This window comes from Scytonema sp. HK-05 (genome assembly GCF_963872035.1).
Lineage (GTDB): Bacteria > Cyanobacteriota > Cyanobacteriia > Cyanobacteriales > Nostocaceae > Kalymmatonema.
This window is the reverse complement of the sequence record NZ_CAWMYC010000131.1, coordinates 1-57,671: the sequence shown is the minus strand read 5'-3', so window position 1 is coordinate 57,671 and position 57,671 is coordinate 1. Positions and strand designations below refer to the sequence as shown.

Sequence of the window (57,671 nt, the reverse complement as noted above, 5' to 3'; positions counted from 1 at the left end):
TCAGATTGCACAGCCACCATATAGGTCTACTCTGATAACATCTCGGTCTATCCGTTGCAATTAACCGACCAAAGTGTTCACAATTCCAACCGGGAACAGTGTATTCCCAATCAGCAAAAACATAAAGAGCCTGTTTGAGCCGCTCAATTGTTTGCTCAGGTTCAAAAGCAATGCAGTCAATTCCAACAACAAATTTTGCCTCTTTTCTCTCGAATGGACATAACCCACGACCTGTATCAAAAATGTGTGTATCTGACAAACCAATCCCGTAATGCCAAAACGGGTCAGGTGGATTCTGCCAATTGAGTAAACGCCCATATCGGCTACTTGAGGGGACAACAAAACACTCGACCTCTTTTATTCTCTTTTCGATTTGTTCTATGGATAACGACATACGTGAAGGCAAATTTACTAGCTACTGCTGCGTGTCAGTTCAATGAGAATATCTCAACTTACGATTGCCAGCAAGACATTACAAACTTAACAATGATTTCTAGCCATGTTTTATCCCTTCGGGATAGCTTCGCTTCACGCACCCAATTCCATCTCTTACTGTGCGATCGCCAACTGATTTTCTTCGATCACCTCATACCCATTCGCCAACTGTGCGATCGCCTTATCAATCAAATCTATACCTTGCTGCACAGTTTCAATCACGCTCAACTTTCCACGTAAATCAGCAGCACCAGCGAAACCTTTCGCATACCAAGTCATATGCTTGCGTGCTTGACGCACACCTCTATCACCCTTGTATTCGTACAAAGCTTGTAAGTGTTCCTTCGCACATTCCAAAAGCTGAATTGGAGTTGGTGGCGGTAACTGTTCTCCTGTTTTCAAGAAGTAATCAACTTCTCCCACCAAAAACGGATAACCCAAAGTCCCGCGCGAACACATGATCCCATCCGCGCCAGTTTGTTCCAAACACTTCACCGCCGCCTCAACCGAGAAAATATCTCCATTACCAATCACTGGAATATCAAGAATTTCCTTAACGCGGGCAATCCATTCCCATCGGGCATTGCCATTGTACCCTTGGGCGCGAGTACGTCCATGCACAGTAATCATTTGCGCCCCCGCATCCTGCATTCGCTTGGCAAAGTCGAGAATGGTAATTTCCTTGTCGTTCCAACCGATACGGGTTTTTACTGTTACAGGGACATCAACCGCCTTCACAACTTCCCTAACTATTGCCTCAGCGACTTCCGGCTGACGCAACAGCGAAGAACCACCACCATTTTTGGTGATTTTATTTACCGGACAGCCCATATTAATATCAACGGTATCAGCGCCTTCCTCAACCGCCTTTACCGCTGCTTCTGCCAGAAAATCTGGGCGACAGTCAAACAACTGAATACTAATTGGTCGCTCGTTACGGTCTACCTCCATGATTTTGGGCAACTGCTTCACATAGTGCAACCCCGTTGCATTCACCATCTCCGTGTACATCATCGACTCAGGCGCATAACGACGCACCAGCCGACGAAATACCATATCCGTCACCCCAGACAAAGGCGACTGGAGAACCCGACTTTTCACCTCAAAAGAACCAATTTTTAGAGGAGTCGAAAGTCTAGCTTTTAGATCAGGAGACAGCGTAAGCATATATCATGTCGAGGCACATAAGCTTTTCTATTGTACTCAGGGGATTGGCGACTAGGGATTAGGGATAGGAAATATGTAGTCACAATATCATTTTTTAGTCTGATTCTTTTGCCAATCGCTATCAACAGCCGCCATTCTCCATTGCCTAAAGACGGCAAACACCACATTGTTGATACGGTTCACCCGAATTGCTCCTAGTATTAATTCTCATACATTAGACAAAGAAAGTGAAAGCAATTCAGTCCATGAAGAAACAAGAAGAACAAACAAAAAAAATTTTGAAGCATAACCGCCCTAACCAAGGTTCGGAAAACCACCCTTCATGGACTGGCTACACAGGCTCAGTATATATATCAGCAGTAAGTAAAACCAAAGGTATTCATGCTGAACTGGCTGCTTTCTAAATCCAGTTAGTTCAATAATTTCGCCCTTTATACTCTCATTCATTCATTTGTAGTTATACGGAGCCAGCACCTACAATGGCAAAAGTAGTTGGAATTGACTTAGGTACGACAAACTCCTGCGTGGCAGTTATGGAAGGTGGTAAACCCACAGTTATAGCCAACGCAGAAGGTTTTCGGACAACGCCTTCAGTAGTCGCCTTCGCAAAAAATGGCGATCGCTTGGTTGGTCAAATCGCCAAACGCCAGGCGGTGATGAACCCCGAAAACACTTTTTATTCTGTAAAACGTTTCATTGGACGCAAGTTCGACGAAATTACCCACGAAGCTACTGAAGTTTCTTACAAAGTACTACGTGACAGCAACGGTAACGTTAAAGTTGATTGTCCGCAAGTCGGCAAACCTTTTGCTCCCGAAGAAATTTCCGCACAGGTTCTGCGCAAGCTGGTAGAAGATGCAAGCAAGTACATCGGTGAAACCGTAACTCAAGCCGTGATCACCGTTCCTGCATACTTCAACGACTCTCAACGGCAAGCAACCAAAGACGCTGGTAAGATTGCTGGTATTGAAGTTCTACGGATTATCAACGAGCCTACCGCTGCTTCTCTGGCATACGGCTTTGATAAGAAGAGCAACGAAACCATCCTCGTGTTTGACCTTGGTGGTGGTACCTTCGACGTATCCATCCTGGAAGTTGGCGACGGTGTGTTTGAAGTGTTAGCAACCTCTGGTGATACTCACCTTGGTGGTGACGACTTCGACAAGAAGATCGTTGATTTCTTAGCTGAACAGTTCAGAAAAGACGAAGGGATCGACCTGCGCAAAGACAAACAAGCGTTACAGCGTTTGACTGAAGCCGCAGAAAAAGCGAAAATTGAACTTTCCAGCGTCACCCAAGCGGAAATCAACCTACCATTTATTACCGCTACCCAGGATGGTCCCAAGCACCTGGATACAACGCTGACTCGCGCTAAGTTTGAAGAACTTTGCTCTGACTTAATTGACCGTTGCCGAGTTCCCGTTGAGAACGCGCTACGCGATGCTAAATTAAGCAAGAACGATATTGATGAAGTTGTATTAGTTGGTGGTTCTACCCGCATCCCCGCTGTACAACAAATCGTGAAGCAGGTGTTGGGTAAAGACCCCAACCAAAGCGTTAACCCCGATGAAGTTGTGGCAGTTGGTGCAGCAATTCAAGCTGGTGTGCTTGGTGGTGATGTTACTGGTATCTTGCTGTTAGACGTAACACCGCTGTCCTTGGGTGTGGAAACCTTGGGTGGCGTCATGACCAAGATTATTCCCCGCAACACCACAATTCCTACCAAGAAGTCAGAAGTCTTCTCCACCGCTGTGGATGGTCAAACCAACGTGGAAATTCACGTCCTCCAAGGCGAACGCGAGATGTCAAACGACAACAAGAGCTTGGGTACCTTCCGTCTCGATGGTATTCCCCCAGCACCACGCGGTGTCCCTCAAATCGAAGTGATTTTCGATATTGACGCTAACGGTATTCTCAACGTTACCGCTAAGGACAAAGGTACTGGTAAGGAGCAGTCTATCAGTATTACTGGTGCTTCTACCCTCGATAAGACCGAAGTCGAGCGGATGGTGAACGAAGCTGAGAAAAACGCCTCAGCTGACAGAGAACGTCGGGAGAAAATTGACCGCAAGAACCAAGCCGACTCTTTGACATACCAAGCTGAGAAGCAACTGCAAGAATTGGGCGACAAAGTCCCCGCAGCTGATAAGACCAAGGTAGAAGGTTTGGTGAAAGACTTGCGCGAAGCCGTCTCCAAGGAAGACGACGAGCAGATCAAGAAACTCACACCCGAATTGCAACAAGCGCTCTTTGCTGTTGGTAGCAATATTTATCAACAAGCAGGTGGTGGCGATGGTTCTGCTCCTGGTGGTGGTCCTGACACCTCTGGTGGCGCTTCTTCCTCCTCCACTGGCGGTGGTGATGATGTGATTGACGCTGATTTCACTGAATCTAAATAGTTATTGGTTCGGTGGGCGATGCCCACCCTACAATCCAAATCCCCCATCCAGAATGATTCTTGGGTGGGAATTTTTTTTGCAAAGATAGCGTGTAATACCTGAGATCTTGCAAGAGTTGCAACAGTGAGTCGGGGAAGCCTCCAAACCCTCGTTACCAGGTTGAACCTGGTAACGAGATATTAGAGCCTCTGGCTCTTGTTAGGTGCAAGATCTGAGATACCAAGTTGGGATAGATAGTATTGTTTCATATTAAGCAAAACCCAGTATAGCTAAGTCTTAGGTAAGATTCTTCCCAAGGCGTGAGAATGACAAACACAGGCAATTTGGTATAAGGGTGTGGAAGCGTGATTTGTACCTGAAGTATGGTGAGTTAGTCCTAACTCTTTTCTATATTGGGCTTGTATTGCAAACAAGAATCGTCATTTGATTCAGCAACACTCACTTATTCATTCAAAACTTGCGGAAAATGCCATACCCACAAGCTCCCTGGACACTTCAAGGCTACGCGATCGTAACTGGACATGTCATAAATATTGACCGAGTGCGTCACCTGATTCCCTCGGAATTAGAAATTATTTCTGTCTTTCCTGGTAAAACCGTTGGTGGCGTATATTTATCCTATTACGGATCTGGCTCGGTGCTGGAGTACAGCGAATTGATTGTTATTCCTGCTGCGGTGGGTTATCAAGGAAAAATCGGTGGATGGGTTTCTCATATTTATGTAGATAATCCTGATTCGGTAGCTGGTGGTCGAGAGGTTTGGGGACTACCGAAGGAATTAGCTGAATTTACTTGGGAAAGAGGAGAACGTGTCACTGTTCGCCAAGGAAACCGGACATTGTGTAGTCTGAACTATAACCAGCAAACCTTCGCATGGCGACAGTGGTTAGGTGGATCTAGTTTCAGTGCAAAGGATGCAAATTTACTGAACTTCTCTGCGGAATTAGAATCGCGTATAGGGTTTATTGGTTCTAAGTTAGAAGTTCCTGCTGAAAGTCCTTTTTCTGAAATCGGTTTAGGTCAACCTTTCTTAACTGTACGTTGCGAAGAAATGAGTTTGAGAGTTCGTGCGCCTGAGGTTGTGGGACAAAGGGCGGTTGAGTATAGTTTCAGATAATTACGCATCCAAAGGATAGTTTATTTAATGTCGTCGCAAACAGTGCAATGGGCAAAGCCCCGCCGTAGGCGATCGCTCTTTTGTGTTTGTATCCGCTCTAAAGAGTGATTTACTTGATGTTGTCGCAAACAGTGCGATGGGCAAAGCCCCGTCGTAGGCGATCGCTCTTTTGTGTTTGTATCCGCTCTAAAGAGTGATTTACTTGATGTTGTCGCAAACAGTGCGATGGGCAAAGCCCCGTCGTAGGCGATCGCGGTTTTTTGTTTGTATCCGCTCTAAAGAGTGATTTACTTGATGTTGTCGCAAACAGTGCGATGGGCAAAGCCCCGCCGTAGGCGATCGCCCCTAACCCTCTGCGGTGCAAGCAAGCTTTCTTAGGGCGGTTTTGGCATAAGCCAAAGCCGGAGTGGGGTTCCGACTGTATTGCAACGAAGTGAGAAGCGCTATAATCCAAAACCGACAAAAACACGCTGGCGAATCAAGCCGAATTAAGCTATACCCAGCACTTTCCGTAACACCACTTGGTCTTCTAACTTGGCTTTGAGGCGACCATTTTCCAAATCTCGAATCCAGCTTTGACTTTTCCCTGCCAGTTTCGCTAATTCTCTTTGCGAAAGATTAAGGTTTTTTCTTGCCTGCAAAATCTGTTCGCCTAGCAGATATCCTGTTGTGATTTTTGATTTTGTTCTGTTTTTTGTCGTTCGTCGCTTTTTTTCAGATTCAGTGGTTTGTTGCTGCCATTCTGGCGGTAGCGTAAACGATAAAATCCGGGCATTCATCAGCATATTCCACTTGCCACGGGGACTTTTATCTGTCAGGCGTCTGTCTCCGCTAGCGTCCTTAATCCAAAATTCTAAGGCATCGTCTGGATCTTCGGGAATATCCACCAATTTCGCCCACAACGGTTGAATTTCTGATGGGTACGTCACTGGGTCGAAACTTGGTTTCATACCATAATGATTCAGAACTTCCAAATCGTTTTCAAAGGTTCGTAGCAGTCGCTTGCGTTCCTCCCGTTGTCTGCAAGCAAGAGAAACTTTCTCTTCACCGTAAGCAACACGCAGCAAGGTGGGAACTGTAATACGCTGTTCTTTGCCCATTTTAGTTTTAAACAGCAACCACAGCATCAGTCGCGCTGCTCCTTCGTGTTGCTGCCAAATACTCATGACGGTTGTTAACAGGGTTTTCGGCAGACTGCCATATTGATAAAATGTATTTCGTTCCTTGCATCCTTGTTTGTTTAAGAAATACTGCGCCCATAGACCTGCTTTGACTTTAAAAGTGAGTCCAACTAGATATTTGCACCCTTGATCATCTTCTTGAAAGTGATGCTGAACTTCTACCAAGTGCCACAAGCGACATCCTTCCACTGAAAATCCTTTGACTCGACCTTGTTGGGGCCAATCAATAGAGGTTATCAGCGAGCAAGTTTGCTGCACCAAGTTCTTCATTAAAGCCAACTTCGCGGGTTTGCTGAGGTCTTTGCGTTTCTCCAGCCCCAAATATTTCTCAATTTGGCGATCGTCAATCGTAAAATCTTGCACCCAAGGCTGATCTAAAGCTGTTGCATGAGCTGCGAAAATCAATTGCATACAAGCCGCTCTGATATCAAGCGTCTCAATGACTTCTAAGGAAGTTGCAAGTTCGCTGCCATTGCTGAGTTTGCTGATGTGAAAGGCGATCGCCCCTCGCCCCTGATTAACTTGTCGGCTATAACACACCTTGCCATATTCATCAATTTCCCAAGGTAGGGAGTTTCGCTGTGCCAGCACATTGCAAGCTTCCCAGATAACGATCGCCGAAGCAAATGGGTTGCTCTTACCGTTAGCAAATAAATCTGGGCTGGTGGCATCTCTGGAATCAATTTTACATCTCCCCCTTTTCGCCTGCATGGGTATAGGGGAATCAATCGGACAAACGACTACACATTGGGGTTCGGGATAATAACCTTCGCAGTTGTTACAAAGGCTAGGGTCGATCCAGTATTTATCGTTCTCTAATTTGATTGCACCAGTAGGACATTGGGGACGGCAGTTGTCACATCCAACGCAACTGTTGTTAGGAATTGTATAAGGCATAAGGCTTTTTCCTACTTTAATCGTTGAGATGTCTGGCTCAAGTCTCCCCTGGATGTGTCCTCTTGATTCACTACTCACTACCACATTGTTTGGACGGTAATAATAAACCTTGACCGTACTACTTAACCACATCCTTATTCGGACCGCGCATCCAATTGGAAGCTATTTAAGGCTTGTAAGCCGAGCCTAATTTTTAATATTTCTTACTTTCTAACATTTCATAAATTTCTATTTCAGTTTGTTAGCAATGAGCTAAACATCTTTTTTCAACTTAGCTTGAATAGGTAACTCAATAACATTTTTGATTCTTATTTCAATATTTTTTCAAGTGTTATTGCTGAACAATTGCTCCTCCTACTAGTGCTTTCAATTAACAATATTAATACTATTAATATTTAGCTCATAACTCATTGAGTTATTAATTTGACATTGATAATGAACCAACTCAATTTTATTGGTTAAACCAGATAAAGGATGATGTCTTTCTATTGTTCATTGATAACTAACGACTCCTCTTAAGAGGTAGTTTCCCATTTTTTGGAAAAATTTACTAATAAGTTTTTGCATTTAAAGGTTGAAGATTAACAATTCTATCTCTTGCACAAATCTTATTTTGTCTCGCGCTAAGGCGCAAAGACGCAAAGAATAACACTAAGAAAAAGAGTTTTGCAAGAAGTCTATTAACTTAGTGTGATTTGGTAAGTCATCAAACTTTAATTGAATGAGAAAACGTATTAAACAATCAAAAATCGGAAGATTAGACTATGTTAGTATGAGCTTAAAGTCAAACAGATGTGTCAGCACAGAAGGTAAATTATGGCAACGCTAACAGGATTAACATTTGGTGGCAAAACTTGGACACCTAAATTCGTTGAGGAAATTGACCAGGACAAATGTATCGGTTGCGGCAGATGCTTTAAAATCTGTGGGCATAATGTGCTGGTATTAAAAGCAATGAACGAAGAAGGAGAATTTGTCGAGGATGAGGACGATGATGAAATTGAAAAGAAAGTGATGACAATCGCCAATAAAGAAAATTGCGTGGGTTGTGAGGCATGCGCTAGGATTTGTTCCAAAAATTGCTATACCCACTCTGTATTAGATAACTAAAGTTTTTGGGTTGTAAGAGAGGTCGGTTAAAGAAGGTGCTGTTTGACGAAAGTGTAAAACGGTGTACATCCAAATGGCAGTTTCTCTCTTCAGTAGAAAGGTCAGTAGAGAGGAAGGTACTAGAGGGGAATATTTAAAGTTACAGGAACTAAGAGCAAAAAGTTCATAGTAAACGAATCCGTAAATCTCAAATTGTCAGCTATTAACAAATTAAAAATTGCTGCCTTTGATAGCCTAATCACTTGCTATAACAGACAGCCGCCTCTGCAACTAGTTTATCTTGAAGTGCAAGCCTCCTGTACTAGGAGTGGAGAGATAGTTTTCATTTTTTTGGGGGAGCGAAGAATTAAAACATTTTAAAATTCCCCCACTTTTCTAGAAGAAACATAGAAAATGAATTTGGTTAAAACAATAGCTAATTGCGTCATGAGTCATTAAAACAGTGAACAGTACCAGCCGCAGTGACGCCTGCGTATGGTGTGGTTGTACTGACACCAACGCTTTCGGTCCAATTGGTGTGGTGTTTCCCCTTTCGGATGAAACTGATAACTGATAACTGATAACTGGTAACTGTTAATGACTAGTCATGAGAACTAAAAAAAGATGACAAGAAATACATGACCAAGGATGCTACTAGCAATTAGCCATGTAAGTAAGAGACACAACTCTTCTCTTTCCTCGCTTAGAGTATATATCAAGAGTACAGGATGTGGTGTACTGGGGTAAAACTCAGAAAAATATACCTTTAACGACGTTTCACAAAGCAGGTATTTATGGAACAAATTCCTGTTTCACTATGGACTCTAGTGGCTGGGATATTAGTTACAATTGTCAGCATTTGGGTTGGACAAAATCACGGTCTATTACCGGTGCAAGCATCGCAACAAGCGCCTTTGGTAGACGGTTTTTTTAACATTATGGTCTCCATTGCCACAGCTCTGTTTTTGGTGGTAGAAGGAACCATTGTGATTTTTTTGGTTAAGTACCGCCGCCGTCGTGGAGATGACACAGATGGTGTGCATGTTGAAGGTAACTTTCCCTTAGAAGTTTTTTGGACGGCGATCCCATCTCTTATCGTCCTCTGCTTGGGAATCTACAGTGTTGATGTTTTTAACCGAATGGGAGGGTTTGAGCCGGGGAGTCATCCTCATATGCCTCATTCTCCAGCTCATGTAGCCCAAATTCCAGGAAGTGCGATCGCTGCTACCCTGAGTGATGCTTCACCGCATGAATTGCAAACAGCAGCACCAGCAGCAGCCCCGAAAATCGGCATTGGCGCGACTCCTCAAGAGGAAGGCAAAAAAGCTGACTTGGTTGTCAACGTCACAGGAATGCAGTTTGCTTGGCTGTTCGACTACCCCGATAGTGGAGTGAATGCTGGAGAATTACACGTTCCTGTCGGTGCTGACGTGCAACTCAACCTTTCTGCAACGGATGTAATCCACTCGTTCTGGGTGCCGCAATTCCGGCTGAAGCAAGATGCCATTCCTGGAATACCTACCCAACTACGATTTGTGGCTACTAAACCTGGTACATATCCCGTAGTTTGTGCTGAACTTTGCGGCGGCTACCACGGCTCAATGAGGTCACAAGTCATTGTCCACACGCCCGAAGAGTTTGAAAGCTGGCTGTCTGAAAACCGGGTTGCTCAAAAGCAAGATTTGAAACAAGCTGTTGCAGTGAATCCAGCAGACTTATCCACATCAGAGTTTCTCGCTCCCTACGCCCAAGAGATGGGGGTGAACACAGCAACTCTCACCCAGGTTCAAAAATAACAGTTAGGAGTCGGGAGTTTGAAGTTAGGAGTCGGTAATTATAGCGGTTTGCAACCTGGAGTAAGGTACACCAAAGAAATAATGAACCACAGATGGACACAGATGGACACAGATGGACACGAGATTTATTTGTACTTTCTTCAATTGAGTTGCGCTATATTATTCTCCCCATCTCTCACTGCCCCTAATCCCCACTTGGTGGGGGCTCCGAGTTTCCCACCTCCCTATTAGCCTAAACGAGCAAAGTAATTGTTTAGCAGCTTATGACTCAAGTAGAACTTCCACGAAACACTCCACCCGAAGACAATCAATCTGGTACTCAGGTGATTGCCCATGCACAACATCATCAGGCGTGGAAATGGTACGACTACTTCACGTTTAATGTTGACCACAAGGTTATTGGCATCCAATACCTGGTGACGGCGTTTGTATTTTATCTGATCGGCGGACTTATGGCTGTTGCCATACGTGCTGAACTGGCGACACCAGAATCAGATCTGCTTGATCCAAACCTCTACAACGCTTTCATGACGAATCACGGGACGATCATGATTTTCCTGTGGATCGTACCCAGTGCAATTGGCGGATTTGGTAACTATCTGGTGCCATTGATGATTGGCGCTAGAGATATGGCTTTTCCCAAGCTGAATGCGATCGCCTTTTGGTTAAACCCACCCGCAGGATTGCTGCTAGGGGCTAGCTTCTTCTTTGGCGGTTCGCAATCTGGTTGGACAGCTTACCCACCCTTAAGTTTGGTTACGGCTAACACCGCGCAAACGCTGTGGATACTCGCCATTGTCCTGGTGGGAACTTCCTCAATTTTGGGTTCGGTGAACTTTGTCGTCACTATCTGGAAGATGAAGGTTCCCAGCATGAAATGGGACCAATTGCCCTTGTTCTGTTGGGCGATTTTGGCAACCTCCGTGCTTGCACTACTCTCCACACCCGTGTTAGCGGCGGGGTTGGTGTTGCTGTTGTTTGACCTCAACTTTGGCACCTCGTTCTTTAAACCAGATGCAGGCGGTAACGTTGTTATCTACCAACATTTATTCTGGTTCTATTCCCATCCGGCAGTTTATCTGATGATTCTGCCTATCTTCGGCATCATGTCCGAAGTCATTCCGGTTCACGCCCGCAAGCCAATCTTTGGATATAAGGCGATCGCCTATTCTAGTTTGGCAATCTGCGTCGTCGGTTTGTTCGTCTGGGTACACCATATGTTTACCAGCGGTACACCCGGTTGGATGCGGATGTTCTTCACTATCTCCACCCTGATCGTTGCCGTTCCCACTGGCGTGAAGATTTTTGGTTGGGTTGCTACCCTCTGGGGCGGTAAAATTCGCTTCACATCTGCCATGCTCTTCGCCATTGGCTTGTTGTCGATGTTTGTCATGGGTGGCTTGAGCGGCGTGACAATGGGAACAGCCCCCTTTGATGTTCACGTCCACGACACTTACTATGTGGTGGGGCATTTCCACTACGTCTTGTTTGGCGGTTCTGTATTTGGGATTTACGCTGGAATCTATCACTGGTTCCCCAAAATGACGGGGCGGATGCTGAATGAAACTTGGGGTCGCGTTCATTTTATCCTCACCTTCATCGGTACAAATCTGACCTTCCTACCCATGCACGAGTTGGGTTTGCAAGGAATGCCCCGACGAGTTGCAATGTATGACCCGCAATTTGTCACCCTCAATGAGATTTGTACCATTGGTGCGTTTATTTTGGGTGCGTCCGTGATTCCCTTCACCATCAACATCCTTTGGAATTGGATTGCTGGACGCAAGGCGGGTGATAATCCTTGGAATGCTTTGACCTTAGAATGGACAACCAGCTCGCCACCTCTAGTTGAAAACTGGGAAGAATTGCCCGTCGTCACTCACGGTCCCTACGACTACGGCTTGAACGATCACAGTGCTGAAATACCCCCATCTGCTGCAACTGAGGTAGGTGCTTAGCCAGGGAAGTAAATGCCCATAGTTCCCGTTCTTGTGAGGTGGTTCTTGTGGGGTGGGCAGAGGATTGCCCGCCCTTGATCAAGACGGGCGAGACGCCCGTCCCACAAAACAATCAAAAGCATAAACAATATGGCTATAGCGACAACAACGAGTCCAGTTCATCACGAAGAACATCATCCAGATTTGCGAGTCTTGGGGCTGTTAGTGTTCCTCATTTCCGAATCTCTGATGTTCGGCGGATTTTTTGCTACTTACTTGTTCTTCCGAAGCGGTGCTGAAGCTTGGCCTCCAGAAGGAACCGAAGTAGAGTTATTGTTGCCTACAATCAACACTATCATTCTGGTTTCCAGTAGTTTCGTTATTCACTTCGGCGATACAGCAATTAAAAAGAATGATGTCCAAGGAATGCGGAAGTGGTACAAAATCACTGCAATCATGGGCGCAATATTCTTGCTTGGTCAGGTGATTGAGTACGTAACTTTGGGATACGGTCTGACTACCAACGTATTTGCTAACTGCTTTTACTTAATGACAGGGTTCCACGGTTTGCACGTTTTTGTGGGGCTGTTGTTGATTTTGGGTGTGTTATGGCGTTCCCGTCGTCCTGGTCACTATTCTGCCACCAAACACACTGGCATTGAAATGGCAGAAATCTACTGGCACTTCGTAGACATCATCTGGATTGTTCTCTTCACCCTGCTGTACATTCTCACTAAGTTTTGACATTGGGAATTAGCGATTAGGGATTGGCAATTAGGGATTAGGTATTTCCTAGTCCCTAGTCCCTAGTCCTCAATACCCATTCCCTCAAGGAGATTTCTATGCAAGTTGATGCAGAAAGATTTTCATGGTTTCAAGTTCCAGACGATATCAAACAGTTGTTGATGTTGGCGGCAGCAAATTGGGACAATACTTCAGAATCAGAAAAGTATATTAACCAAGCTTTAGCCAAAACTGAAGATTCGACAGACGTTTTGGTAGCAGCTTATAGATATTTTTTCTATAAAAATAATTATTTAATGGCTTTGCAAACAGCAGTTAAAGTTATAGATAGAATTAAATTATCCGAGCTACTTCCAGATAATTGGGAGCAACTTAAACCAATATTGATGAGTCGCAAAGATGACCCAAAAATAAGACTTTATCTAAATGCTTATGCAGCTTCTGGATTGGTATTGGCAAAGCTGGGAGAAATAGACAAAGCTAAAAAAGTCAGCGCTCAAGTGAAGGAAATTGATGATAAAAATCAGTTTGGAGCAGCAATTTTATATGACATTCTAACACGACCAAGTGAAGAAGAATGAATATAATGTTTAATTTATCATTTATTTTATGGTTGAAAGCTTATGAAAGGAAGAGATTGGCTTGTTACTGAAGACGGACAGTATCAAGTCTGTAAATCTGTGAGAGCATGGGATTTGCTGAGAGATAATTATCGCTTCTATCGATTTCTGACTGAAGTGGAAGATGTTCTTAAGGATGCTGAAGATGAAAGCAGCCATCTTCCAGAAATTCGGATGCTAGTCAGGCGATTGATTATTAACTCTTACTGGGTACAAAGTCGGTATTTAGAGCCTTGTTCTAAAACAGGAATTTCAGTTGTTCTCCTTTATGATGAGTTAGGTTTTCCATTTACCGTGCAAACTGTAACATTTGCACCTGGAACTCCATCGACAATTCACAACCACGGAACTTGGGGTGTTATCGCCGTGTTAAAAGGAGAGGAGAAAAATACATTTTGGCAGCGTACACCCAATTCAGAATTTAAGGACAAAATTGAACGGACGGGAGAGTTAACCTTATTTCCAGGGGATGTTATTAGCTTGGCTCCGAATGCAATTCATAGCGTGGAAGCAGTCGGTGATCAACCAACTGTGACTTTTAATATTTATGGTGAAACTCGTATGCAAGAGCGTTTTGAGTTTGACACCGTTAGCCATTTGGCTAGGAATTTCTAACTCGTAGAAAAGCAGGGGGAGATGAGGGAGTGAGGGAGGGAGGGGGATGAGGGAGATGAGGGGGATGAGGAGGACAAATAACTAATAATTAATTAGGAGAAATTTAAATGGCAAGAGTGATTTTTTATGAAAAACCTGGCTGTAAAGGTGGTACTAAGCAAAAAACTCTGCTAACAGCCGCAGGACATGAGGTGGTAGCTTACAATTTGTTGACTGAACCTTGGACTATTGAACGTTTGCGCTCATTTTTTGGCGATCGCCCTGTCGTTGAATGGTTTAACCGCACCGCCCGACGGGTACAATCCGGTGAGATAGTTCCTGAACAAATAGATGCTGACACTGCCCTGTTGCAGATGCTTCGAGATCCGCTATTAATTCGCCGTCCTTTGATTGAAGTGGGCGATCGCCGTGAGGTGGGTTTCGATGTGCAACTGATTGATGCGTGGATTGGTTTACAGCCTGTAGACGAGTCATTGAAGGAAATCAGCGAAAATCTCATGAGTCAGGATTTGCAAAGCTGTTCCCACAAGCATGGACACAAACATGAGCACAAACATGAGCAAGGTTCCTGCAAACACTAAATAGACCTCTTCAATGAATCCAATTACACCCACAGAGTGTAAGTCTGGGAGCAACGTGGACACACAAACAAAACTTGCCTCTACAAGTTCTCACTGTATAAATCCGCGCAGGCGGACTTAGCTTGTGTAGCCGCGAATTCTATTCGCCTGGTATTCTTGTGTACCAGCGACTATGATGGCTTGGGTGATCACTGAAATGCGATCGCCCTTTTTGCTGGTATTCTCCAACAACACAACCTAAAGGGAGTTTTGCAGTAAGGTTGTAGAGAGATGCGGTCATTATCTAAATTTTAATTACACTGCATAGGTAAATTTTGCGAACACCTATTAAAACTAGAATGGAGATTTTGACGCGATAACCTTTTTCTTTCAGAGGAGTTAAAACTTATGTCAGGACAAGCTGTAGGTTCTGTCAATATACCTAGATTGAGTAAAGGCAATCAGGGTGAGGCTGTCAAGATTTTACAACTGCTTTTAGACAATTTTCATGGCTACTCAGTTGCAGTTGATGGCATTTTTGGTACGAACACAGAAAATGCTGTCAAAGACTTCCAAAATTCCCGTGATTTTGTAAATGACCCTCCAGGAGTCGTAGCTAATCAAACTTGGGAGGCGTTAGCTAATAGACAGTAGGCTCGTTGCAAAAGACAATTGGATGAAAATGAAACCACAGATGGACACAGATGGACACAGATAAATTATCTGCGTTTGTCTGCGTGCATCTGCGGTTCTAAATATCCATTAATCCTACTTTTCTAACAAATCTAATAATTGGCGTTTACAAAAAGTGGGATTGTCCCACCTTTCTATCCCTACCAAAATTGTGGGGATTTTTGTTTTTTTTAGTACGTGAGTATTAGTTAAACAGGCTTTGCAATACACCTAAGAGTCTATTCGTCCTGCTATTGTCAATATTATAGCCGCTGCCATGTTGGTTAGGACAAAGACCGCTACGGATAGGTGTAACCAGCCGCTCTGTTAAATTTGCCAATGTCCTAAGCTGTCTGACCACGGCTATAATAGGGATACCCCACCCCAAGAACGCAAAAGACTTTACACGCTCGCTTCACTGCCAATTGCGCAAGTCCTGTCAACATTTAAACTATCTTTTTAACAGGTTACGAGCTTGGGAAACTTATCCCTAGACATGAATCTGGATACGCTTTTCAGTAAATTCCTTTGGTTGGCGCAGTTCGCCGCGTTCTGCCTGCTGGAGCATTAACCAAATCTGAGAACCTAACAAGTCAATTTCTGTAGTCATGAATTGTTCGCCACCGAAACGGCGAATGTTGTCCGACTGCGCTTTGAGAACAGCAGCATCCTGACGGATAATGCTTGATAACAATAACTTTACTATTGGTCGCATCAGCCAACCAGGTAATCCTAAACGGTAAGTGACAACCACAAAGTTCCGGATGTGGAAATCAGATACTGGGGTCATAGCTTGAGTAACCAACAAGCTATAATTTTTTCCAAATCGGTACTCTACTTGTCCAATAGATGGCAAGATGAAGCGATCAAAGTGGCTGACTTCTGCAGCACCTGGTGCAATAATTCGGGCAGCAAGACCAGTGGGGCGGGGTTCGTCAACATATTCGGTCTCAACACCATTCGGCTGACGCCTGATGACAGCCGTGATTTGCTTTTTTTTTGGTTCGCTGCGGAACAAACCTCTATGAACAAAGGCAGTATGTGGTATATCCGTGACATTTTCTAGAGCAGCTAGGAGGGTGGACTCGTAACAGAACTCTTCACGCCAAGTGGTGTAGCCGTTTTCGTTGACGTTAGGAAACTGGTAGGGAAGAGTTGTTGGCTCTGCGTCAGGGTTCCCAAAAATCCATACGAAGCCGTCTTGCTCAACGACTGAGTAGCTTGATGCTTTGATGCGATTGTTTTCTGGAATACTGCACAAACCTGGCACAGCTTGACAAGCACCGCTACCGTCGAACTGCCATCCGTGGTAACTACATTCAAGATAGCCATCTACAATCCGCCCTTGCGAGAGCGGCATATTACGGTGCGGACATCTATCCAAAAAAGCAGATGCCTTACCGTCTGCCCCACGGAAAAGAACCAGTGGAATACCAAGAACTGTACGTGCCACCGGCTTGTCGCGTAGCTCTTTTGACTGGCACGCAATATACCAATAGTTCGTCAACCGTGCTACTGAGATATGGGTTTTAGTAGGCGGCAAAGTTAGATGCGGTTTTTGCACTTCCATATTTTTATAATCCCATTCCCACCTTTTGGCACAAAACAGTATTTACTTCTATACTTTACACTCAACTTGCGTGTATATTAAAAATAGTTACTGATTCAGTATAATACTGAGTAACAACTTTATTTTGTATTTAGAATTTTTTTTTGGGAAAAAATTAGGTTCACTGGGAATTATAAAAAGCTTTTAGGATGCAAAGTTACCTCAATGGCTAGCAAGCAAAATTTTGGAGCAGTGGTAATAACTGGCGCATCAAGTGGAATAGGTGAAGCCTGTGCTATTTACCTTGATAAGTTGGGATACCAGGTATTTGCTGGTGTACGCAGGGATGCTGATGGTGAGCAGCTCAGACGCAAAACCTCAGTTAGACTTACACCGCTTTTGTTAGACGTTAGGGATGAAGCATCGATTATGGCAGCTGCAAACACTGTGAGTGCGGCTTTGAACACTGTTGGTCTTGCTGGTTTAGTCAACAATGCTGGTATAGTCGTTGCAGGTCCACTCGAATTCCTCCCTGTCGCTGAGCTAAGAAAGCAACTCGAAGTGAACGTAATAGGACAGATAGCAGTCACGCAGGCATTTTTACCACTTTTAAGAAAGGCTCAGGGTCGTGTTATCAACATTGGTTCTGACAACGGCAAGGTTTCTGTGCCTTTTCTGGGTCCCTATTGCGCTTCAAAATTTGCAATGGAAGCGCTTACAGACGCGCTTCGCATGGAGCTGCAACCTTGGGGTATTGAGGTTTCGATCATCGAACCTGGCACTGTCACAACGCCAATTTGGGAAAAGTCCTCAGATTTAGCCGATGATATCTGGAACAAATTGCCGCCTCAGGCGCACAAACTATACTCAGCTGCTGTAGATGCTACTCGTAACACAGCAAACAAGTTAAGTAAAAATGGTTTTCCTGCTGAGGTAGTAGCCTTCGCTGTTGCCCAGGCGCTTACTGCTAAAAAACCAAAAACTCGTTATGTAGTAGGACTCGATGCCCAAATTAATATCTGGCTCGCCAAAATTCTGCCCGATCGCCTGCTTGACAAACTGATTATTCAATACCTTGGTTTACCGAAAAATCCCTGAAAAAGTCCTTCAGCCCAACTATTAGCTCCCTTTTCTTTTAGGCTTGGCAAAAACAATAACTCCTAAAAATTCCTTTAAGGTTTCCCGCAAGGTTTTTTTAACGTATTGCCCACAGTATAAAGGGTTTGAGAGTCCAAGCTACCTCGTAAGCTAAACGCTCATGTATGGGTAATTTTGCCAGTTTTGCCAAAATTTTTGTAGGCTCTTATTTTGGCGAAGGTATTGTTAAATCAGATGTGATTGTTTGGTTTGAGTGGGCGCGGCGAGAGAGGATTGTGCTGGCAATGTCGGGGGGAGATCATTCGGAACAAGAATTGCATATTGGAACCAAGTAACATGATTAAATATGAGAGATTATGGCAGCGAAAAAACCATGATTGCTAAAGAAGAAATTACTATCAAAGTCCCGTCTGAGGTAGCACAGGCATACCGCAATGCCACGGAAGAAGAACGGGAACAAATTGAAGCCCGGATTGCAGTGTTACTAAAGTCTTCAATGACAAGCAAGCTTGAAGCCATTGCCAAGCTCAGGCAGACAATGGATGAAATTGGCTTCCGAGCCGCCCAAAGGGGTTTAACCCCAGAGATTTTGGAGTCAATCTTGAATGACGACGAATAAAATCCGGGTTGTGTGTGATGTCAATGTCATCATTAGCGCGGTGTTATTACCAGGGAGCAAACCAGATCGCGCACTCAGAAAAGCTCAAGATTTAGGAGAATTGTTGGTGTCTGAGTCCATTTGGCTGGAGCTAGAACAGGTACTCGCTCGACCCAAATTTAATCGGTACATCACGCCAGAAGAACGAAACGATTTCCTGGTGGATTTGTCCGAAACTGTACAGTTCATTAAAGTGACTGAACAGATTAATGAATGTCGAGATCCAAAAGATAACAAATATCTGGAATTAGCACTCAGTGGAAAAGCAGAATGTATTGTGACCGGAGATGATGATAAGAAGAGTGCTAAATCCCTGGAGGGGAATTGAGATTCTGACTGTTCAAGAATTTTTAGAAAAGAATTAGGGTTGCGATTCTGGATAGAGAGTGAGTTAAGTGGCAGAGGTAGTAATTAAATTCAGTTTTTTTCTATCTCACATATCTGCTGTATATTTGACTACAACTATACTGTTTTGGAAAGTGGGAAAAGTGGGTTTGTTGGGATGTTTTATGTAAAGTATTGATAATACTATTGATCAACTGTAAGTTGATGAATGAAGTATATAGTTATCGATTTAACAGATTAATGTCACCCGCTCAGAAACTGCTATCAAGTCTGCTCAAGGAGTTGTAATTTTTTGAGCATTCCTTACAAGGCGCGAATTAGCGATCGCATATTGCAAACTCTTTAAAGAGTAAAACATTCTACATAGTAATTGATTCCTATCTTGATAGAAGTAACGTGCTCCAGGCTTAGTTTCTACTTTACTTGGTGTTTTTTAAGATTTTATTAGTACATATGTACTAATAAAGAATTGGGTGCTTCAGCTTTTGTTCGTTATTTAAACCACTCAGGAAAGCAAATAGGCAAGCAAATTAAGACCGCCCAAAAACGTCTGAAACAACCAAATATCGTGAAGCATATTATAGTGATTTTGTACAGTGTGTAAGTCCTAGTACACAAGTATCTCAAGGTCTGTCTTGAGTGCCCGCAAGTTCAAATTTATAGTCATCAGATGGGTGATCTTAAGTAGAAGTAGAAGAAATTTCATTCTTTGGATGTAACTTGAGAATTTTAGGGAGTGTATAACAACTTGTTTTCAGCTAATTTGCTTAAATTCACCACTTTAGTTGACCTTTTAAGAGACAAAGCACTCAACCAACCAAGTCAACTGGCTTTTACCTTTCTAGTGGACGGAGAAAAAGAAGAAGTAAGCCTAACTTATCAAGAGTTAGACCAAAAGGCAAAAGCCATTGCTGTGGTGCTTCAAAGTATGAAAGCCACTGGAGAAAGGGCACTCCTGCTTTACCCACCGGGACTAGAATTCATTGCTGCTTTTTTCGGGTGTCTTTATGCTGGAGTCGTTGCTGTCCCTATATATCCACCCCGACGCAACCAACGCATGACAAGGTTGCAAGCTATTGTAGCTGACGCACAGGCTTCTTTTGCGCTCACCACAACATCTGTTTTCACGAGCATAGAACGCAGCTTAAAAGAAGAACCAGAACTAGCAGCTTTGCATTGCATAGCCACTGACAATATTGCCAGCGACCTTGCTCCTGATTGGCAATCTGACAAAATTAGCAACGACACACTGGCATTTCTTCAGTATACTTCCGGCTCCACTGCTGCACCGAAAGGAGTGATGGTGAGCCATAAAAATCTACTACATAATCAATTATTAATACAGCAAGGATTTCAACATACAGAGCAAACGATTGTTGCCGGCTGGTTGCCTCTCTACCATGACATGGGCTTGATTGGAAATGTGCTTCAGCCCCTTTACTTAGGTGTTCCATGCATTCTCATGTCTCCGGTAGCTTTTCTGCAACGTCCTCTGCGTTGGTTGCAAGCAATTTCTCGCTACAAAGCTACTACCAGTGGTGGACCGAATTTCGCTTATGACTTGTGTGTTCGTCACATTACTCCCTCTGAGCGGTCAGATCTCGACCTAAGTAGCTGGGAGGTGGCTTTCAATGGAGCCGAAACGGTGCGTGCCGAAACTATAGAACGGTTCACAAATGCTTTTACCCAGTGTGGGTTTCGCCCTGAGGCATTCTACCCATGTTACGGGCTGGCAGAGGCAACTCTGTTTGTTTCTGGTGGACGAAAAGCAGAACCACCTGTAGTTCAATCTGTCGAGATAGAAGCGTTGAAGCAAAACCGCGTGGTTCTATCTGGAGGAGAAAATGGTAAAGTCCAAAAGTTAGTTGGCTCTGGTAAAGCCATACTGGAACAGCAGATTGTGATTGTCCATCCTGAGACTTTAAGAACCTGTTCCCCTTCGGAGGTGGGTGAGATTTGGGTGTCAAGTCCTAGTGTGGCTCAGGGGTACTGGAGGCGATCGCTTGAAACTGAAAGCGCCTTCCAAGCTTACTTGCATACAGGTTCCAGTCCGTTTTTGCGTACAGGAGATCTAGGATTTTTGCTGGATGGAGAGCTATTCGTCACAGGTCGGCTCAAAGACCTGATTGTCATCCGGGGTCGCAATCACTACCCTCAAGATATTGAACTGAGCGCAGAAAAAAGCCACCCAGCTTTGCGAGCAAGTGCAAGTGCTGCATTTTCAGTTGAGGTTAGTGGGGCTGAACGAGTGGTGATTGCTTGTGAGGTGGAGCGGAGTTACCTTCGGAATGTGGAATTGGATGAGGTAGCAGGGGCTATCCGTCAGGCGATATGGAACTCACACGAGTTGGAAGTTTATACCGTGTTGCTACTAAAAACTGGGAGCATACCGAAAACTTCTAGTGGCAAGATTCAACGCCTAAATTGCAAGGCTAGCTTTTTGGCTGGAAGCCTAGATGTGTTGCATACGTTCAATTCAAATAAAAATTCAAATAAAACAGTAAAAAATATTTCTGAGCAAATCACTACAGAACCTCTAATTGACTCAGAGCCACAAATGTATTTATCTGTCGGGGAGACTAAAGTTGCCGCAACTTCGGAAATCAGCAAACAGCGGGCTAATGATGTTATTAACTGGCTTCGCAGTTACGGGGGCGATCGCATTAACTCTCGTCTGATTGATGAGCGACGTTGTATACCACCCCATATAGTACTTGATTTAGGAAATCGCGGCATTCTGGGGATGCAAGTAGCTGAAAATTATGGAGGACTTGCACTCAAAAACCGCGACACCATGCGCGTTATTGAACAAATTGCCGCCATCGATTTGACGCTTGCTACCTTTGTGGGTGGCAATAATGCTTTGGGTATTCGTCCTATCCAACGTTATGCCACACAAGCCTTGAGAGATGAACTCCTACCCGTGCTAGCCTCAGGTCGTGAAATGGCGGCCCTTGCAGTTACAGAGCCTGGTGCAGGCTCGAACCCCAAAGCGATCTCAGCCACAGGTGTGGCAAATGGCAAGGGTGGTTGGCAATTGCATGGAACCAAAATTTGGAGTGGTTCTGCTTCTTGGGCGGGTGTGATCAACGTTTTTGTCCAACTCCTTGATGCTAGCGGGCAATCGAGTGGCATGACTGGTTTTGTTGTGCGTCAAGGAACACCAGGCTTGCGAATTGGTCCTGAAGCTCTAACGATGGGAATGCGTGGCATGGTGCAAAACACCATCTATCTCAATGATGTTCCAGTAGAGCCAAGCCATCTTCTCTGGCGACCGGGAGCAGGTATGGAAGTCGCTCAGGATACATTTATGTTCGCCCGATTGGGCTTGGGGGCAATAAGTGTCGGCGGTATGAAGCGAGTTGCACAGCTCATGCATCGCTATGCAACTCGCCGTTCCGTTGCTACTGGTCGTCTCTTGGACAACCCAGTCACACTGGCACGCATGAGTGACCTGACAGCAGCCATTACAACAGTGGAAACACTGGTTGCTTTGATAGCCGAGTTACTTGATGCGGGACATTCTGTTCCGGAAGAAGCGTTTGTAGCCTGTAAAACTTCGGGACCAGAATTTCTGTGGTGGGCTGCTGACACCCTCGTTCAACTGCTGGGGGGTCGTGGCTACATGGAAAATAACCTTGCACCACAGCTCCTTCGGGATGCCAGACTTTTTCGCATATTTGAAGGACCTACTGAAACTCTGAATATGTACCTGGGGTCGAGAGTACTTCACAATAGCAAGGAGCTACATCATTTTCTGTCTCATACTCTAGGAGCATCAGGTGTCTCAAATAGTTTGAAAGATGCTGCCGAACGAATAAATGCACGCTTTTTAGGGTCAAATCGTTTCAATGAGCGTTCCTCTGCGATTCGTTGGGCATCTGTTTTCATTGGCGAAGTTGCCACCTATGCAATTTTGCTTGCAGCAGTTCACAAAGCATATCAGCGCAACCAATCGCAGCAAATACGACGCGCTGTGGAATGGGCGCAGATGAAGTTTGACATAACACTCAATAGCGCCCTGAGCGGCACATCAGCTGAATCTGTACTGCTTGGTGCTCATGAGACAACAGATTTTGTATCCAGCTATGCTGAAGCGATCGGCGATTTGGAACAAACACTTGCAGGTGAAGATAATACTCTAGACGAGTTACTTTGCCGCAACCCATCAACAGCAAGTCAGACTCTGATAACTCACTCTCCGGAAACTGTAAGGTTAGAAGGTAAAGTATCGCAAACAAATTCCATAATTTCTCCCTACACTACTAAATCTATTGAAAATTGGCTAGGAAAATGGATAGCGAATGAATTAGAAGTAGAAGTTGATAAGATTAACCCCCAAAAGTCTTTTGCTGAGTATGGTCTGGATTCAGTGACAGGAGTCAGGCTGGCAAGTGACTTGAATAACTGGCTAGGACGTGAAGTTTCTCCGAACACGACTTGGGACTACCCCACCATTGCCACCCTTGCCCAGCATTTAGCTCAAGAAGTTGATATCCCTACTTCAACTGACTCAGTTGGTGTAGATGAAGTGTCCCAAACAACAGCTGTATACAAAGAATTGGCATTAGACTCCAAATTTCAAAACGGGAATACTCCACTGCAAAAAGATTCAACAGACAGTGACATTCCACCCGAATATTATAATTTCGACCTGTACCCAGAGTACCGCAATCTCCGACAGCGACTTGCAGAAATAGAATTGATGGGTGGGAATCCGTATTTTCAAGTGCATCAAAGGGTATCTAATAACACAACAATCATCAACGGGCAGGAACTCATCAATTACTCCAGCTACAACTACTTGGATATGTCTGGCGATCCGGTTGTGTCTGGTGCAGCCAAAGAAGCGATTGAACGCTATGGCACTTCTGTATCGGCAAGTCGTGTTGCATCAGGGGAAAAACCCTTGCACCGCGAGTTGGAAAGAGAACTGGCAAATCTTGTAGGTTCTGAGGATTGCATCGTCTATGTAGGCGGACACGCAACGAACGTAACGACTATTGGTCATCTGTTTGGACGGGATGACTTGATCTTGCACGACTCACTGATCCACAACAGCATCATAGAGGGCTGCGCGTTGTCTGGAGCCAAAATTCTCCCGTTCCCCCACAACAACTGGCGCTCACTCGATCAGCTGCTGTGTGAGCGACGATACCAGTTCAAGCGGGTACTGGTTGTCATTGAGGGCGTCTACAGCGTGGACGGCGACATGCCCGAACTACCAAAGTTTATCGAAATCAAGAAGCGCCACAAAGTATTTCTCATGGTAGATGAAGCTCACTCTATAGGTGTGCTAGGAAAGCAAGGTCGCGGCGTCGGGGAGTATTTTGGAGTAAATCCTACTGATGTAGATTTATGGATGGGTACGCTTAGCAAGTCTTTTGCCAGCTGCGGTGGCTATATTGCAGGTAGCAAAGCTTTGGTAGAATACCTGAAATACACTGCTCCAGGCTTTCTGTATAGCGTTGGCATATCTCCACCTAACGCTGCTGCTGCGTTGGCTGCCATTGGGGTTCTCAAAGCCCAGCCAGAGCGAGTGGCGCGTTTGCACGATCGCGCAAAACTCTTTCTGGAACTGGCTAGCGAACGAAAACTTGACACGGGTATGAGTAAAAACACACCAGTTGTGCCCGTGATTGTGGGGAACTCCTTACAATGCATACAACTTTCACAGGCACTTTTTCGGCGAGGCATTAATGTCCAACCCATGATTTATCCATCAGTGGCAGAGAACGCTGCGCGTTTGCGCTTCTTTATAAATTGCACCCATACAGAGGAGCAGATCCGCTTCACAGTGGATGCGATCGCCCAAGAATTTGCCAAGATTCGTTTTGAGTATAGTGCAATACAGTTCAGTTAAGACTCGATCCTCCCTAACCCTCCTTAAAAAGGAGGGAATTAAGCCCCCCTTAAAAAGGGGGGTTGGGGGGATCAACAGAATTGAACACTGCTAACTGAACCGTATTGGAATATAGTGTGCAAGATTTAGCTTCTTCTACAAAGGAAAGCAATTTATGAGCAAAACGTGGAAAAACTGGTCAGGATTGGTCAAGTGCCAGCCGAAGGAATTATTGCAACCATCCAGTCTCAACGAACTAGCCGAAATTGTCCGCTCCCATGCAGAATCTGGTCGGTCACTACGCGTAGTCGGTAGTGGGCATTCGTTTACACCGATTGTCGCCACCAATAGCACAATGATATGTCTCAAAAACCTACAAGGTATTGAGAGTGTTGATCGCGAAAATTACGAAGCTACCGTACTTCCCGGCACGAAAATTTACACTCTCGGTAAATTGCTTGCCAATTTTGGTATGGGACTGGAAAATCAAGGTGACATTGACTCTCAGTCTTTGGCGGGAGCGATCGCCACAGGAACTCACGGTACTGGCGCGAACTTGGGTATCATGTCAACCCAAGTCGTAGGTATAACATTGTTGACCGCCGACGGCGATATCCTGGAATGTTCTGCTGCAAACAACCCGGATATTTTCAAAGCGACTCAAGTATCACTTGGTTCTTTGGGTATACTTGGGAAAATCCAGGTCAAACTCCAGCCCATTTATCGGCTGCGTGAAGTTAGGCATACCAGCGATTTGTCAGCTTGTTTGGATCGACTTGAGGCTGCTTGTCGCCAACACAGACACTACGAGTTTTGGTGGTTTCCCCATACAGATCGTGTGTCAATCAAAACACAAGATATGACTGACGCACCGATGAAAACCTCCCAGATAGAACACTTGTTAAACGACGTAATTTTGGAAAACGGGGTTTTTTGGCTGTTGTGCGAATTGTGCCGCAACTTTCCGTCTCTGTGCAAGCAGGTCAGCAATTTATCAGCTCAATTGGTTTCCGAGGGAGAAACCACAAATTACAGCTACCAGGTTTTTCCCACACCCCGAAGCGTCCGGTTTTATGAGATGGAGTATGCAGTACCAGCAGAGAAAGGACCGGACTGCTTGCGCGAGATTAAGGAGTTTGTCGCCCGCAACGATATTGCCGTTCACTTTCCAGTCGAGTACCGTTGCGTAAAGAGCGATGATATTTATCTAAGTCCCGCGTATCAGCGCGACAGTGCCTTTATCGCCATTCATATGTACAAGGGTATGCCTTACAAAACCTACTTTGATGGAGTTGAAGCTATTTTTAAGAACCATCAGGGTAGACCTCATTGGGGTAAAATGCACTCGCGCACAGCTTCCGAACTGAGGGAACTATACCCTATGTGGGATGAGTTCCACTCCATCCGTCACAAACTCGATCCCACAGGCGTCTTTATGAACGATTACTTAAAACGGATATTTGGCGATTAATATCAGCCTTTCTCAGATTTTTGAGTCAGATTATCTATCATATGCTGCACTTTGACAGCGAGTCGCGATCGCTGACCAGGATCTTCAAACTTAAGCCTAAAAATCGATTCCTCAATACAGTAAATAGCTCGGCTAAATTGACCCATACTGGAATGTTCTTGCTCGATCTCACCGATTTTTCTCCCACCTAGCCATTCCAGCAAGGATTTTGAAGCCAAATTCTCCATAGGTTTGTGGACAAGTCCTGCCAAAATGAATTGATGTTGGTCAAATAGGATTTTGGCCATAGCTAAAGCTAAGGCTGGAGCATACAATTTGTATGCCTTACTCGGCAGAACTGCTATCTGCTCGCAATAACTAACCTTGGATTCCAGAATCTTTTCGGCAGTCGGGTCATTCCATTGAACACTTTTTCTCATATCCCATAGAGGGGTTCGATGCAGCGTTTCATTGGGAATACCAATGGTAAACCCCACTGGGGCATTAAGGCGAAGGTCTTCTAGCACCAGTACATACGCCTGTTGGATAAAAAACAAATACTCCTCTCGATTTGACTCTTCTATGAACCCTCCTCGGTTCATGTCTGTGGCTGTTGCAGGGAGAATCAGTTGTGACTTGATCGAGAGCATTTGCTCAACATCGTCCTCTGTTGCGAAGCGAAGTCTCATAATCAAAAGGTTTTTCCTGTATTTGTAGTGATCGTTTTTATCTTCAAAAGCAGCTTATTTCTGTAGTGCCTTAAATTTCTCTTCCCATTTTTCATGATTGGTTTTAATACCTTGAAACAAAGGGGATACGGAAATTAGATATAATACTAACCCGTTAACTAGCGACAACGGAAATCGCAGGGGTCTAACGATGTCGAGCCACAGGACAACTCTGTAATCATCGGTATCGTTCCAGACTTCGTGAGGGAAAGTGTCATCAAAAATTAGGCTCTTACCTTCTTCCCAATAAGCAGTCTGGTCACAAATCCGAATGCGGCAATTCATTTGAGGCTCTGGTACTCTAAGTCCCAGATGATAACGAATGACTCCTTTGATTTTGCTGTAGTGTTCGGGAATATGTTTTCCGGGTGCCAGGATGGAGAAAAATGCTAACTTCATTCCTGGAATTTTCTCAAGCAATTTGGTAGTTTCCGGACACTGCTCACAGTTTTTTTTAGACTTGAAACCATAACTGTAGAAAAGGTAGGTTTTCCACATATTGTCGCCAGCAAGATGGCGAGATCGAGGATAAATATCGTCCAAGTTTGGCAGTGCATCTGTGTATTGCATTACCTGGTCAAGCTCTTTACGAATGACTTTCCAATTCGCTTCTAATTCATAAGCCCACGGAAACTGACTGGTTTCAAAAAAGATAGAGTCTCCCACCAGCGAATACTTAGGAATCAGCAGTGAAAACTTAGGAAGTAGGAAATTCTCTAGCTTTTTGAATAATGTACTAACAAAACTTTTCATCTTTCCTCCGCGACATACCCCGTCCCTCTACAGGGCGGGGAGGAATAGTGGGTCAAACTTGATTTCACTTTTCTTCTGAGCTTGTACTCAATTCGACTTATTGACATTTGAGTAAGTATAAAAAAATATATACTGAAGATAACGTTTTGTCTACTCAAACTGTATTTACTCGGATATTTTGTGGTTAGTTACACTTATTTAAAGTAAGTATAATCTTTAAATATTTTATCTGTATATTTTTCAACTAAAAATGGCATCTGAAAATCATCCGAATTTACATATGTAGGATAAAGGGATGACGAAATATACCACAACCCCCAGACTACAAGTTTTTATCATTACCTGGTTTGGGCAACTGGTCTCGCTTATTGGGTCAGGACTCACTGGTTTCGCCCTAGGCGTTTGGATTTTCCAAAAAACAGGCTCCACGACACAACTAGGCTTGATTTCTTTGTTTACTACCTTGCCTGGTATTGTATTCTCACCTATTGCGGGTGCGCTCGTGGATCGCTGGGATCGGCGCTGGACAATGATATATAGTAGCTGTGGGGCGGGTCTGGCTACGCTGTTTATTACACTGCTATCCCTGACCCAATGGCTTAACGTTTGGCATATCTACCTTGCCATGTCCGTCATTTCGGTTTGCAGTGCCTTGCAGTATATAGCCTATACTGCCGCTACCACGTTGCTTGTCCCTAAAAAGCACCTTAGTCGCGCCAGCGGCATGGTACAAATTGGGGAGGGAGCCACACGGATTGTTGCACCAGCACTAGCAGGCATACTGGTTTTGACGCTCCGAATTCAGGGCGTCCTCCTCATTGACTTCGCCACTTACCTGTTTGCCCTCGCTACGCTGTTGATGGTTAAGTTTCCCAAACCCGAAACTTCTATCGAAGCCCATGTGGCGAAAAGTTCGCTGCTGCGCGAAGCTTTCTATGGCTGGACTTACATTACTGCACGTCCAGGTCTGTTGGGGCTGTTAGTGTTTTTTGCTGCCAGCAATTTTGTATTGGGAATGGCTAGCGTACTAATTACACCAATGCTACTGGCTTTTGCTTCACCCGCAGTACTGGGCAAGGTGCTATCAATTGGCGGTAGTGGTATGTTAGTCGGCAGTATTGTCATGAGCGTGTGGGGAGGTCCGAAACCACGCATATATGGCATATTCTACTTTGCAATGCTACAAGGAGTTTGCATACTCCTCATCGGGTTGCGCTCCTCTATACCACTGATCACAGTCGCAGCCTTTGGCGTTTTTTTTAGTGTGCCGATTATTGCTGGCTGTATCCAAGCCATCTGGCAGAGCAAAGTATTGCCAGAAGTGCAAGGACGGGTTTTTGCTGTGGGGCGAATGATGACTGGGTCGTCCTTTCCACTCGCTTATCTCTTAGCAGGACCCTTAGCTGACTATGTTTTCGAGCCACTCCTGGCTGTTAATAGCCCCCTAGCCAGTAGTGTTGGCAGGATTATCGGCGTTGGAGCAGGGCGGGGCATTGGATTGTTATTTATAGTGCTGGGAACCATGACTATTTTAGCAACTGTTTGTAGTTATCTATACCCACATTTAAGGATGGTAGAGAAAGAACTACCGGATGCATTTCCGACTCATTAACCTTATCGTCGTAAGTCCCGCACTATAACGGTACTCCGTGAGCGTGGCGGGATTCCTCTGGCGGGAAACGACGAAGACATCTCGGACTATCATTAACCGTCAGGTTAATAAGGGAGTGGGATGGCTGAGGAGTTTCCACTCTCCGGGAACTTAAAACGAACAAAAAAGTTTAGAATAGTAACATTAGAGCCTAGCGCTCCTCAAAAAACATTGGTGACGACCAATGAAGCAGGAAATTTCTACGAGGCGACTTGTAGAAGCCACCACGCTCATTCGGTACTCCGAATCAGTGGTGGGAGAACGTCACGTGGATTTGATTTGCACGTACAAAGCCCGCCTTCGCAGCGATGCTCACTCTTGGAGCCGCCCCTTGGGCGATCGCGCCATATATGCCCGAAGGCTTTTTAAAAGAAACCCTTACCCCACCCAAATCAAAGATTATGGCTGGGACTGCGCTCAACATTTCTGTTCAAATCGAGCAAAAATATTGTTTTTATATCCTCTTTGTGGGGTAGGACAGCGACATGACTGACCATCTGCATCATAGGTTTGCTATGACTGCTAGATTTTGGTAGTGAGCGAATCGTTAAGAGTGGTAATTCCACGATATCGGGCGGTTCATCTACCGAAATTCCATAGAGTTCCCCTTGGGAATCGTGTGTAACCACCATAAAAGATGGGTTATCCACGCAGTGATGTAAACCATCTAAGCCTAACTGTTCATGCAAGTCCAAAACCTTAATCATGTACTTGCCTATCTGAACTAGCCCCATTGTTGTTAGCTTTTTGCTGTTTGCAGATGAAAAATTTACTACCTTCAGCACATCGCTAATCGGCAGCGCTAGGAGATAATCTGCAATCTTAAAAACAATAAACTTGCCTGTTTGTGACTCGTCGTACATTATCCTCTCCTAGCGGCAACTTCAGTATTTTTTTCCAAGATATCTCTCAGTGTCTCCAACAGCATATGCTCTAAATAAGGTTTGGTAATATAACCGTTTGCCCCCAACTGGGAAGCAAGCAGGCGGTGCTTCTCACTACTTCGGGAAGTCACCATAACTACAGGAATATCAGCCAAAGCACGGTCTCGCTGACGATTTTTCAGAAACTCAAACCCATTCATACGTGGCATCTCGATATCGCAAAATACCAACTGGATGTTTGTATGGTATCGAAGTTGTTCAATCGCTTCGTAACCATCTTTTGCCTGAAGGACTTGGTAACCAGCCTTCTGTAAGGTTAAAGCCAGAGTTTGGCGTACTGTAATTGAATCATCCACTAAGAGAATAGTTATCTTTGGTCTTTCGTCATAGTCTGAATTTGGTGATTCTGGTAACGTAGCACGAGCTGAGGATAGTAATCGCGGCTGCTCTATTCTGGAAGTGAGGATGACGGGTGTTGAACTAGCTAAACTGCTATTGGTACGATGATCGGTTTGCTGTTCAGACAAAGATTCCATCAATGTTGATCCATCAAGTACCAATGTCAGGCGACCATCAGCAAGAATACAGCTTCCGTAGATGTAGCGAGGTGGTACAATCATAGCTCCTAAGGGACGGATAACCAATTCTTGGTCACCAATGAGCTGATCTACTTCTAGACCGAAAAGTTTATCTTGACAACGAATCAGAATAACGGGCATCCCCTGTTCTTTAGAACGGGAATGCTTAGTCTTAAACACTGAGGGTTGAGTGACGGATGAGGAATAATTTAGGGCTTTAGTAAGTTGGTAAATTGGGATAAGTTTCATAGCAGCGCCCTTACCCCACTGGAGGACTTTGCCTCCTTCCCAGGAGCGAATCTGCTGTGCTGTAGGAATAAGAATTTCCTCGATGGAATTGACAAACAAGGCGTAGGTTTGGTTGCCCGCTTCACACAGTAGTAAGTTGGCGATCGTTAAGCCCAAGGGAATTTGCAGTCTGAACATTGTGCCCTGATTGGGTTGAGAATAAACCGCAACTGAACCTCGAATTGTTTGCAAATGAGTGCGAACCACATCAAGACCAATTCCTCGCCCGGAAAGCTCATTGACACTAGAAGCTGTAGAAAAGCCTGGTTCAAAAATCAGCTCCGTTAGCTGGGCTTCATTGAGACTGCGAGCTTGTTCTGGTGAGACAAGTTGACATTCTACCGCCTTGGCACGAATCTTTTCAAAATCTAATCCATGACCATCATCGCGAACTTCAATCACCAAGTACCTGCCCTGATGGTAGGCACAAATTTCAATCTCACCTTTCTCTGGCTTGCCCCGTTTTTGTCGGCTTGTGGGCAATTCAATTCCGTGGTCAAAGGCATTGCGAAGCAGATGCAGCAGGGGGTCATACAGTTTTTCAACCACTGCTTTGTCAACTAAGGCGTCATTTCCACGGAAATTGAGAGTTACTTGCTTTTTGTGTATAACTTCTAGTTGATGCAAGATACGGGGAAAGCGTTCAAACAGATGTCCCAAGGGCAACATCCGGGCTTCCATTAGAGAATCACGGGTATTTGTCAACAACCGACGTTGTTTTTCCAAACTCTCCTGAGATTGGCGAGCAAACATTTCAATGGCGTCGGTAGCTTCTCCTAATTGCACGGCGTCTTCTAGAAGCGACTGAACAAGATTATGGAACTCCTTAGAACGAGTCGTTATAGAGGTTTTGATTTGAGTAGAATACACCGGGCGTGGCAGAATGTGGTGTTTATACGAGGGCAGGGGGTTAACTGTATGAACTCCTATCAGGGATTGAAATAGCTCTAGAGAATCAAAACGTCCATTATCCTGCCCATTGCCAACCAACCACTCTTGTTCTGGGACACTGAACTGGCAATCAGACAAATCCTGTAACTGATTCAGTAACTGCTGATGCTGAATCAGTTTTGTGACGAGTACTCGAACGGTAGCCGACAGTTGTTCGTTCTGGAGAAATTGGCGATTTTGGTTTGTTAACAATTCTCCGATCAAGTAATTCAGTTGTTCTAAATGCTCAACATTAACTCGTACGGTACGAGTTGAGGAGGAGATGGAAGATTGGGGAGGTGGGGAGATGAAAAGATGGGGAGATGAGGACAGGTCTGGTTCATTAGTCCTTTGCTCATTCGCTGCTGGTTCCTCACTATGTAATTCAGTGTCAAGTGTAGTTTGAGTGACTGACTTTTGAGCATCGATGAGTGAATCTTGGGAATCTTGGGGTGAATTGTGGAGTAGTCCGCCCAGTTGTTGTAATGCTAAAGATGGTTGACCGCCTTGACTTCTGTCGCCATTTAGCACGGCTGTTCGTGCTTCTTGAAAGTTTGCCAGAGCAACGCGGGCAATAACTACAGCTTGCTCAGGATAGTTGTCCAAGCCAGCAAGTACCGCCTGAGCTATAGCTTTGAACCCTGGTAAATTCAAAGATTCAGCTAAACCAAGGAAAACCTCTGCCTTAGTCCTAAGCGTAGTGGCAATCTGTTCGGGATCACCAGTAGCTATGGCAGTAGCGAGCTGGTCTAATCCTTGGGTGACTCCGACTTCAAAGATAGACTGCGTCAAGTCAAAGCCCAATTCTTCCGAACTGGGAATGTGATCTTCGTGACTAAAACAGTCTCCTAACTTCTCTTGCAGTTCGGCAAAAATAGCAGCACTTTGGTCGAGAACCTCAGTATCATTGACCAACCCTCCTGTCAGTTCAGTCGTTAGGGGTAAGCATAAACACTCATAAGCCTTGAACAGTAGAGCTTCAATTTCTTGGTCAATCGATAAGTCGGGTTTGCAGATAGCTCTAAAAATATCTTCCAACGTGTGAGCCACAGTATTAATCGTTTCCAAACCGACGCTGGCTGCTGCTCCTTTAAGTGTGTGAGTCGCACGCATCAACGTATAAACTTTGTTGATACTGAAGTTTTCTCGAAGGCTAAACAGTTCTTGTTCTATAACTTGCAGCAGTTCCGGCGCTTCTTGGAGAAAGTAGCGGTAGCTTTGCTCATAAATGCTTGGGTCGTTAGTCATGAGTCATGAGTCATTAGTCATTAGTTATTAGTCATTAGTTATTAGTCATGAGTCATGAGTCATTAGTTATTAGGGAGTACCAAAAAATAAATTATCTATTATGTAGGGTGGGTTAGGCGCACGAGAGTTGAGGTCTTACATACATGATCACTAAAGTGCGCCGTAACCCACCATTGTTTCTGCATGACTACAAATTGGAAATTTTTTTAATTGGAAGTCCCTTAGCACTTAGACAAAAGACAAATGACTAATGACTATTAATCAATTGACCTTGAACTGGTCAGCACTAGCCTGGAGATTTTGAGCCATTGTTAAAAGTTCCTCAAAGGATGTGGAAATTTCAATTGAACCCTCTTTGGTTTGGTTAGCAATAGCTGCGACCTCTGTCATGGTTTGTGTTACTGATTCAATCTGCTGACTTTGTACCTGTGTTGCTTGGGTAATACCCACCACGAGTTGGCTAATTTGGGTTGTGGCTGCAACGATGTCGTTTAGATTGTGACGAGCTTCGTGTGCCTGTGTTGTTCCTGTTGCAACTTGCTGAATGGCATTTTCCATTGCTACGGAAACCTCTGCTGTGCCCTTTTGGATTTCCTGAACCAGCAGTTCTATTTCAGTCGCGGCTTCAGCAGACTGACGCGCCAAAGAACGCACCTCATCAGCGACAACGGCAAAACCGCGTCCGTACTGTCCGGCTCTGGTCGCTTCAATTGCCGCATTTAGCGCCAGCAGTTGAGTCTGAGTCGTAAAGTTGCTAATCAAATTTACGACCTTGGAAACCTTTTGAGAAGATTCTGAGAAGCGCTTGAGGCGCTTACTGGTTTCCGCCACTGTCTCTCTGATGTCAAGAATGCCGTCCACAGTGCGGTTCATCGCCGCATCTCCTTGCTGGATGGTTTGATTTGCCTGTTGAACTGCTTGTTCCACCTGTTGAGCGTTTGTTGTTACGGCTTTCGTGGAATTGACGATCGTTTGGATTTGCTCCAAAGCATGAGTTAGCGACTGAAACTGCTGCTGTGCTTGGGTTGATAAACCAATGACAGAAGATTCGCTTGCTTGAGAGGTTTGGGCGAGTTTCCTTGAAGCTGTTTGCACCTGCATGACGATTTTTCGCAAACTTTGCAGGGTGATATTGTAGGCGTCGGCGATCGTGCCAACTTCTCCTTCTGTCACGGGAGCTCGGACTGTCAGGTTACCTTGCAGTGCCGGTTGCACCGCCGACAGCAACTGCATAACCTCTTGTTGAAGTTGCTCTTTTGCTGCTCTTTCCCTGGCGCTTGCTTCTGTCAATTGCTGTGCCTGAGTTTTCAATTTCTCCAAGTATTCTGCTTGTTGTAAAGCAAGACCAATTTGCACGCCTACCTGAGCTAGTAAATTGACATCTATCTGCTCCCAATGACGCGGTGCATCATTTTGATAAGCTCCTAATAGACCCCAGAGTTGCTCGCCCTTAAAGATGGGCGCAATCATGTAAGCCTTCGTTCCCCATTGTTCTAGCATTTGGATGTGGCATTCCTCATGCCCAGAAGCTCGGAGATCGTCTACGCTGAGAGTTTCTTTGCGACGATACCGACCGCCCCTGGTTTCCTGAAGATATGTATCTTCGGCTCGACCTAGCTCAGTTCCTGCAACTTTCACCCAATCGCTACCAAAATCCTCGACCAAAAATTCACCACTCCAGTCAGGATCAAAGCGGTATATACCTACCCGGTCAGTTTTCAACTGTCTGCGTAATTCCGAAACAGCCATCTTTAGCAGGTTGTCAAGTGAAAAATTCTCCTGAATCAGAGCTAACCCGAGTCGGTAGACCAGTTTGCTGTAGATTGTTCCTTGTTCAAATGACTTAGCTAACTTTTGTGACTGCACACGGAGTTCTTCAATATACTCCGCCTGCTGCAAAGCCACTCCTAGTTGAGTTCCAATTTGCGCTAAAACCTTGACTTCACCGTCTTCCCAGTGCCGTGAGCCGCTGTGTTGAAACGCCGACAACAAACCCCACAGCTTCTGCCCTTGGAATATAGAAACCACTACGCAGGATTTGACTCCAAACTCCTCTAAGGCTTCTACATGACAATCAGTCAGGTTAGCGTTGTAGATATCATGCACGACATAAGGTTCATTGTTGCGGAATCTGCCGCCCTGGTGTTCGTTCAAATAGGGGTCTTCCCAACCACTGCCGACTAATTTAGGCAATCCCCCAAACTCCGACTCTACGATAAAGTCGCCGAAATAATCCGGACGAAATTTATAAATCGTTACTCGCTCTACGCCCAGAAGTTTCCTGACTTCTTGGGTCGTTGTCTTGAAAATGGTGTCAATGTCTGAAGTCTGGCGAATCTTGTTGATAACTTTGGCGGCTGCTCGTTCTCGGTCTGCAGCTTTAGCTACCTGGACGGATTGCTCCTGTAATTGTTTCAGGTACTCGGCTTGTTGTATAGCTATCCCCAGTTGATTGCTAATTTGAGTCAGAACTCTGATTTCACCTTCTTCCCAGTGACGCGGGCTGGAGTTTTGATATGCTGCTAACAGACCCCAAAGCTTTTCTCCTTTAATAATCGGAGCAATGACATAGGCTCTAGCTTGATACCGCTCCAAAATGTTAATGTAACAAGGCGAAAAGCCTGCTTGGTAAATATCGCTGACAACCCTAACCTTTGCTTCAGTGGAAAACTGTCCTCCTTGTGTTTGTTGCAAATAAGTATCTGCAACACTAGTTTTTGTCCCACCCAGAATTTTCACACTGCACTCGCTGACATTGTCTTGCAGGAGCGGATTGTCTAATTGCTCCCGCATCAAAGATGTCCATCCACTGGATACTGATTCGGCAACAAATTCCCCACTCCAATCTGACTCAAAGCGGTAGAGCACGACACGCTCTGCTTTGAGGAGATTTCGGACTTCATAAGTTGTTGTCTTGAAAATGGTGTTGATGTCCAACGAGGCGCGAATTTTGTCGAATACGATCGCCAACGCTCGCTCCCGCTCTGCTGCTTTGGTCATCTGGAAAGATTGATCCCGCAGCTGCTCGAGGTACTCCGCTTGCTGTAGAGCGACGCTAAACTGAGCTGCAATCTGCTTGGCAAACTCAATTTCATCCTGCTGCCATTGACGTGAGCTACTGCATTGATGAATGCATAACAATCCCCACAGTTCACTTCCTTTAAGAAGCGGCACAATCAAGTTTGCCCGGACTTGAAACTGCGACAGAACCTCAATATGGCAATCGCTCAAGTTTGCATTGTAGATATCAGCAACCGCCTGAATTTGTCCTTTGGCGTAGTGAGCGGCATACTGTTCGCCAAAACAGTGGTCGTGAACTTTTGTAGCCAGCGCTGAACTATAGCCTGAGGTCACATCTTCAGATACAAATTCGCCATCATCAAAGCCGGATTCTGGATCAAAGCGAAACACCCCTACCCGGTCAGCGTTGAGGAGCTGTCGGACTTCTTTCGCCGTTGTCTTGAAGATTGTATCTAAGTTCAAAGACTGGCGGATCTTCTCTATCGCTTTGGCTATGACTTTTTCCGTGAGCGCCTGTTTTTGCTGTTGGGCGCGAAATTCTGCTGGCTGTAGGAGTACAGTCAGTTCGGTGACAATCTGGGAAAGCAGGTTGATTTCAGCTTCTTGCCATTGACGGGAACCAGAGCATTGCTGCACCACGAGCAAGCCCCACACTTGCGAGGACACACAGGAGTGCGAACCGTTGTTGAGAGAAGTGTCCGTCACCTCTACCACAATTGGCAGACTCAAGCTAGCTTTGACCTGAAACTGTGTGAGCAGTTGCAGTTGGTAGGGACTCAGAGCTGTTTCGTGGATATCATCTAAGGCTAATACTTGCTGTTGCTGGTAGTTTAGTTGATTTTCATAGCCATTGGCGATGCTAAGAGAGGAATCAGCCCAAAAGGCGATCGCACTCAAGGACTCCCCCAGACTGGGAGTATAACCAGCCACCATCGACTCTGCCAGCACCGTGCCCTGGTTTTCTGATTGGAAACGGAAGATCAGCGCCCGATCCACTTGTAAAACCTTACGAACCTCAGTCACTGTGGTTCTCAACAGAGCGTCAATATTTGCTGTTTGGCGCATCCGACTGACGATGCTGAATAACTTTTGCCGCTCGTGCTTGAAGTTTTGTTCGCAAGCGACAGCCAGATTCGCCTTAAACTGTGTTTGCAATTCTTGAACCCACTTTTCCAGATGGAGAAGTTTCTGATGAGCTTCTGGTTTGACCGCTCCCACCTCTTCAAGGTCTGCTTTGATACCAGTCACTAATTCCAAGGCTTGGTGTGGATTTAACCCAGCTATTTTGCCATTGCCATTCTGCGACGGGGAATTGAGTGTTTGCTCGCTTTGCTCAAAATCCTGTAAGACCATACCTAAATCCTTGGGGTTTATATCCTTATGTTGATCAACTTGGTTTCTGCGGTTATTGAAATAACCGGAAAAGTACTTAGAACTCAGGAGCCAGAATAAACAATTCCCTATTTGAGTATCGAGAGTGAAGTTTTGGTTCTCAGTAAGTTCACAAGCCCATAAATTCGAGGGCATGAAAAATTCTTTATGCAGCTTAAATCCCCCAAATTTCATCGCTGGGGACCCAACTCGTGTGTTCTGCGTTCTGCCCAAGCTGAGTTCTTCTTAAAATCTTTTTAAAAGATATAAGACTTCAAGAAACTCCTGTTCGGTGTATCTGCCACAACTGATACTGAGTAATACCTGTAACATCCAAAACAGTACTGCCATTCGGCAAAGCCCCTAGAACAAAAGGTAGGAGTTTGGGAGGAAATAAGCCCGGTGCCTTACGCTGCAGTTGTTGCAAGTCGTGTAACTCAATGTCATCAACTTGCGGCACTACTAGACCCACAGCATATTCGTTGACTGTAACGACGATCGCTACAGGGGTTCCCGCAGCAGTCAATGGAGGATAACCAACAAGATGGTTTAAGTCTAAAAGCCACAGCATTTCTGCGCGCCAATTACAAATTCCCAAAACGCAACTCGGCATTTCAGGAACAGGTAGAATTTCTGCTAAATTGACCTGGATAATTTCTGCAATTTGCTCTAGAGGTAATAGGGCACTCTCTTGAACTCCAAGGGGAAAGCGAAGCAATTTAGAAAGGTTGGTTTCTGGGGGGAGTGGGTCTAGTCCTAATGGGTCAAAACTAGTCACTGCTAATACAGATTGAAATGACTCCATAAATTCAAGAGCGATAATTCCTAATTAATAATTTCTATGTAATTAACAAGATAAAGAATTACGAAACACTAAATTATGCGCCCACTCCACTGCTGGAAACCTGAAGTCAATTGCTGGATTGTTTGAACTAGGTGTTGCTGGTTTACCGGCTTAGGTATATAAGCATCAGCTCCCAACATCGTACCCCAGAGTTTATCAGCTTCGGTTCCTTTGGTTGAACATATTACCACTGGAATACCCTTGGTATTGGCATTAGTCTTGAGTTCACGGCACAATTCAAACCCACTTTGCCCTGGCAAAATGACATCGAGCATGACCAAATCTGGTGTCTGCAATTGCAGTTTTAGCTGTGCCTCCTCAACGCTTTTAGCCGTCATCACTGTTATCCCTGCTTGTTTGAGGTAAAGCGTTAACACTTGCATTTCTGTTAAGCTATCTTCAACTAAAAGGACTGTAGTCATAAAAAAAAATTCCGTAATACAACAGTATTTATTTTTTAGTAATCTTCTACAAGATTAATGAGAATCCGTAAGTTTTCATTAAATTTGGAAGAGCATTATAGCTGATTTTTCATGATACTAGCTATGAGCAATCAAAGAAAAGACTTACTTAGTTAATAAGAATGCTATTCTTTGTTTTGCTTGTGTTAATTTTTTTCAATGAATAATGGATGACTGCTTGTTAACTCTTAAAGGATGTCAATCTGAACATCTACAAACTAAGCTTGAACTGTTTGTAGAGTTTCCAATTGGACAGGCTTGGGAGTTGGTAGATGCTTTTGTAGGATTTTGAGTACCTTCTCTGCGGTGATGGGCTTTGCTAAAAACCCAGAAGAGCCAACCATTTTTGCACGCACCCTATCTACTATACCGTCATTGCCCGTAAGAATAATCACAGGCGTGTTCTTGAAAGCCGAGACGCGGCGAATTTGAGTACAAATTTCATATCCGTTGGCGATCGGCATAACCAAGTCTAAAAAGATGAGGCTTGGTTTGTACTCTAGCAAAATCGGCAGTGCTGTGACTGGGTCTTGAACATTAACAAACCGATAACCCGCTTGAGCAAGAATGTTAGCCATCTTCAGGCTATCGCTATGGCTGTCATCAATGTGGGCTATCAAGGAACCAGTTTCTTCAGGTTGAACCAAGTTTACGGGTGGAGAGTTAAAGGTTGACTGAGAGTGAGTGGCTTCAACCGGATGAACGAAATCGTATTCCTCAACCTTAGTGGTTCTTGTCAACTGTGGAGTCAGCTGGAGATGAGTTTCTATTAAAGGCTTTGACAAGCGTTGACCTGACGGAGCCAGTATTCTGCTATCTATAGCACCATTAGCTGGGGTTTGTTTTGCGGATGAGGGCGAGGATACCGCTACTGCAACTGGTGTTGGTAAGTCTGGGATGGTTAAGAGTTCTAGAATACCTTGGTCAGCCAGATTTTGTATGATACTTGCCACGGTTGTCAAATTTTGTCTCATCTGTAACGCGATATCCCAAATGGTGTTTTCACCATTGACGAGTTGGCTGAGGCTGAAGAAAGTTTTAGAAGTCGTTAAATTTTGCTCATTCATAGGCAACTTAAAAATCGGTGCCATGTCAGGGCAAAGCGTTCCTAAACCGATATTTTGCCATTGCTTGCACAGATCAACGGCTGCTTGTAACGATTGCTTTACCTCTATTAAGGCAATTGGATGTACTTTTTTAGGCAACCAAAAGCTTCTTAACTTTGAATGACTTACTAGGGTAAATAAAACTTCATCAACAATTTTGCTAATAATGCTTTTTGCCTGCGTTAGGGTCAATTGATTTTGATTGATACTTCCCTGAAGCAAATGATATTCCCATAGTTCATCCTCTTGCCTATGAGGAGCATGAAATTTCACGCTAGGGCAATCTTGCGTCACTGCTCTGTGCCAACGCCGAACGCGGTGAACTCCTCCCGTAGCGTATAACAAACGTCCCAAGAATAAATATAGATGCCACTGGTTATTGCCCGACGACAAAATCAACTCTCCAGTTGCTCGTTGCTGGCTTAACACTGCTAACCTTTCGGCAATACTCGCAAAGCTTGGAAATCCTGGCTGCATTACGTAATTTCCTTTAATAAAAAGTTACCTAATAGGTAAGCTGCACCCAGTTGTTCCCAATTTCTAGCCTTCGGTTTTTACCGTTAAACAGGAATACTCCGGCTATTTTACTTATAGTAGACAAGCGTAATAGAATGTTATATCAGTAATATTACGTAAAAAAAACCATTATATTTTAAATAATTGTAAACGGAATATTAAATGTTGGTGAAATAAAAAGATGAGTTGATTTAGTTCACCCTATGAGTGCAAGAAATGAAGCTATTTAGAGCAATATATTTAACACTTATTTACAAAAGACTTATTTTCCTAATATCTCAGCTTTTTACTCAAAAAATGCGAAAAGCAAGGATATTAGCTAACTATGCTCATAAAATGTAGTGCAAGGATCTTCCACTAAGCATAATGCCAAGAAATAAATGGCCAGCGGTCAAATCTAGATCCTCGACACCCAACTAACCCAACACACAGCTCGGCATTTATTTTTATAGATCACCGAAAAAGAACTCAGAACTCAGTTGTTAGAACTCAGAATTAACTACAAACACGTAGGTTAATATCAGCCAAGTTCTGTACAACTGGCTGAAGAGTAGAGGTCAGAAGCCCCTAATTTTAATTAGGTCGAAAAGAAAAACTCTTTCCGTGGCTGTTTCCCCCGGATTTCTGTGTGGGGTCATTCTGCGTTGTACTTACTCTAAATATGTGCTGACTATGCAAGCAAGATGAATAGTAAAGATTTATATTTGTTAAAAAAGTTAACGAATATTTTTTACGATAGGTTAATAGTATTCCAATACACAAAATTTAATACTAAAAACCCGAACCACCAAGTTAGGGGTTCGGGAGAAAACATGGTATTAATTACCTCTCAGGCACTCAACCAGGGAAGAAAGTCTGGAGAATCAACGTTCCACTAAATCCTGACGTAGCAAGCGCTAACAAGATACTGGTAAAGAAAAGACCTATTTGAGGGCTAGAACCTAGTTCCTTGTCTTCTCGACCACCTGTAAGGAACAAAGACCAAGCTTGGGACGCATTGATAGTCTTAAAGCTATTAAAGTCAGGTCTGAAAACAACAGAACCAAATAGCTCGGGAGATTTGAAATTTAAGTTACTTGTCATGTAAATAATTATAACAATATTGTTGCCAAATTGCTAGTTTTTTGATAAATAAAAATGACTACTTGACTGTCGTTTTTGGTAGAGAGTTGCTTCACATAAGGTGCGAAGCAAGCTACACAAGGTCAGCGCGACTTTTCAGACATCTTCTAAGCAAAACAAAAATCGACGTCTGCGAAAATCTAATCACCGAACCTCCTCGCCCCGGAAGCCCCTGTTTTCTAAACATGGGGAGGAAGGGGCGGGGGAATTTATTCCCCGTCCAAGCACTCTAAAATCCATATGCGTAACCATCTTTTTTGTGAATAGGTATACAAAATCTGTAACTAATACCAGCAACACGACCTGAAGAAGTAGTAATGTCAAAACTACCAGCTTTGCGACACAACACACGACCAACGTACTCGCCCACTTTCTTGCCAGAGGTGACAACAGCTTTTATGATGTCGCCAGTTTTAAAGCCAAAATGGAGTTGTTTGCGTTCTCGATGGCGAGTTGCGAATCCATAGCGATCAGTACCGCACATTTGACGGGTTCCCCAGCCTGTACACTTGATGCGTAATGGTTGTTGGGTTAGCAATTGAATTGTTTCAATATCTCCAACACAAGCTGCATCAATCCAGTGAGATTTATTCAACCCAAGGCGAGTGCGATTGTACTTAGTTTGTCCGCCAGTTCCAGTAGTTGTAAGCAAAATACTTTTCAGTGTACGGAACACACATAAGCGAGTTGCGTTGACAATAGCAGCATCTTTGAGAGGTTGCTTGACCTGGCGCTTAATTTTCTCTAATCTTGATGGATCTTTTTTCAGGAATTCATCAATAGATTTCGCCCCCTTTTTGGTATTGCACCGTTCGCAAGACAGGGTTAAATTACTGACTCGGTTACTACCGCCTTTTGACCTCGGGTGAATATGTTCAATCTGAAGTGGTACACCTTCTTTATCGCAATAGGCGCATTTACGCCTCCACTTCTCTAGAAGATATTCTCGCACTTCATACCCAGCAAGTTCGCCTTGCTGATATTCGACACCGTCAACTTCTGGGTTTTGCATCTTTTGGGTATCAAACTTAACTAATTCCATCGCTATTTGACTGATTGGAGAGTACAAACAAAGCCGTTTTACCCAAGTCTCAATAGTGAGAACGCGGTGCATTAAAGATGGAGGCAACCACCCTTGTGGACGTTTACGATTATCAAAACGCGGTTGACGATAACGAGTTTTGCGATTCCTGCGGCTACAACGCAACGAACGTCTTGATTCCAAAGAATCCTTAATCTGCCATCCCCTATGTTCCAATTCCGCCGCCCAAATAACCTTATCTTGGTCAAGAATTGCGATACCTGTGAATCGACTACCGGGGTCAAGCTTGATGACTAGTGGTCTTGGTGCTGAGTTATCAACCACGTGTTTAAGTATCAGGGTAAAAGGATATATCCGCAGTACAGCGGCTTTCCCTTTAGTGAGCAAAACTCTTGCTCGTGCTGGAGGAATTGGGTTGAGTGGTTGTTTGTTTTTGTCAATAACAAAAACATAATTTTGCATTGCTGCATACTCCTTGCGGGTAAAGTTTGCTTCGACAGTGTTTAGGGTCGGTACTTTCCAAACGACACTGATTTATTCTCCGTAAGCCTGTTTAATCGTTCGGTTCTAGGGTCGCGGGACTAGCAAGCATCCCGGAGTAGGTCTTTAACACTTGCCCTAAACGAATAGTCTGGTCAGGTGGAGTCAACCACCAAGCCCCTGCCTTTTAGGCATGGGGTTGGCGCTCAGCTAGAGAACCCTGACTGGGTCGCAGTTTGAACCTGGCTCAGCAGACTGTGCAGTTTCTCACCCTCGATCACTTCTGTCTCTAAGAGTTGAGTGGCGATCGCCTCGAGTAAGTCTCGGTTAAGCTTGAGCGTATCCAAAGCTTGCTGATGAGCCGTTTCGACAATTTCCTTCACCTCGCGATCAATCGCCTGTGCTGTTTCTTCACTGAGCATCCGACGGGGATTAGGCGCACCATCACCCAGGAACATGGGTTGCTGTCCCTGCTGGTATGCCAAGGGACCTAAGATTTTGCTCATTCCATAGGTCGTCACCATCCGCTCTGCCAGATCGGTCGCCCGCTGCAAATCATTAGCTGCACCCGTAGTGATGCTGCCAAACACAATCTCTTCTGCTGAGCGTCCGCCGAGCAGAGTGGCAATCTGCCCCCGGAGTTCCGCTTCGTCCATGAGGAACCGATCTTCCGTTGGCAGTTGCAGCGTGTAACCCAGCGCTGCCATACCACGGGGTACGATGGAGATTTTCTCGACTCGACCATTTCCCGAAGTCAAGGAACCGACCAGAGCATGACCGACTTCGTGGTAAGCCACAATTTTCTTTTCCTTGTCGTTGAGAACACGGCTTTTCTTTTCCAGACCTGCTACCACTCGCTCGATCGCCTCGGCAAAGTCTTCCTGAGCGACGTAGGAGCGTTGATTACGGGCTGCTAATAGAGCCGCTTCATTCACCAGGTTTGCCAGGTCTGCTCCGGCAAAACCGGGGGTGCGAGTGGCGATCGCCTTGAGATTCACATCCTCACCCAGCTTCACCTTCTGAGCATGGATTTTGAGAATTGCCTCACGATCTGACAGATCAGGCCGATCAACCAAAACTTGACGGTCAAATCGACCAGGACGTAAGAGGGCAGGGTCCAAGACTTCAGGGCGGTTGGTTGCTGCCAGCACGATCACGGTGGCATCTCCAGCTGCAAACCCATCCATTTCTGTTAGCAACTGGTTGAGGGTTTGTTCCCGCTCATCATTGCCGCCGTAGAACCCGCCACTGCTGCGAGATTTGCCGATTGCATCCAGTTCATCAATAAAGACGATGCAGGGAGCTTGCTTCTTCGCCTGCTCAAACAGATCACGCACCCGCGAGGAACCAACCCCAACAAAGAGTTCCACAAACTCAGAGCCAGAGATACTGAAGAACGGCACGCCTGCTTCCCCTGCCACCGCTTTAGCCAGAAGCGTTTTACCAGTTCCCGGCGGACCCACCAGCAGCACCCCCTTGGGAATCCGCGCTCCAATTTGGGTATAGCGCTCTGGAGTCTTGAGGAAATCTACAATCTCAACCAACTCAGTCTTGGCTTCCTCTACCCCAGCCACATCGGCAAAGGTCGTTCTGGCAGATTCCCCCTCCACATAAACTTTGGCTTTGCTCTTACCAATCGAGAGAACACCTTGTGGTCCACCACCACCTCGACTAACAAAAAATTGCCAGATTGCTACAAAGATCAGGGGTGGAATTACCCAGCCTAGAAGACTAGTAAACCAGCCATTCTTCGGCGGAGGGGCAGCGGCAAACTCAACACCCTTCTGTTCTAACAACTTGGGCAATTCCAAATCGAAGATGGGTGTCGTAGAGAACACAGGCCCAGCCTGGTCATTTTCAGTTTTCAATTGGAACCGAATCTCGTTTTGACCGACTTGCACCCGGTCGACTTCTCCTGACTGCACCTGATGGATGAACAAGCTATAGGGGACACCGGGAATCTGGGGACCTAAGACAACAGGCAATATAAAATTTGCGATCAGGAACAAAGCTGCCAGCGCCAGAAAAATGTTACCGATCAGGCGGGAACGAGGGGGAGTACGTTGTTCTTTAATCGGCATGACTATCACCAATGTTGATAATGTGAGATGTTTTATTTAGCAAAAGTGTTTGACTCATGGGCGGTAAGGTTGCAGTAAAGGCAGAATTGCTCATTCACCCCCCTTTCTTACCAACGCTTCGAGTATATTCTTTGTAATCATCAATTGACGGACGATTTCTAACAGGTTTGCCTGTAACTTTTCTGGGGGAATTTCCTTGATTTGCTGGGTATAAAGTACCAGCTTAAACTCTTGTTCAATTGTCAAATCAAAGTCTTGAGGCTCAAGTGTGGGAAGCATAGGCTCAGATCCTTTTTTTATAGTCTTCTAGCGAACAAAGCCCAAGTTCAGCAGTTCCTGGGGAGATGCCAGCAAATCGATCGCCAGGATACATCGCAGCCCCAATCGTGATTTCACTTGCAACAGTGCTAAAAAATCTAGTAACCCTAGAGAGGAGTTAACCGGGTGTAGGGTGACTGATGTTTTATTGATTTTCCTACAGCATGAGTGGGTGCTGTTTCATTTCTGGGGTTATTTGTTTAACTACAATATAAAAAGTAACAAAAGTGTCAAATCTGAATTCCTTTTTTCCGGTCTGGTTTTTTAATGCTATTTTCTGACATCGCCAAGAATCATTCTTGAGGATACCACCTTGTTCAACCTTGAGTGCGATGGCGCAGAGCGCCCGCCTTCTTGCGATTGCGCTCTGCGCAGTGCCCTTGGTAATCGGCTGACGCTGGAGTGATGTGCACCATATTGACAAAAGTGCAATTTCCGTGACGTTCTCCCGCCACCTTTCCGGTGTACCGTTATGGTGGGGGCTTCTACAAGTCGCCTCATAGAAATTTCCTGCTTCATTGGTCTGTACACCGCGATGCCCCAAGAACAACTCATACAGCAACATCCACGTTCCGATACCTCCACAGGCAATTTATACTTTCCTGACGCCCCACGGAAAGTTGTATGTAGCGAATCCTAACGAATTCTATGTCTATTACGTTTCCCAACGTTTGCACTGTTCACCTGTTTTACCAGTCCGTTTGTGTCAAGTGGATGGTCGTCACGCCAGTCCCCTCAACGGGGGGAACCCCCGCACGGGGCTGGCTCACCAATGTTGCCTCACAAGAGCATCTTATTGCTACGGGCATTACAATTATAGACTTTATTGGTTTGTCAAGTATTCCTGGAGAGAGGAGACTTATCAGCCATCCCACTCATTCAATGACCAAAGGTCATTATCAATCGGGGATGTCTTCTTCGTCTCCCGCCGCAAGACCGACCACTCAACGGAGTACCGTTGCAGTGGGGGACTTACGGCGATTTAGTTAACCTGTCACGGGTGGGCTACAACGAGGGACAAAAGTAGCGTAGCTAGTTCTGCACTTAGATATGTCCCAAGTCCCAAACTGGCATTTCTTGATAACAATGGCTACAACGCCAGTAAATACCACCTACACTCATATGACGGAGTAAACCGTATGAGCAGCAAGGGCAACGATGCTGACTCCACATAGGTAGCCAGGTATATGTAGTTGTATTTCCTTGGTTGTTATCAGTTATAGAATGAGTCAGTAATTGGCTCGATTCCTTTAATAAAGCTTGCATTTTTTTATCACAAATTTGGGTTTAAGACCCGCACAAAATATTTTGGCGGTGGGACACACCGTGACAGTCTGTGGAGCGAACGTAAGACAGTCAAGGGGCATAAGTCCAAAGGGCAGTTGCGAAATACCCGTAAGGGAAAGAAACAGAAACCTAAGTTGTGAGTCTTAGGAATCACCGTCCCTTATAGGGCGGTGAGGATGTCAACTACTTTGTATTAATGTCCGACTCATATTCCACTAGAGACAGTGACGCTAACTTGTCGTTGAATCTACACGGATTTATGAAATGGTGTACTTAGTTTTAGCTCTATTAACTTTGGGGGGAGGACACGGCTTTTCTTTTCGATACCTGCCACCACCCACTCGATCTACTCGAGAGCACTAATTAGGTAGTCGAAGTAAGTGCCAACAACGCTTGCATCTTCTCCAGACAACATCGAGGTCGTGATGTTCTTCATAGCACGGACACTTTCGGCAACGGCCTCAATTGGAGTGCCGAGGGATCTGTACATTTGGCCAACACCAACGACCCCGATCTCTTGGATTGGTGTAGCATCTCCAGCCGCAACACTGTAAGTGATCAAGCGCAGGTAGTAATCCATATCCCGCAGGCAGGTGGCAGTCATCTCTTTGCCGTAGGCATTGCCACCTGGAGAAACAAGGCTTGGACGCCTTTGGAATAGTTGGTTTCCAGCTTCTTTAATAATGCGATCGCGCGAGAGAGTTAAAGCTTGCACAAGGCGTAGACGGTGCTCACTGCTCCTAATAAAGATCTTGATCTGCTCCAGTTCTCCAGGGCTGAGATAGCGAACCTCGGCATCTGCATTCACAATCATCTTCGTGATAATACTCATTGACGAACTCCTGAAATTAAATTAGGTCTATCTGAAACGGTTAAATTATTTACCGCTTGAACCTGCCAGAGCAAGCTATGCAATTTCTCACCCTCAATCACTTTTGTTTTTAAGAGTTGAGTAGCGATTGCGATTCGGCGCAGTGCGCGGAGCGCAATCGCCTCCAGTAAGTCTCGGTTGAGCTTGAGCGTATCCAAAGCTTGCTGATGATCCGTTTCCACAGCAGCGTACATTGCTTGGGTGGTTTTACACAGAGGTGAAATCTTCATCTAATTTCCACTCGTGTTTCAGCATCTCTTGATACATCGTTTCCCGAATCATTATGTGCTTATACTGCAAGATCAAGAATTCTTGAGCTTGCTCGCGGGACATTTGCTGCACTTGATCGGTAAAGCAACGGATGCTAAATTCTTGCTCTAAAGTTAGTTCGATAGCCTGATCCATAGCTGCCTCCTCTAACTCAATTAGGGTGAAAACTGTCAGTTCGATGTTGCACTAGTAGTCCTTCTGGTGAACTTGCCGCGGTAAAAGGTAAGGGGTAAAGGGGAAAGGTATTTTATGCCTTACCCTTCTTACCCTTTACCCAGGCTCCACGCATCAATTTTTGGTTGGTGAACTACTAGTACCGCTACCTTGGAAGTAAAAAGCTAAAAGTAAAAAGACTTATACCATAAGCTTTTAGCTGATTTTAGATGGTGGCTTTATTTCCGTCCATGAGTACTAGCTATGTTTTATGGTTAAGTGTTTCAGTGCTCATTTGAACTCTTTACTATACGTGTTACAAGTCCATCATGTCTGTTGGGGTCTTTCTTTTGCTTTTTAGTACCATCAGATTGCTTTTTGGATTTTTTGGCTTCTCTGTTGCCTTTTTTCTCTTTTGACATAATGATTCTCCAATCGAGGTTACTTTAATGTGATCAAACTGTTTAGGGTATATGGTGAAGTTCAATTTCCTACAAGCCAGTCAACAGACGAATCATGCCTGGTCAGGCGTGAGCCTGAGCTAGGAGCGAAACGTCTGTTGCTCGTTTGTCTGGATATTGATTAAAGCTAAACCGAAGCTCATCCATCACGTACTTTTTGGATTTGATGGCGTAGTTGTTCAGCAAGAGCGAATTATTCAATCACTAAACCGCTTTCTATAAATTCTGCTAACTCTTGTTAGCGCGGTGCTGTTGAATCAACAGCACCGCTCTCACCAACGGCAGATTTCTTGTTAGGTGTTAGCTAAAGAAATAATTGGCAGACTCTAAGCGATCATTGTGCATTCTCCCATTAGGCATTTTTGCCCCCTTCAAATTAGCGCCGCTGAAATTGGCTCCTTTGAGTCCAGCCCAGTTTAAATTAGCACTGCTTAAATCTGAGTTGCTCAAGTCTGCGTTGTTCAAGTGCGCCCCACTCAAATCTACCCCACTCAAATTTGCTTTAGCTAGGCTTATCCCTCTCCAGTCTGCCTGTCTAAAATTTCTTTCCCCGGCTGCATATCGCCTTAAAACTTCATTGGCATCCATATTGGTTGCCTCGCAACGTGTAGCGTTCTCGCTGTTTATGTATTTATTATAACTCACAATCTCTTGCTCTAACATTACAAATTGACTACTACGTCGAGGGCGGAAATAAAGCTACCATAAAGGGCCATAAGCCCTTCTCAGTAGCGGAGACGCTGCTTTGTGCCTTCAGCCGGTAAGCGCAAAGCGCCGAGAGTGCCTGCGCTTCGCGCTTATCGGTATCTCCTGAGTCCTTACGGACACGCTGCTTTGTATGCCTGCGGCACGAAGAGCGCACGCACTCACCTCTGTCGGGAAAGCCGTCATTCGCGCAGCGTCTCACCGCTACGCGTCTACAAAATAGACAAAAAGCTTACTGTACAAGAATTCTTACCTTCTACCATCTGCCCTCTGCCGAACTGTACTAGAGCGATCGCGCTAGCAATGTTTGAGATTTGTGAGTCAACTTCAGGAAGCTCTTCTAGCGTACCAAGCCCAAGTTCAGCAGTTCCTGGGGAGACGCCAGCAAGTCAATTGCCACAAAGAAAATCTTGCCTTGAGAATCGAGCAAGAACCGCCATGCTAGGTTTATGCCGACACTGTCACTAAACCAGGGAGTTTGCACTTTACCCGTCACTTTAATCTGGGTAAACCCTCCTTCCGCAGGCTCAGATACCCCCCGCTCAGGTATCAGCTTGAGCCCGTAGCATTCTTCACGCATATACCTAAGGATGGATTCATGACCCACAATCGGTTCTTGGAAAGGGGATTGCAGGGCACCGTCTTCAGCAAATAAAGCCACAGCTGCTTCAAAGTCAAAGGCATTCATATTCTCCATGTAGCTTAGGACAGTAAAGTTGTCGATGCCCTCAATGCTGACCTTAGTTCGGGGTGCGAGATCTTTAGGTGGAACCACAGGTTCTTTGACTTTTTGAGTGCCAACAGTTGGGGCATACCCCATGTTGATCACAATATCCTGTAATACGGCGAGTTGCTGACCCCCTTCAAGTTGACGGATAGCTTGGAGCACACTTGATGCCTTTGCAGACAGTTTATAGCCGGATGGAATCGGAGCAACGATTCCCTCTTTCATCCACTCGCTTAACTGATACCAGAAGCCCAACTTGACATTCGTGCCGAAAGACGAATAGGTACGGCAGAGGTCCGTGTCAGTATGGTTAACGAGATCGCACATAACTTGCGTTTGCTCCAAATCAGGCATCTGCTTGATTTGAGTCAAGGTTTTTTCTGCAAAGACCATGTTGACTACCTGCATAGCAGCGGGAGTGATTGTAACTCCCATCTCGGTATAGGCAAACCAAAGTAAAGCCAACTGATCCTCAGCACTGAGTTGATTGAATGATTCAACGGTCGCTGGAACCGCATCAGCAACTTGAGTGTCAGGAAAAATGGAGCGTGCAGACTCGATAGTAAATGACATTTTTCAAAATCTCCAGAACGTTTAGGACATTGATTTGTTGGTAGTCTTTCAAAAATGGTGATGCTAACTTGCCAATGTTGGATATAACTGCTTTTCGAGACTTAGATCACTATGTCTTGGGACATTACCCAAAATGCGTTGAGCGATGACGTATGAGGACTCTTGGCAAACCACTAAACAGGCAAGCACAGCAAGGAACTCATCAAAATTCAGGGGTTTGGTGAACCACAGGTCAAACCCGGCACACAGAGCACGTTGAAGCATCTTTTCATTGGCATAGCCTGTCACAGCAATGGCTAGCACCACTTCCCCTCGCTCTCCCGCTTTGGTTCTGACTTGTTGAATCAGGGCATAGCCATCCTCGTTTGGCAAGGCAATGTCACTCACCAGGACATCAGGTTGCCATTGCACAAATATTTTCAAAGCTTGCTGGGCTAAAGATGCCGTTTGCACCTCTACACCATAGGGTTGCAGCAGCATGATGATCAAATCGCAGAAATCGACATTATCGTCTACAACGAGTACTCGCAGCCCTGGGAGGGATTGAAGATTAGTAGGAAATCTATTATTTGGATACATCGCAGCCCCAATCGTGATTTCACGTGCAACAGTGCTAAAAAATCTGGTAACCCTAAACAGGAGTTAACCGGGTGTAGGGTGACTGATGTCTTATTGATTTTCCTACAGCATGAGTGGGTGCTGTTTCATTTCTGGGGTTATTTGTTTAACTACAATATAAAAAGTAACAAAAGTGTCAAATCTGAATTCCTTTTTTCCGGTCTGGTTTTTTAAACTGGCATTTCCTGATGGCAGCAGCTACAACGCTCTTTTAAGTTTCCCCAAACGCACGTGACGAAGTAAAACGTCTGAACAGTGAGGGCAAGTATGCCTACTAATCATGGATTGACTGAGTATTAGAGATAGACCACGTTGGCTGCAAGCAGTGATTAGCTCGGTTGTCAATTGCATTGGACTCGTTAATAAAGCTTTCATGAAAAATGATGCCCCTGTCTAAAGGTGTTGACTAAAATACATCCAGACAATCGTGGGGCAGCGACTACCTATAGTCACTGCCCCAGGAATAGTATTAGCTATCTAAGCATTTGCTTACGCAGGAATCAATACTGTATCAATGATGTGGATCACACCATTATCAGCAGCAACATCCGGCGTTGTAACGGTAGAATCATTGATTTTAACGCCTTTGGAAGAGTTAATTTTCACTTCCGTTCCTTCAACTGTTTTAGCTGATTTGAGCTTAACGACATCAGCCGCCAGCACCTTGCCGGAAACAACATGATAGGTCAGGATTTTCTTGAGCTTTGGAATGTCCTTAAGCAATGCGTCTACTGTGCCTGCTGGAAGCTTAGCAAACGCCTCATCAGTAGGCGCAAAGACGGTGAATGGACCAGCGCCTTTAAGAGTATCTACTAGACCAGCAGCCTTGACCGCAGCAACCAGGGTGCTAAAAGAACCAGCATTAACAGCAGTATCAACAATATCAGCCATGTATAGCACCTAGTGAGTGTAGAATTTGTTCACAAGAGTTAGCATGACACCCTGATGTTAGAAATCATGTTTCAGCAACCGTTTGAATAGCGTATAAATTGTATGAATTGTGATAAAAAAGTTCATATCATTACCTAAGAAAGAGAGAGGGCAGAGGGCAGCTATGCTGAAAGAGAGAAATATAATTTCTGTTTCAAAGCAAGTTCTCTGTTCTCTGTGAAGTACCCACCACCAAAACGGAGTACCGTTATAGTGGGGGACTTACGCCGATTTAGTTAAAAGCCCCTGATTTTATTGAGAAAGACATAATAATTTGTTCGCGTATCACCCAAAATTATGCTTTCTAGAGTACTTCTGGTTTTATAGCAGTCCTAAATCATTCGTGAAAATTATAAAGTAGTACAAACATTTTGCTTGCTACTGTAGGCGGTCAAGATGCCCGCACTACAGATTTACGTATTGATAACTTTGATTTTTCACAACTCATTTAGGATTGCTTTATCACTAAAAATAACAATAATAAATCGTTATTTTTCCCATGATTTGAAATATTTCAATAGATATTCAGAACAAAAAGCCAGGTGGCCGTCTTGCTTGTATGATAATTTTATGAAGCTTATATTCAGCTTAGATTCTACCCAATCGTGTTGTTTTTTGTTCCCATAAGACATAATCCCTAATATCTAAGTTTGAGCCTATTGAAGGTTACGAATCCTTCAAAGTTCCACTAATGTTTAGGATATAGGGCAAAGAGCCGTATAAGATTTGGCAACTTAATCGAGGAGAACGAAATGTTCGACTTCAACATCTTGGCTGAATTCTCACGCACTTACTGCATTGGCATTTGTGCCTTTTTAATTCCAGCCAACCTGGTTACTACCTCGCTGACAATGGCTTTTACATTATTGCGCTGTCCAGCTGTTCAGGTCTGGCAAACAGCTGGAATTGCCAGTATTTTTGCGCTAGTGATGATACTGCACGTATTTACTTGGTTCATGATTGGAGTGGTCATGGCTCCCACGTACATTTTGTTGGGGATGGGAAGCATCTGTCTGTTTGCCAATTTAGGGGCGATTCTCCTACGCAGACATTTCACAGCATTTGCATAGCTCTCTTAACCCCTGACTAAACCAGGGTTTTTTTGTTTTTATAAGGAAGGCTAGCTGAAAACCCTTGAGGAACAGCAACGTAGTTGCGAATTCCATACTTCAGGCAAGGGATGAAAGCTGCCGACGTAGGCTTTAGCCTACCGTGATGCAATGTTCTTTTAAGTGTCTTGTAACGTATGAATGCAAGCATGCTAATATAAACATATACAAAAGTTCAAGTATAAGCAAGCAACAGAATAGATACAAAAAGTATCACGTAAGCAAAGCTAACGCTGTCTTCAGTTTGTGAAAGCTTGAACTAAGCAGGTAAGTATGTTTTTGTGAAGCGAGTAGGGAGGGGCACTCCCGAATTAACGCTACAGGACTAGCGACCTCTACTCTAGTTGGTGAGACCAGTCCTGAAGGAGGGTCTCCCGACNCTAGGGAACTGGCGAACCCGAAGGGTGAAAACCTGCGCTTAGCAAGTAACTAGGATGAGTGTAGAATCCTCTCGGCTTTAGGCAGAGGAGTGTCAACAACTCAGATATTGCACCACGCCTTGGCACAGGTGCGGCTATAAAAACATAGACGCCGAAAGGGCTGCTTCCTGCAGGATACTCCTTTTCATGCGGAGTGAAAGAAAAATCCAGCATTTCAAACCCGCGCAGGCGGGTTTTGCTTATCTAGCAACGAATTTTATTATCATAAACCCTCGGCTCACTAACCGTCATGTCTATTTGGGTCTTTTTTCTCCTTTTTTTTCTGGGGGTCTTTTTTTGGTTTTTTGGCTTCTTTATTGCCCTTTTGTTCTTTCGACATTATTGCTCTCCAATATGGTGATAACTAAAGTGGCTACAAGACCTGTAATGCCTTTTCAATGCTATCACTTTTGCTAAATAAATTGAACAGAAAGCTCGCTTCGGAAATATATCCAGATATTCATAGGGCAGCAACCACTTATAGTTGCTATCCCTCTGACTGATTTTGAAGCACAAGAAGTGTTTGAATAGCGTATCAAATCTATAATTTGTACTAAAAAAATCCAATACTCATAATAATCTAGAGGTCTATCACCCAAAATTGAGCTTTCAAAATTCAGCTTGAGAGAGTCATTATGATTTTCTTACTAAACTTAACAATATTTATTCTCACAAATAGACAGAAAGATAGATACAAAACCCGGTGTTGTAAGAGATAATTAAACTAGTTTTAGAAACATGATTTTCTGAAAGTATTTACCTTATAAAAATAAAATGAGCGATGGCATATGCAGAGAGACCTGCAGATACCATTATTGACTTAGCTAACCTTACCTGGTTTATCAAGTAAGTTTGGTGAGAAAAAATAACAAGAAATTAAGAGAGAAAAGAAATGCCTAGGCTCGTAGGACAGCGTTCTAATACTGGAGCAAACATCACCAGTTTAATCATCATTGCCGCCATTGTTGGGGTACTCCTTGAATACCTTGGTGCAATTGACATCGTTCCTGGTTTCGGTCGAGAGGGACGCTACTTTCAGCTTCAAGGTCAGCCAACCAACGAACAGGGCAGTGGACAAATCAATCAATAAGAATTGCGAGGAATCAATAAAATGCGTAAAGGTAGTGATGTTATAGGGAAAGCGGTAGTCACCTATGACACTGGTAAGAAAATTGAGCGAATTCGAGATTTAATTTTTGATCAAAAACGCAATCAACTTTTGGGTTTTTTGGTTGAAGAAAAGGGACTGTTTCGGGATGCAAAAGTGATTCCCCTGCAAGAGGTGCAAGCTATTGGGTTAGATGCGATCGTGGTTCACTCGAAGGAATCTGTTGTTGGGGCAGATCATATCCCGGTGCTCAAAGAAATTCTGCACCACAACAATGTGCTTATAGGAACAAGAATTCTGACTACTACGGGACTCGACCTCGGTGGACTGGTCGATTTGTTTTTCGACGAGCATAGCGGACTGGTAGAAGGATACGAAGTCTCCGGAGGTGTGTTTGCCGATGCTTACTCAGGGCGATCATTCGTTCCCGCTCCTGAAACGCTGAAAATAGGTGATGATGTTGCCTTTGTGCCTCCAGAAACTGCTCAGATGATGCAAGAACAGGTCGGTGGCATCCGGGGAGCCGTCCAAGCAGCTGGAGATAGACTGCAAGACTCAGCGGAGACTGCCAACCGCAGACTGCAAGCAACCGCTCAAACCGCTAATGAGCAACTGCAAAGCTCGGTAGAAAACGTGAACCGCAGGCTACAGCAAGCAAGCCAGAACGCAGGTGAGCAACTGCAAGCCGCAACCGATGCCACCAGTAGCAATCTGCAACACTTTAATCGAGATGCGGCTGCTTCGCTGACGAACAATCTGGTTGACCCTACAGAACAAAAGGTATATGTAATTGGCAAGCGCGTCGAGCGGGATGTGCTGACTCCAGACAGTAGCGTACTGCTACTCCAGGGACAAGAAGTGACGCTAGACGATGCGGAAGCTGCTGAGCATATGGGCATCCTCGATGAACTCTATCGCGCAACAGGTGGCAGCCTGACTGCAAACATTAGCCGGAATTTTCAAGCAGCGAGGGAATCTACTAGTGCTCGACTTCACAGTAGCGCCACTCAGCTACGTCACTCGGTTGATCAGCTAGCGGCACATACAGTTATCGAGCAGGCAAGAGGTCGGCGGATTCTACAAACAGTACGTGCTAACGATGGTTCAATTATTGCGGCATCTGGTCAGATTGTGACCGAACCCGTCCTTGCTCGTGCCCAAACTTACGGTAAAGACGCAGAGTTGCTGAACGCCGTAGGTCTGACTCTGGCAACCGCAGTCCGTTCTACCGCAAGTGACACATGGTTAGAAACCAAAGTTCAACTGCGCGATCGCCTCAAAGGGGCGTCTCCTCCAGAGCATCGCGCAAGCATCGCCCAAGAGAACCTCAAGACCTTCTGGCAAACCCTGCAAGAGAAGGCACAAGAGTTACAAAGACACAGGACGCGGACAAGCAAAAACCAACGAATTGAACAAGCACTGGGTCGTCCAGTCACCCGTGTCATCCTTGATCCAGAGGACAAGGTGATTCTCAATGTGGGTGAACTGATTACACACCGCGCCATCCGTCAGGCTACAGAAAGCGGTGTTCTGAATATCTTGCTGAGTTCAGTCTACGCCAAGGAGCCAGAAATCTCTGACAAGGAGTTGCGTGCTTCAGAACACGGAATGGCAGCGCTGGCGTACCACGGTAATGGTCGATCACAAGTTGAAGTGCGGTCAGTTCAGTCTGTTGAATCTTAATTAAGTTAAATCTTTTCTCAGATCCTCATTGTTTCTCCTTCGGATAAAACAAATATGTCACCCACTTGCTTGGTTGGTTTTCATCCTTTATCAAGAAGTCATCGCGCTGACAAAGAAATGTCACAAAGTAATATAGATTCTCTTGCGTATGGACAAACTTACCGTGTTCGATCTGCCGAGTTATTTCAACAAAGGTAGCCTTGCCTAACGGGGGGAGGGGGAAAAGTTTCAAACTCACACTTAATGGAGCCGCTTGAACGAGGTCTTTCGTTCCCCTATCTACTACGGGTAAAATCACCCACTCCTGACTCCAAGGGTGTGGATCGGGCGAAATAATTTGTAGGTAAGAGGTGTTTTTATCGACCCAGTACCATGCTCCCTTTTCCAATGATTCAACCGGGATATAATTGTCTTGGGGTGGTAGCCGTCCTATAAATTTGAGAAAACTTGTGTCTTGTCGATCAATTAGGTTCATTGCGATAATTCCTTAAGAGAGTACCTAGTATTTTTAGGAGCTTTGAGTTTCTTTCGCTTCTGAGAGTCCAAAAGAACACTATCATTTGAAACGTTTAATTTTTAGGTATTGAAGACAAATGATCATAGATTTTTCTGGGAGGAGTTCTTAAATACCAAACGATTCCTAGCTATGAAAGTAGCTTAAGAATGTAATGGGTAATATCTATTTCCCACTAGTAAAAACCTTGCCGTTCTGAAGCAGGATAGTAATGATTATTATGCCAACCTTCGCCTAGAGTAATGAGAGCTAAAAACCAATTAGACTATGTGAGCCGTTGAGTCAGGTATGGAAATACCAAAAATTATTAGAAAAAAACCTTCGGGAACTACCGCTGCGAAGATGCCGGCGTTCATAGAGAAGTTCTTAATGTGTACTTTTACAGCATGGCAGATGGGTGCTTGAGATTTGGTTTTGGCAAAGGTTTGAGATGTATAAGATGAGTTGATAAAGTTTGAAATTGTTACAAAACTTTAAGAAATGAAATGGAATCTCAGTACCGTTGCTCATTGAGAGTTGTTAACTCATACGTAGAAGCGCAAAACTCAACATTCATAAGTCTTTATAGGATGAGTTCCACAAGTTCACCTAAAATATTCAGTGTGAAGAACGTTTGAGTTAGTTTCATTTTGATGAAATTAGAGTATATC

General features: G+C 44.7%; 50 protein-coding genes (1 of these 50 running past the window's edge). 22 read left to right on the top strand and 28 right to left on the bottom strand.

All coding sequences use genetic code 11. The annotated features are described in order from the left end of the window. Nucleotides 1-394, bottom strand: the 5' portion of a protein-coding gene (locus tag AACT52_RS29305; RefSeq protein ID WP_073634339.1) for a hypothetical protein. The gene continues 80 nt to the left of window position 1, outside the view; only the first 394 of its 474 coding nucleotides appear in the window; the start codon lies at nt 392-394; its stop codon lies beyond the left edge, outside the window. A gap of 155 nt (nt 395-549) precedes the next feature. Next, entirely contained in the window at nt 550-1,602 is a 1,053-nt protein-coding gene (dusB, locus tag AACT52_RS29300) for a tRNA dihydrouridine synthase DusB (RefSeq protein WP_073634338.1), read from the bottom strand. Nucleotides 1,603-1,847: 245 nt separating this feature from the next. Here dusB and AACT52_RS29295 point away from each other — a divergent pair, with 245 nt between their 5' ends. From AACT52_RS29295 to AACT52_RS29285, 3 genes are all read left to right on the top strand, one after another. Then, the gene (locus tag AACT52_RS29295) at nt 1,848-2,006 is read left to right on the top strand and encodes a hypothetical protein (protein ID WP_158054811.1); all 159 of its coding nucleotides are present in this window, start codon (nt 1,848-1,850) and stop codon (nt 2,004-2,006) included. Nucleotides 2,007-2,081: 75 nt separating this feature from the next. Beyond that, nucleotides 2,082-4,001, top strand: coding sequence for a molecular chaperone DnaK (dnaK, locus tag AACT52_RS29290; RefSeq protein ID WP_073634337.1), 1,920 nt, complete (start codon nt 2,082-2,084; stop codon nt 3,999-4,001). A gap of 466 nt (nt 4,002-4,467) precedes the next feature. Continuing rightward, nucleotides 4,468-5,118, top strand: coding sequence for an acetoacetate decarboxylase family protein (locus AACT52_RS29285; RefSeq protein ID WP_073634336.1), 651 nt, complete (start codon nt 4,468-4,470; stop codon nt 5,116-5,118). Between the two features lie 109 nt (nt 5,119-5,227). Here the strand turns inward: AACT52_RS29285 and AACT52_RS29280 are convergent, their stop codons facing one another. After that, entirely contained in the window at nt 5,228-5,572 is a 345-nt protein-coding gene (locus tag AACT52_RS29280; protein ID WP_158054809.1) for a hypothetical protein, read from the bottom strand. 34 nt (nt 5,573-5,606) lie between these two features. Further along, complete coding sequence (locus AACT52_RS29275) at nt 5,607-7,196, bottom strand: helix-turn-helix domain-containing protein (protein ID WP_073634335.1); 1,590 nt, start codon at nt 7,194-7,196, stop codon at nt 5,607-5,609. Between the two features lie 816 nt (nt 7,197-8,012). On the opposite strand from AACT52_RS29275, the gene fdxB reads away from it, so the two are divergent. From fdxB to AACT52_RS29235, 8 genes are all read left to right on the top strand, one after another. Then, the gene (gene fdxB / locus AACT52_RS29270) at nt 8,013-8,306 is read left to right on the top strand and encodes a ferredoxin III, nif-specific (protein ID WP_073634334.1); all 294 of its coding nucleotides are present in this window, start codon (nt 8,013-8,015) and stop codon (nt 8,304-8,306) included. Between the two features lie 773 nt (nt 8,307-9,079). Further along, nucleotides 9,080-10,081 carry a cytochrome c oxidase subunit II gene (locus tag AACT52_RS29265; RefSeq protein ID WP_073634333.1) on the top strand — a complete coding sequence of 334 codons (1,002 nt, stop codon included), beginning with the start codon at nt 9,080-9,082 and terminating at the stop codon, nt 10,079-10,081. A gap of 263 nt (nt 10,082-10,344) precedes the next feature. After that, on the top strand, nt 10,345-12,039 hold the full coding sequence (gene ctaD / locus AACT52_RS29260) for a cytochrome c oxidase subunit I (RefSeq protein WP_073634332.1): 1,695 nt from the start codon (nt 10,345-10,347) through the stop codon (nt 12,037-12,039). 129 nt (nt 12,040-12,168) lie between these two features. Further along, nucleotides 12,169-12,762, top strand: a complete 594-nt coding sequence (locus tag AACT52_RS29255; RefSeq protein ID WP_073634331.1) for a cytochrome c oxidase subunit 3 — start codon at nt 12,169-12,171, stop codon at nt 12,760-12,762. 98 nt (nt 12,763-12,860) lie between these two features. After that, on the top strand, nt 12,861-13,343 hold the full coding sequence (locus tag AACT52_RS29250; protein WP_073634330.1) for a hypothetical protein: 483 nt from the start codon (nt 12,861-12,863) through the stop codon (nt 13,341-13,343). A 42-nt stretch (nt 13,344-13,385) separates the two neighbouring features. After that, nucleotides 13,386-13,997 (top strand): cysteine dioxygenase family protein, encoded by a 612-nt coding sequence (locus AACT52_RS29245; RefSeq protein ID WP_073634329.1) that lies wholly within the window; start codon nt 13,386-13,388, stop codon nt 13,995-13,997. A gap of 107 nt (nt 13,998-14,104) precedes the next feature. Then, nucleotides 14,105-14,578 carry an ArsC/Spx/MgsR family protein gene (locus tag AACT52_RS29240; RefSeq protein ID WP_073634328.1) on the top strand — a complete coding sequence of 158 codons (474 nt, stop codon included), beginning with the start codon at nt 14,105-14,107 and terminating at the stop codon, nt 14,576-14,578. Nucleotides 14,579-14,965: 387 nt separating this feature from the next. Continuing rightward, entirely contained in the window at nt 14,966-15,211 is a 246-nt protein-coding gene (locus AACT52_RS29235) for a peptidoglycan-binding domain-containing protein (RefSeq protein WP_073634327.1), read from the top strand. A 508-nt stretch (nt 15,212-15,719) separates the two neighbouring features. Here AACT52_RS29235 and AACT52_RS29230 read toward each other — a convergent pair. Next, nucleotides 15,720-16,799: an aromatic ring-hydroxylating dioxygenase subunit alpha gene (locus AACT52_RS29230; RefSeq protein ID WP_073634326.1), complete on the bottom strand. Its 1,080-nt coding sequence runs from the start codon at nt 16,797-16,799 to the stop codon at nt 15,720-15,722. A 204-nt stretch (nt 16,800-17,003) separates the two neighbouring features. Here AACT52_RS29230 and AACT52_RS29225 point away from each other — a divergent pair, with 204 nt between their 5' ends. The 6 genes from AACT52_RS29225 (at nt 17,004) to AACT52_RS29200 (ending at nt 26,192) form a co-directional block, all read left to right on the top strand. Then, nucleotides 17,004-17,876, top strand: a complete 873-nt coding sequence (locus AACT52_RS29225) for an SDR family oxidoreductase (protein ID WP_073634325.1) — start codon at nt 17,004-17,006, stop codon at nt 17,874-17,876. 164 nt (nt 17,877-18,040) lie between these two features. Then, nucleotides 18,041-18,211, top strand: a complete 171-nt coding sequence (locus AACT52_RS29220; protein WP_198941012.1) for a hypothetical protein — start codon at nt 18,041-18,043, stop codon at nt 18,209-18,211. Nucleotides 18,212-18,222: 11 nt separating this feature from the next. After that, nucleotides 18,223-18,495 carry a hypothetical protein gene (locus tag AACT52_RS29215; protein WP_073634324.1) on the top strand — a complete coding sequence of 91 codons (273 nt, stop codon included), beginning with the start codon at nt 18,223-18,225 and terminating at the stop codon, nt 18,493-18,495. After that, nucleotides 18,482-18,862, top strand: coding sequence for a putative toxin-antitoxin system toxin component, PIN family (locus tag AACT52_RS29210; protein ID WP_233154102.1), 381 nt, complete (start codon nt 18,482-18,484; stop codon nt 18,860-18,862). The genes AACT52_RS29215 and AACT52_RS29210 overlap by 14 nt, the downstream gene beginning before the upstream one ends. Before the next feature lie 780 nt (nt 18,863-19,642). Further along, complete coding sequence (locus AACT52_RS29205) at nt 19,643-24,742, top strand: aminotransferase class I/II-fold pyridoxal phosphate-dependent enzyme (protein WP_158054807.1); 5,100 nt, start codon at nt 19,643-19,645, stop codon at nt 24,740-24,742. Between the two features lie 154 nt (nt 24,743-24,896). Next, on the top strand, nt 24,897-26,192 hold the full coding sequence (locus AACT52_RS29200) for a D-arabinono-1,4-lactone oxidase (RefSeq protein WP_073634322.1): 1,296 nt from the start codon (nt 24,897-24,899) through the stop codon (nt 26,190-26,192). Nucleotides 26,193-26,194: 2 nt separating this feature from the next. Here the strand turns inward: AACT52_RS29200 and AACT52_RS29195 are convergent, their stop codons facing one another. Continuing rightward, nucleotides 26,195-26,860, bottom strand: coding sequence for a hypothetical protein (locus tag AACT52_RS29195; protein WP_073634321.1), 666 nt, complete (start codon nt 26,858-26,860; stop codon nt 26,195-26,197). A 54-nt stretch (nt 26,861-26,914) separates the two neighbouring features. Then, on the bottom strand, nt 26,915-27,652 hold the full coding sequence (locus AACT52_RS29190; protein WP_073634320.1) for an aspartyl/asparaginyl beta-hydroxylase domain-containing protein: 738 nt from the start codon (nt 27,650-27,652) through the stop codon (nt 26,915-26,917). A 295-nt stretch (nt 27,653-27,947) separates the two neighbouring features. On the opposite strand from AACT52_RS29190, the gene AACT52_RS29185 reads away from it, so the two are divergent. Next, the gene (locus AACT52_RS29185) at nt 27,948-29,264 is read left to right on the top strand and encodes an MFS transporter (protein WP_073634319.1); all 1,317 of its coding nucleotides are present in this window, start codon (nt 27,948-27,950) and stop codon (nt 29,262-29,264) included. A 431-nt stretch (nt 29,265-29,695) separates the two neighbouring features. Here AACT52_RS29185 and AACT52_RS29180 read toward each other — a convergent pair whose 3' ends face one another. From AACT52_RS29180 to AACT52_RS29130, 11 genes are all read right to left on the bottom strand, one after another. Next, nucleotides 29,696-30,166 (bottom strand): chemotaxis protein CheW, encoded by a 471-nt coding sequence (locus tag AACT52_RS29180; RefSeq protein ID WP_073634318.1) that lies wholly within the window; start codon nt 30,164-30,166, stop codon nt 29,696-29,698. Next, complete coding sequence (locus AACT52_RS29175; RefSeq protein ID WP_073634317.1) at nt 30,166-33,231, bottom strand: hybrid sensor histidine kinase/response regulator; 3,066 nt, start codon at nt 33,229-33,231, stop codon at nt 30,166-30,168. Before AACT52_RS29175 ends, AACT52_RS29180 begins: the two co-directional genes overlap by 1 nt. Nucleotides 33,232-33,492: 261 nt before the next feature. Next, nucleotides 33,493-37,779 carry a GAF domain-containing protein gene (locus AACT52_RS29170; protein WP_233154101.1) on the bottom strand — a complete coding sequence of 1,429 codons (4,287 nt, stop codon included), beginning with the start codon at nt 37,777-37,779 and terminating at the stop codon, nt 33,493-33,495. A gap of 118 nt (nt 37,780-37,897) precedes the next feature. Then, nucleotides 37,898-38,428, bottom strand: a complete 531-nt coding sequence (locus tag AACT52_RS29165; RefSeq protein ID WP_073634316.1) for a chemotaxis protein CheW — start codon at nt 38,426-38,428, stop codon at nt 37,898-37,900. A 68-nt stretch (nt 38,429-38,496) separates the two neighbouring features. Beyond that, on the bottom strand, nt 38,497-38,889 hold the full coding sequence (locus AACT52_RS29160; RefSeq protein WP_073634315.1) for a response regulator transcription factor: 393 nt from the start codon (nt 38,887-38,889) through the stop codon (nt 38,497-38,499). Nucleotides 38,890-39,146: 257 nt separating this feature from the next. After that, nucleotides 39,147-40,511, bottom strand: coding sequence for a response regulator (locus AACT52_RS29155; protein WP_073634314.1), 1,365 nt, complete (start codon nt 40,509-40,511; stop codon nt 39,147-39,149). Nucleotides 40,512-41,387: 876 nt separating this feature from the next. Beyond that, entirely contained in the window at nt 41,388-41,633 is a 246-nt protein-coding gene (locus AACT52_RS29150) for a hypothetical protein (RefSeq protein WP_073634313.1), read from the bottom strand. Between the two features lie 268 nt (nt 41,634-41,901). Further along, entirely contained in the window at nt 41,902-43,176 is a 1,275-nt protein-coding gene (iscB, locus tag AACT52_RS29145) for an RNA-guided endonuclease IscB (RefSeq protein WP_073634312.1), read from the bottom strand. A gap of 224 nt (nt 43,177-43,400) precedes the next feature. Beyond that, entirely contained in the window at nt 43,401-45,275 is a 1,875-nt protein-coding gene (ftsH4, locus tag AACT52_RS29140; RefSeq protein WP_073634311.1) for an ATP-dependent zinc metalloprotease FtsH, read from the bottom strand. Nucleotides 45,276-45,365: 90 nt separating this feature from the next. Beyond that, nucleotides 45,366-45,554 carry a hypothetical protein gene (locus AACT52_RS29135; protein ID WP_073634310.1) on the bottom strand — a complete coding sequence of 63 codons (189 nt, stop codon included), beginning with the start codon at nt 45,552-45,554 and terminating at the stop codon, nt 45,366-45,368. A 196-nt stretch (nt 45,555-45,750) separates the two neighbouring features. Continuing rightward, nucleotides 45,751-46,158 carry a hypothetical protein gene (locus tag AACT52_RS29130; protein ID WP_073634309.1) on the bottom strand — a complete coding sequence of 136 codons (408 nt, stop codon included), beginning with the start codon at nt 46,156-46,158 and terminating at the stop codon, nt 45,751-45,753. 83 nt (nt 46,159-46,241) lie between these two features. Between AACT52_RS29130 and AACT52_RS29125 the strand changes: the two genes are divergently transcribed. Further along, on the top strand, nt 46,242-46,583 hold the full coding sequence (locus AACT52_RS29125) for a hypothetical protein (protein WP_143172906.1): 342 nt from the start codon (nt 46,242-46,244) through the stop codon (nt 46,581-46,583). Between the two features lie 54 nt (nt 46,584-46,637). On the opposite strand, the gene AACT52_RS29120 is transcribed toward AACT52_RS29125, so the two are convergent. The 9 genes from AACT52_RS29120 to AACT52_RS29080 all read right to left on the bottom strand — a co-directional run bounded on the left by AACT52_RS29120 (nt 46,638) and on the right by AACT52_RS29080 (nt 52,149). Beyond that, nucleotides 46,638-46,859, bottom strand: a complete 222-nt coding sequence (locus AACT52_RS29120; RefSeq protein WP_073634308.1) for a hypothetical protein — start codon at nt 46,857-46,859, stop codon at nt 46,638-46,640. A gap of 367 nt (nt 46,860-47,226) precedes the next feature. After that, nucleotides 47,227-47,712 carry an allophycocyanin gene (locus tag AACT52_RS29115; protein ID WP_073634307.1) on the bottom strand — a complete coding sequence of 162 codons (486 nt, stop codon included), beginning with the start codon at nt 47,710-47,712 and terminating at the stop codon, nt 47,227-47,229. Beyond that, nucleotides 47,709-47,981, bottom strand: coding sequence for a hypothetical protein (locus tag AACT52_RS29110; RefSeq protein WP_073634306.1), 273 nt, complete (start codon nt 47,979-47,981; stop codon nt 47,709-47,711). The genes AACT52_RS29115 and AACT52_RS29110 overlap by 4 nt, the downstream gene beginning before the upstream one ends. Further along, the gene (locus AACT52_RS29105; RefSeq protein ID WP_073634305.1) at nt 47,959-48,156 is read right to left on the bottom strand and encodes an NblA/ycf18 family protein; all 198 of its coding nucleotides are present in this window, start codon (nt 48,154-48,156) and stop codon (nt 47,959-47,961) included. The genes AACT52_RS29110 and AACT52_RS29105 overlap by 23 nt, the downstream gene beginning before the upstream one ends. 302 nt (nt 48,157-48,458) lie before the next feature. Further along, nucleotides 48,459-48,596, bottom strand: coding sequence for a hypothetical protein (locus tag AACT52_RS29100; RefSeq protein ID WP_198941011.1), 138 nt, complete (start codon nt 48,594-48,596; stop codon nt 48,459-48,461). Between the two features lie 339 nt (nt 48,597-48,935). Then, nucleotides 48,936-49,280 carry a pentapeptide repeat-containing protein gene (locus tag AACT52_RS29095; protein ID WP_339375010.1) on the bottom strand — a complete coding sequence of 115 codons (345 nt, stop codon included), beginning with the start codon at nt 49,278-49,280 and terminating at the stop codon, nt 48,936-48,938. 400 nt (nt 49,281-49,680) lie between these two features. Further along, the gene (locus tag AACT52_RS29090) at nt 49,681-50,640 is read right to left on the bottom strand and encodes an orange carotenoid-binding protein (protein ID WP_073634304.1); all 960 of its coding nucleotides are present in this window, start codon (nt 50,638-50,640) and stop codon (nt 49,681-49,683) included. Between the two features lie 63 nt (nt 50,641-50,703). Further along, a complete protein-coding gene (locus AACT52_RS29085; protein WP_073634303.1) occupies nt 50,704-51,219 on the bottom strand; it encodes a response regulator in 516 nt (171 codons plus the stop codon). Nucleotides 51,220-51,747: 528 nt separating this feature from the next. Further along, on the bottom strand, nt 51,748-52,149 hold the full coding sequence (locus tag AACT52_RS29080) for a fasciclin domain-containing protein (protein ID WP_073634302.1): 402 nt from the start codon (nt 52,147-52,149) through the stop codon (nt 51,748-51,750). Between the two features lie 791 nt (nt 52,150-52,940). Between AACT52_RS29080 and AACT52_RS29075 the strand changes: the two genes are divergently transcribed. From AACT52_RS29075 to AACT52_RS29065, 3 genes are all read left to right on the top strand, one after another. Next, entirely contained in the window at nt 52,941-53,258 is a 318-nt protein-coding gene (locus AACT52_RS29075; protein WP_073634301.1) for a hypothetical protein, read from the top strand. Between the two features lie 1,350 nt (nt 53,259-54,608). Beyond that, nucleotides 54,609-54,806, top strand: a complete 198-nt coding sequence (locus AACT52_RS29070) for a hypothetical protein (protein ID WP_073634300.1) — start codon at nt 54,609-54,611, stop codon at nt 54,804-54,806. 21 nt (nt 54,807-54,827) lie between these two features. Then, complete coding sequence (locus AACT52_RS29065; RefSeq protein WP_073634299.1) at nt 54,828-56,507, top strand: PRC-barrel domain-containing protein; 1,680 nt, start codon at nt 54,828-54,830, stop codon at nt 56,505-56,507. 25 nt (nt 56,508-56,532) lie between these two features. Here the strand turns inward: AACT52_RS29065 and AACT52_RS29060 are convergent, their stop codons facing one another. Then, entirely contained in the window at nt 56,533-56,982 is a 450-nt protein-coding gene (locus AACT52_RS29060) for a hypothetical protein (RefSeq protein WP_073634298.1), read from the bottom strand. Between the last annotated feature and the right edge of the window lie 689 nt (nt 56,983-57,671).

What these genes read in the sequence shown, in the direction of transcription:
- dusB (WP_073634338.1), bottom strand. Translation starts at nt 1,602, where the DNA reads ATGCTTACGCTGTCTCCTGATCTAAAAGCTAGACTTTCGACTCCTCTA.
- AACT52_RS29295 (WP_158054811.1), top strand. Translation starts at nt 1,848, where the DNA reads ATGAAGAAACAAGAAGAACAAACAAAAAAAATTTTGAAGCATAACCGC.
- dnaK (WP_073634337.1), top strand. Translation starts at nt 2,082, where the DNA reads ATGGCAAAAGTAGTTGGAATTGACTTAGGTACGACAAACTCCTGCGTG.
- AACT52_RS29285 (WP_073634336.1), top strand. Translation starts at nt 4,468, where the DNA reads ATGCCATACCCACAAGCTCCCTGGACACTTCAAGGCTACGCGATCGTA.
- AACT52_RS29275 (WP_073634335.1), bottom strand. Translation starts at nt 7,196, where the DNA reads ATGCCTTATACAATTCCTAACAACAGTTGCGTTGGATGTGACAACTGC.
- fdxB (WP_073634334.1), top strand. Translation starts at nt 8,013, where the DNA reads ATGGCAACGCTAACAGGATTAACATTTGGTGGCAAAACTTGGACACCT.
- AACT52_RS29265 (WP_073634333.1), top strand. Translation starts at nt 9,080, where the DNA reads ATGGAACAAATTCCTGTTTCACTATGGACTCTAGTGGCTGGGATATTA.
- ctaD (WP_073634332.1), top strand. Translation starts at nt 10,345, where the DNA reads ATGACTCAAGTAGAACTTCCACGAAACACTCCACCCGAAGACAATCAA.
- AACT52_RS29255 (WP_073634331.1), top strand. Translation starts at nt 12,169, where the DNA reads ATGGCTATAGCGACAACAACGAGTCCAGTTCATCACGAAGAACATCAT.
- AACT52_RS29250 (WP_073634330.1), top strand. Translation starts at nt 12,861, where the DNA reads ATGCAAGTTGATGCAGAAAGATTTTCATGGTTTCAAGTTCCAGACGAT.
- AACT52_RS29245 (WP_073634329.1), top strand. Translation starts at nt 13,386, where the DNA reads ATGAAAGGAAGAGATTGGCTTGTTACTGAAGACGGACAGTATCAAGTC.
- AACT52_RS29240 (WP_073634328.1), top strand. Translation starts at nt 14,105, where the DNA reads ATGGCAAGAGTGATTTTTTATGAAAAACCTGGCTGTAAAGGTGGTACT.
- AACT52_RS29235 (WP_073634327.1), top strand. Translation starts at nt 14,966, where the DNA reads ATGTCAGGACAAGCTGTAGGTTCTGTCAATATACCTAGATTGAGTAAA.
- AACT52_RS29230 (WP_073634326.1), bottom strand. Translation starts at nt 16,799, where the DNA reads ATGGAAGTGCAAAAACCGCATCTAACTTTGCCGCCTACTAAAACCCAT.
- AACT52_RS29225 (WP_073634325.1), top strand. Translation starts at nt 17,004, where the DNA reads ATGGCTAGCAAGCAAAATTTTGGAGCAGTGGTAATAACTGGCGCATCA.
- AACT52_RS29220 (WP_198941012.1), top strand. Translation starts at nt 18,041, where the DNA reads ATGGGTAATTTTGCCAGTTTTGCCAAAATTTTTGTAGGCTCTTATTTT.
- AACT52_RS29215 (WP_073634324.1), top strand. Translation starts at nt 18,223, where the DNA reads ATGAGAGATTATGGCAGCGAAAAAACCATGATTGCTAAAGAAGAAATT.
- AACT52_RS29210 (WP_233154102.1), top strand. Translation starts at nt 18,482, where the DNA reads ATGACGACGAATAAAATCCGGGTTGTGTGTGATGTCAATGTCATCATT.
- AACT52_RS29200 (WP_073634322.1), top strand. Translation starts at nt 24,897, where the DNA reads ATGAGCAAAACGTGGAAAAACTGGTCAGGATTGGTCAAGTGCCAGCCG.
- AACT52_RS29195 (WP_073634321.1), bottom strand. Translation starts at nt 26,860, where the DNA reads ATGAGACTTCGCTTCGCAACAGAGGACGATGTTGAGCAAATGCTCTCG.
- AACT52_RS29190 (WP_073634320.1), bottom strand. Translation starts at nt 27,652, where the DNA reads ATGAAAAGTTTTGTTAGTACATTATTCAAAAAGCTAGAGAATTTCCTA.
- AACT52_RS29185 (WP_073634319.1), top strand. Translation starts at nt 27,948, where the DNA reads ATGACGAAATATACCACAACCCCCAGACTACAAGTTTTTATCATTACC.
- AACT52_RS29180 (WP_073634318.1), bottom strand. Translation starts at nt 30,166, where the DNA reads ATGTACGACGAGTCACAAACAGGCAAGTTTATTGTTTTTAAGATTGCA.
- AACT52_RS29175 (WP_073634317.1), bottom strand. Translation starts at nt 33,231, where the DNA reads ATGACTAACGACCCAAGCATTTATGAGCAAAGCTACCGCTACTTTCTC.
- AACT52_RS29170 (WP_233154101.1), bottom strand. Translation starts at nt 37,779, where the DNA reads ATGCCCTCGAATTTATGGGCTTGTGAACTTACTGAGAACCAAAACTTC.
- AACT52_RS29165 (WP_073634316.1), bottom strand. Translation starts at nt 38,428, where the DNA reads ATGGAGTCATTTCAATCTGTATTAGCAGTGACTAGTTTTGACCCATTA.
- AACT52_RS29160 (WP_073634315.1), bottom strand. Translation starts at nt 38,889, where the DNA reads ATGACTACAGTCCTTTTAGTTGAAGATAGCTTAACAGAAATGCAAGTG.
- AACT52_RS29155 (WP_073634314.1), bottom strand. Translation starts at nt 40,511, where the DNA reads ATGCAGCCAGGATTTCCAAGCTTTGCGAGTATTGCCGAAAGGTTAGCA.
- AACT52_RS29150 (WP_073634313.1), bottom strand. Translation starts at nt 41,633, where the DNA reads ATGACAAGTAACTTAAATTTCAAATCTCCCGAGCTATTTGGTTCTGTT.
- iscB (WP_073634312.1), bottom strand. Translation starts at nt 43,176, where the DNA reads ATGCAAAATTATGTTTTTGTTATTGACAAAAACAAACAACCACTCAAC.
- ftsH4 (WP_073634311.1), bottom strand. Translation starts at nt 45,275, where the DNA reads ATGCCGATTAAAGAACAACGTACTCCCCCTCGTTCCCGCCTGATCGGT.
- AACT52_RS29135 (WP_073634310.1), bottom strand. Translation starts at nt 45,554, where the DNA reads ATGCTTCCCACACTTGAGCCTCAAGACTTTGATTTGACAATTGAACAA.
- AACT52_RS29130 (WP_073634309.1), bottom strand. Translation starts at nt 46,158, where the DNA reads ATGTTGCTGTATGAGTTGTTCTTGGGGCATCGCGGTGTACAGACCAAT.
- AACT52_RS29125 (WP_143172906.1), top strand. Translation starts at nt 46,242, where the DNA reads ATGTCTATTACGTTTCCCAACGTTTGCACTGTTCACCTGTTTTACCAG.
- AACT52_RS29120 (WP_073634308.1), bottom strand. Translation starts at nt 46,859, where the DNA reads ATGCAAGCTTTATTAAAGGAATCGAGCCAATTACTGACTCATTCTATA.
- AACT52_RS29115 (WP_073634307.1), bottom strand. Translation starts at nt 47,712, where the DNA reads ATGAGTATTATCACGAAGATGATTGTGAATGCAGATGCCGAGGTTCGC.
- AACT52_RS29110 (WP_073634306.1), bottom strand. Translation starts at nt 47,981, where the DNA reads ATGAAGATTTCACCTCTGTGTAAAACCACCCAAGCAATGTACGCTGCT.
- AACT52_RS29105 (WP_073634305.1), bottom strand. Translation starts at nt 48,156, where the DNA reads ATGGATCAGGCTATCGAACTAACTTTAGAGCAAGAATTTAGCATCCGT.
- AACT52_RS29100 (WP_198941011.1), bottom strand. Translation starts at nt 48,596, where the DNA reads ATGTCAAAAGAGAAAAAAGGCAACAGAGAAGCCAAAAAATCCAAAAAG.
- AACT52_RS29090 (WP_073634304.1), bottom strand. Translation starts at nt 50,640, where the DNA reads ATGTCATTTACTATCGAGTCTGCACGCTCCATTTTTCCTGACACTCAA.
- AACT52_RS29085 (WP_073634303.1), bottom strand. Translation starts at nt 51,219, where the DNA reads ATGTATCCAAATAATAGATTTCCTACTAATCTTCAATCCCTCCCAGGG.
- AACT52_RS29080 (WP_073634302.1), bottom strand. Translation starts at nt 52,149, where the DNA reads ATGGCTGATATTGTTGATACTGCTGTTAATGCTGGTTCTTTTAGCACC.
- AACT52_RS29075 (WP_073634301.1), top strand. Translation starts at nt 52,941, where the DNA reads ATGTTCGACTTCAACATCTTGGCTGAATTCTCACGCACTTACTGCATT.
- AACT52_RS29070 (WP_073634300.1), top strand. Translation starts at nt 54,609, where the DNA reads ATGCCTAGGCTCGTAGGACAGCGTTCTAATACTGGAGCAAACATCACC.
- AACT52_RS29065 (WP_073634299.1), top strand. Translation starts at nt 54,828, where the DNA reads ATGCGTAAAGGTAGTGATGTTATAGGGAAAGCGGTAGTCACCTATGAC.
- AACT52_RS29060 (WP_073634298.1), bottom strand. Translation starts at nt 56,982, where the DNA reads ATGAACCTAATTGATCGACAAGACACAAGTTTTCTCAAATTTATAGGA.